The organism is Azonexus sp., from assembly GCF_049652925.1.
Classification (GTDB): domain Bacteria; phylum Pseudomonadota; class Gammaproteobacteria; order Burkholderiales; family Rhodocyclaceae; genus Azonexus.
On record NZ_JBASFI010000036.1, the window covers coordinates 1 to 56,434 of the forward strand.

57 protein-coding genes (1 of these 57 cut by a window edge) are annotated in these 56,434 nt (G+C 61.7%); 34 read left to right on the forward strand and 23 right to left on the reverse strand.

What is annotated here, in order from left to right:
* From WBK19_RS17060 to WBK19_RS17070, 3 genes are all read right to left on the reverse strand, one after another.
* Nucleotides 1-381 (reverse strand): reverse transcriptase domain-containing protein (locus tag WBK19_RS17060; RefSeq protein WP_511291863.1); only part of this gene is annotated, 381 nt, incomplete at its 3' end.
* Nucleotides 378-1,037 (reverse strand): reverse transcriptase domain-containing protein, encoded by a 660-nt coding sequence (locus WBK19_RS17065; RefSeq protein WP_511291865.1) that lies wholly within the window; start codon nt 1,035-1,037, stop codon nt 378-380. The genes WBK19_RS17060 and WBK19_RS17065, both read right to left, overlap by 4 nt.
* 459 nt (nt 1,038-1,496) lie before the next feature.
* Nucleotides 1,497-2,063: a PEP-CTERM sorting domain-containing protein gene (locus WBK19_RS17070; RefSeq protein ID WP_511291867.1), complete on the reverse strand. Its 567-nt coding sequence runs from the start codon at nt 2,061-2,063 to the stop codon at nt 1,497-1,499.
* 217 nt (nt 2,064-2,280) lie between these two features.
* On the opposite strand from WBK19_RS17070, the gene mutL reads away from it, so the two are divergent.
* A complete protein-coding gene (mutL, locus tag WBK19_RS17075) occupies nt 2,281-4,104 on the forward strand; it encodes a DNA mismatch repair endonuclease MutL (protein WP_511291869.1) in 1,824 nt (607 codons plus the stop codon).
* A 35-nt stretch (nt 4,105-4,139) separates the two neighbouring features.
* The gene (locus WBK19_RS17080) at nt 4,140-6,851 is read left to right on the forward strand and encodes a bifunctional diguanylate cyclase/phosphodiesterase (RefSeq protein ID WP_511291871.1); all 2,712 of its coding nucleotides are present in this window, start codon (nt 4,140-4,142) and stop codon (nt 6,849-6,851) included.
* Nucleotides 6,852-7,012: 161 nt separating this feature from the next.
* Here the strand turns inward: WBK19_RS17080 and WBK19_RS17085 are convergent, their stop codons facing one another.
* Nucleotides 7,013-7,882, reverse strand: a complete 870-nt coding sequence (locus WBK19_RS17085; protein ID WP_511291873.1) for a PEP-CTERM sorting domain-containing protein — start codon at nt 7,880-7,882, stop codon at nt 7,013-7,015.
* 157 nt (nt 7,883-8,039) lie between these two features.
* Nucleotides 8,040-8,288, reverse strand: coding sequence for a hypothetical protein (locus WBK19_RS17090; protein ID WP_511291875.1), 249 nt, complete (start codon nt 8,286-8,288; stop codon nt 8,040-8,042).
* A 53-nt stretch (nt 8,289-8,341) separates the two neighbouring features.
* Here WBK19_RS17090 and WBK19_RS17095 point away from each other — a divergent pair, with 53 nt between their 5' ends.
* The 6 genes from WBK19_RS17095 to WBK19_RS17120 all read left to right on the forward strand — a co-directional run bounded on the left by WBK19_RS17095 (nt 8,342) and on the right by WBK19_RS17120 (nt 12,229).
* On the forward strand, nt 8,342-8,491 hold the full coding sequence (locus WBK19_RS17095) for a hypothetical protein (protein WP_511291877.1): 150 nt from the start codon (nt 8,342-8,344) through the stop codon (nt 8,489-8,491).
* Nucleotides 8,492-8,628: 137 nt separating this feature from the next.
* On the forward strand, nt 8,629-9,513 hold the full coding sequence (locus WBK19_RS17100; protein ID WP_511291879.1) for a hypothetical protein: 885 nt from the start codon (nt 8,629-8,631) through the stop codon (nt 9,511-9,513).
* A 14-nt stretch (nt 9,514-9,527) separates the two neighbouring features.
* Nucleotides 9,528-10,175, forward strand: a complete 648-nt coding sequence (locus WBK19_RS17105; RefSeq protein WP_511291881.1) for a toll/interleukin-1 receptor domain-containing protein — start codon at nt 9,528-9,530, stop codon at nt 10,173-10,175.
* A gap of 13 nt (nt 10,176-10,188) precedes the next feature.
* Nucleotides 10,189-10,686: a hypothetical protein gene (locus tag WBK19_RS17110; protein WP_511291883.1), complete on the forward strand. Its 498-nt coding sequence runs from the start codon at nt 10,189-10,191 to the stop codon at nt 10,684-10,686.
* A gap of 67 nt (nt 10,687-10,753) precedes the next feature.
* On the forward strand, nt 10,754-11,353 hold the full coding sequence (locus tag WBK19_RS17115; RefSeq protein ID WP_511291885.1) for a hypothetical protein: 600 nt from the start codon (nt 10,754-10,756) through the stop codon (nt 11,351-11,353).
* A gap of 63 nt (nt 11,354-11,416) precedes the next feature.
* A complete protein-coding gene (locus WBK19_RS17120) occupies nt 11,417-12,229 on the forward strand; it encodes a hypothetical protein (RefSeq protein ID WP_511291887.1) in 813 nt (270 codons plus the stop codon).
* 15 nt (nt 12,230-12,244) lie between these two features.
* Here WBK19_RS17120 and WBK19_RS17125 read toward each other — a convergent pair whose 3' ends face one another.
* Nucleotides 12,245-13,579: an EAL and HDOD domain-containing protein gene (locus WBK19_RS17125; protein WP_511291889.1), complete on the reverse strand. Its 1,335-nt coding sequence runs from the start codon at nt 13,577-13,579 to the stop codon at nt 12,245-12,247.
* Between the two features lie 310 nt (nt 13,580-13,889).
* Between WBK19_RS17125 and WBK19_RS17130 the strand changes: the two genes are divergently transcribed.
* Together WBK19_RS17130 and WBK19_RS17135 are read left to right on the forward strand one after the other, a co-directional pair.
* Nucleotides 13,890-14,504 (forward strand): DUF2202 domain-containing protein, encoded by a 615-nt coding sequence (locus WBK19_RS17130; RefSeq protein ID WP_511291891.1) that lies wholly within the window; start codon nt 13,890-13,892, stop codon nt 14,502-14,504.
* 59 nt (nt 14,505-14,563) lie between these two features.
* Nucleotides 14,564-15,679, forward strand: a complete 1,116-nt coding sequence (locus WBK19_RS17135; protein WP_511291893.1) for a PEP-CTERM sorting domain-containing protein — start codon at nt 14,564-14,566, stop codon at nt 15,677-15,679.
* A 51-nt stretch (nt 15,680-15,730) separates the two neighbouring features.
* On the opposite strand, the gene WBK19_RS17140 is transcribed toward WBK19_RS17135, so the two are convergent.
* Nucleotides 15,731-17,356 (reverse strand): hypothetical protein, encoded by a 1,626-nt coding sequence (locus WBK19_RS17140; protein ID WP_511291895.1) that lies wholly within the window; start codon nt 17,354-17,356, stop codon nt 15,731-15,733.
* 64 nt (nt 17,357-17,420) lie between these two features.
* Here WBK19_RS17140 and WBK19_RS17145 point away from each other — a divergent pair, with 64 nt between their 5' ends.
* A complete protein-coding gene (locus tag WBK19_RS17145) occupies nt 17,421-18,176 on the forward strand; it encodes a hypothetical protein (protein ID WP_511291897.1) in 756 nt (251 codons plus the stop codon).
* Nucleotides 18,177-18,253: 77 nt separating this feature from the next.
* Here the strand turns inward: WBK19_RS17145 and WBK19_RS17150 are convergent, their stop codons facing one another.
* Nucleotides 18,254-18,487, reverse strand: coding sequence for a hypothetical protein (locus tag WBK19_RS17150; RefSeq protein WP_511291899.1), 234 nt, complete (start codon nt 18,485-18,487; stop codon nt 18,254-18,256).
* 62 nt (nt 18,488-18,549) lie between these two features.
* Here WBK19_RS17150 and miaA point away from each other — a divergent pair, with 62 nt between their 5' ends.
* Nucleotides 18,550-19,494, forward strand: a complete 945-nt coding sequence (gene miaA / locus WBK19_RS17155; RefSeq protein WP_511291901.1) for a tRNA (adenosine(37)-N6)-dimethylallyltransferase MiaA — start codon at nt 18,550-18,552, stop codon at nt 19,492-19,494.
* Here miaA and WBK19_RS17160 read toward each other — a convergent pair.
* From WBK19_RS17160 to bchE, 10 genes are all read right to left on the reverse strand, one after another.
* Entirely contained in the window at nt 19,484-20,599 is a 1,116-nt protein-coding gene (locus WBK19_RS17160; RefSeq protein ID WP_511291903.1) for a response regulator, read from the reverse strand. The genes miaA and WBK19_RS17160 overlap by 11 nt on opposite strands.
* Nucleotides 20,600-20,677: 78 nt before the next feature.
* Complete coding sequence (locus WBK19_RS17165) at nt 20,678-23,716, reverse strand: efflux RND transporter permease subunit (RefSeq protein WP_511291904.1); 3,039 nt, start codon at nt 23,714-23,716, stop codon at nt 20,678-20,680.
* Nucleotides 23,713-24,864: an efflux RND transporter periplasmic adaptor subunit gene (locus WBK19_RS17170; protein WP_511291906.1), complete on the reverse strand. Its 1,152-nt coding sequence runs from the start codon at nt 24,862-24,864 to the stop codon at nt 23,713-23,715. Before WBK19_RS17170 ends, WBK19_RS17165 begins: the two co-directional genes overlap by 4 nt.
* 82 nt (nt 24,865-24,946) lie before the next feature.
* The gene (locus tag WBK19_RS17175) at nt 24,947-25,579 is read right to left on the reverse strand and encodes a septal ring lytic transglycosylase RlpA family protein (RefSeq protein WP_511291908.1); all 633 of its coding nucleotides are present in this window, start codon (nt 25,577-25,579) and stop codon (nt 24,947-24,949) included.
* A 144-nt stretch (nt 25,580-25,723) separates the two neighbouring features.
* Nucleotides 25,724-26,764, reverse strand: coding sequence for a phosphoribosylformylglycinamidine cyclo-ligase (gene purM / locus WBK19_RS17180; RefSeq protein WP_511291910.1), 1,041 nt, complete (start codon nt 26,762-26,764; stop codon nt 25,724-25,726).
* 219 nt (nt 26,765-26,983) lie between these two features.
* Nucleotides 26,984-27,592, reverse strand: coding sequence for a PqiC family protein (locus WBK19_RS17185; RefSeq protein WP_511291912.1), 609 nt, complete (start codon nt 27,590-27,592; stop codon nt 26,984-26,986).
* Complete coding sequence (locus WBK19_RS17190) at nt 27,589-29,211, reverse strand: PqiB family protein (protein ID WP_511291914.1); 1,623 nt, start codon at nt 29,209-29,211, stop codon at nt 27,589-27,591. Before WBK19_RS17190 ends, WBK19_RS17185 begins: the two co-directional genes overlap by 4 nt.
* Nucleotides 29,208-29,831: a paraquat-inducible protein A gene (locus WBK19_RS17195; RefSeq protein WP_511291916.1), complete on the reverse strand. Its 624-nt coding sequence runs from the start codon at nt 29,829-29,831 to the stop codon at nt 29,208-29,210. Before WBK19_RS17195 ends, WBK19_RS17190 begins: the two co-directional genes overlap by 4 nt.
* A complete protein-coding gene (locus WBK19_RS17200; RefSeq protein ID WP_511291917.1) occupies nt 29,828-30,457 on the reverse strand; it encodes a paraquat-inducible protein A in 630 nt (209 codons plus the stop codon). The genes WBK19_RS17195 and WBK19_RS17200 overlap by 4 nt, the downstream gene beginning before the upstream one ends.
* A gap of 232 nt (nt 30,458-30,689) precedes the next feature.
* Nucleotides 30,690-32,273, reverse strand: coding sequence for a magnesium-protoporphyrin IX monomethyl ester anaerobic oxidative cyclase (gene bchE, locus WBK19_RS17205; RefSeq protein ID WP_511291918.1), 1,584 nt, complete (start codon nt 32,271-32,273; stop codon nt 30,690-30,692).
* Nucleotides 32,274-32,489: 216 nt separating this feature from the next.
* On the opposite strand from bchE, the gene creB reads away from it, so the two are divergent.
* The 6 genes from creB (at nt 32,490) to WBK19_RS17235 (ending at nt 36,896) form a co-directional block, all read left to right on the forward strand.
* Nucleotides 32,490-33,206: a two-component system response regulator CreB gene (gene creB, locus WBK19_RS17210; protein ID WP_511291921.1), complete on the forward strand. Its 717-nt coding sequence runs from the start codon at nt 32,490-32,492 to the stop codon at nt 33,204-33,206.
* A 6-nt stretch (nt 33,207-33,212) separates the two neighbouring features.
* Nucleotides 33,213-34,643 (forward strand): two-component system sensor histidine kinase CreC, encoded by a 1,431-nt coding sequence (creC, locus tag WBK19_RS17215; RefSeq protein WP_511291923.1) that lies wholly within the window; start codon nt 33,213-33,215, stop codon nt 34,641-34,643.
* Nucleotides 34,644-34,657: 14 nt separating this feature from the next.
* Complete coding sequence (locus WBK19_RS17220; protein WP_511291925.1) at nt 34,658-35,341, forward strand: acyl carrier protein; 684 nt, start codon at nt 34,658-34,660, stop codon at nt 35,339-35,341.
* A 158-nt stretch (nt 35,342-35,499) separates the two neighbouring features.
* The gene (locus WBK19_RS17225) at nt 35,500-36,024 is read left to right on the forward strand and encodes a DUF1579 domain-containing protein (protein WP_511291927.1); all 525 of its coding nucleotides are present in this window, start codon (nt 35,500-35,502) and stop codon (nt 36,022-36,024) included.
* A gap of 38 nt (nt 36,025-36,062) precedes the next feature.
* On the forward strand, nt 36,063-36,443 hold the full coding sequence (locus WBK19_RS17230; RefSeq protein ID WP_511291929.1) for a VOC family protein: 381 nt from the start codon (nt 36,063-36,065) through the stop codon (nt 36,441-36,443).
* Nucleotides 36,444-36,509: 66 nt separating this feature from the next.
* Nucleotides 36,510-36,896 carry a DUF2784 domain-containing protein gene (locus WBK19_RS17235; RefSeq protein ID WP_511291931.1) on the forward strand — a complete coding sequence of 129 codons (387 nt, stop codon included), beginning with the start codon at nt 36,510-36,512 and terminating at the stop codon, nt 36,894-36,896.
* A 123-nt stretch (nt 36,897-37,019) separates the two neighbouring features.
* On the opposite strand, the gene WBK19_RS17240 is transcribed toward WBK19_RS17235, so the two are convergent.
* The gene (locus WBK19_RS17240; protein WP_511291933.1) at nt 37,020-37,649 is read right to left on the reverse strand and encodes a hypothetical protein; all 630 of its coding nucleotides are present in this window, start codon (nt 37,647-37,649) and stop codon (nt 37,020-37,022) included.
* 485 nt (nt 37,650-38,134) lie between these two features.
* Between WBK19_RS17240 and creD the strand changes: the two genes are divergently transcribed.
* From creD to WBK19_RS17310, 14 genes are all read left to right on the forward strand, one after another.
* Nucleotides 38,135-39,448: a cell envelope integrity protein CreD gene (creD, locus tag WBK19_RS17245; RefSeq protein WP_511291935.1), complete on the forward strand. Its 1,314-nt coding sequence runs from the start codon at nt 38,135-38,137 to the stop codon at nt 39,446-39,448.
* Nucleotides 39,445-40,926, forward strand: a complete 1,482-nt coding sequence (locus WBK19_RS17250) for a glycoside hydrolase family 3 N-terminal domain-containing protein (protein ID WP_511291937.1) — start codon at nt 39,445-39,447, stop codon at nt 40,924-40,926. Before creD ends, WBK19_RS17250 begins: the two co-directional genes overlap by 4 nt.
* A gap of 69 nt (nt 40,927-40,995) precedes the next feature.
* Nucleotides 40,996-42,270 carry a tyrosine--tRNA ligase gene (tyrS, locus tag WBK19_RS17255; protein WP_511291939.1) on the forward strand — a complete coding sequence of 425 codons (1,275 nt, stop codon included), beginning with the start codon at nt 40,996-40,998 and terminating at the stop codon, nt 42,268-42,270.
* Nucleotides 42,271-42,398: 128 nt separating this feature from the next.
* Nucleotides 42,399-42,710, forward strand: coding sequence for a hypothetical protein (locus tag WBK19_RS17260; protein WP_511291940.1), 312 nt, complete (start codon nt 42,399-42,401; stop codon nt 42,708-42,710).
* Between the two features lie 139 nt (nt 42,711-42,849).
* Nucleotides 42,850-43,500 (forward strand): DnaA regulatory inactivator Hda, encoded by a 651-nt coding sequence (hda, locus tag WBK19_RS17265; RefSeq protein ID WP_511291942.1) that lies wholly within the window; start codon nt 42,850-42,852, stop codon nt 43,498-43,500.
* A gap of 49 nt (nt 43,501-43,549) precedes the next feature.
* The gene (locus WBK19_RS17270) at nt 43,550-44,254 is read left to right on the forward strand and encodes a DUF1003 domain-containing protein (protein WP_511291944.1); all 705 of its coding nucleotides are present in this window, start codon (nt 43,550-43,552) and stop codon (nt 44,252-44,254) included.
* 36 nt (nt 44,255-44,290) lie between these two features.
* Nucleotides 44,291-44,959, forward strand: a complete 669-nt coding sequence (locus tag WBK19_RS17275) for a histidinol-phosphatase (protein ID WP_511291946.1) — start codon at nt 44,291-44,293, stop codon at nt 44,957-44,959.
* 48 nt (nt 44,960-45,007) lie between these two features.
* Nucleotides 45,008-46,351, forward strand: a complete 1,344-nt coding sequence (gene pcnB, locus WBK19_RS17280; RefSeq protein WP_511291948.1) for a polynucleotide adenylyltransferase PcnB — start codon at nt 45,008-45,010, stop codon at nt 46,349-46,351.
* Complete coding sequence (gene folK / locus WBK19_RS17285; protein WP_511291950.1) at nt 46,348-46,824, forward strand: 2-amino-4-hydroxy-6-hydroxymethyldihydropteridine diphosphokinase; 477 nt, start codon at nt 46,348-46,350, stop codon at nt 46,822-46,824. Before pcnB ends, folK begins: the two co-directional genes overlap by 4 nt.
* Complete coding sequence (locus WBK19_RS17290) at nt 46,821-47,183, forward strand: DMT family protein (protein ID WP_511291952.1); 363 nt, start codon at nt 46,821-46,823, stop codon at nt 47,181-47,183. Before folK ends, WBK19_RS17290 begins: the two co-directional genes overlap by 4 nt.
* Complete coding sequence (gene panB / locus WBK19_RS17295) at nt 47,184-48,002, forward strand: 3-methyl-2-oxobutanoate hydroxymethyltransferase (RefSeq protein WP_511291954.1); 819 nt, start codon at nt 47,184-47,186, stop codon at nt 48,000-48,002.
* Between the two features lie 4 nt (nt 48,003-48,006).
* Entirely contained in the window at nt 48,007-48,831 is an 825-nt protein-coding gene (panC, locus tag WBK19_RS17300; protein WP_511291956.1) for a pantoate--beta-alanine ligase, read from the forward strand.
* Nucleotides 48,832-48,921: 90 nt separating this feature from the next.
* Nucleotides 48,922-49,305 carry an aspartate 1-decarboxylase gene (gene panD, locus WBK19_RS17305; protein WP_226401091.1) on the forward strand — a complete coding sequence of 128 codons (384 nt, stop codon included), beginning with the start codon at nt 48,922-48,924 and terminating at the stop codon, nt 49,303-49,305.
* A 118-nt stretch (nt 49,306-49,423) separates the two neighbouring features.
* The gene (locus tag WBK19_RS17310; RefSeq protein ID WP_511291958.1) at nt 49,424-49,933 is read left to right on the forward strand and encodes a hypothetical protein; all 510 of its coding nucleotides are present in this window, start codon (nt 49,424-49,426) and stop codon (nt 49,931-49,933) included.
* Between the two features lie 33 nt (nt 49,934-49,966).
* Here the strand turns inward: WBK19_RS17310 and WBK19_RS17315 are convergent, their stop codons facing one another.
* Nucleotides 49,967-51,268 (reverse strand): NYN domain-containing protein, encoded by a 1,302-nt coding sequence (locus WBK19_RS17315; protein ID WP_511291960.1) that lies wholly within the window; start codon nt 51,266-51,268, stop codon nt 49,967-49,969.
* Between the two features lie 155 nt (nt 51,269-51,423).
* On the opposite strand from WBK19_RS17315, the gene WBK19_RS17320 reads away from it, so the two are divergent.
* The gene (locus tag WBK19_RS17320; protein WP_511291961.1) at nt 51,424-51,852 is read left to right on the forward strand and encodes a c-type cytochrome; all 429 of its coding nucleotides are present in this window, start codon (nt 51,424-51,426) and stop codon (nt 51,850-51,852) included.
* Between the two features lie 19 nt (nt 51,853-51,871).
* Nucleotides 51,872-53,248 (forward strand): cbb3-type cytochrome c oxidase subunit I, encoded by a 1,377-nt coding sequence (locus WBK19_RS17325; RefSeq protein ID WP_511291963.1) that lies wholly within the window; start codon nt 51,872-51,874, stop codon nt 53,246-53,248.
* 73 nt (nt 53,249-53,321) lie between these two features.
* Here the strand turns inward: WBK19_RS17325 and katG are convergent, their stop codons facing one another.
* From katG to WBK19_RS17340, 3 genes are all read right to left on the reverse strand, one after another.
* Nucleotides 53,322-55,496, reverse strand: coding sequence for a catalase/peroxidase HPI (gene katG / locus WBK19_RS17330; protein ID WP_511291965.1), 2,175 nt, complete (start codon nt 55,494-55,496; stop codon nt 53,322-53,324).
* Between the two features lie 175 nt (nt 55,497-55,671).
* Complete coding sequence (locus WBK19_RS17335; protein WP_511291967.1) at nt 55,672-56,055, reverse strand: DUF302 domain-containing protein; 384 nt, start codon at nt 56,053-56,055, stop codon at nt 55,672-55,674.
* A gap of 125 nt (nt 56,056-56,180) precedes the next feature.
* On the reverse strand, nt 56,181-56,434 hold the 3' end of the coding sequence (locus WBK19_RS17340; protein WP_511291969.1) for a class I SAM-dependent methyltransferase. 376 nt of this gene lie beyond the right edge of the window; 254 of the gene's 630 nt are visible here — the last part of the coding sequence; its start codon lies off the right edge, out of view — the gene reads right to left on this strand; the stop codon is at nt 56,181-56,183.

The following is a 56,434-nucleotide window of genomic DNA, read 5'->3' on the forward strand; positions in this document are numbered from 1 at the left end:
GCCTTGGAGCACCGCCCGAAGTTTGCCTTCCAGCCGTTGCAGGCTGGCTGGCGCAATTCGCAATCTCGGCGCTTTATGCCAAGTCAGGCTGTAGCCCAGGAACTTCCTCTCCCACGGAGAGGCTACCGCGCTCTTGGCCGCATTCACCGTGAGCTTGAGCTTCTCCGACAGAAACCGGGTGAGGCTTGCCATGATCCGTTCTCCTGCCGTTTTGCTTTGGACGTAGATATTGCAGTCGTCCGCATAGCGGCAGAAGGCATGACCTCGGCGTTCCAGTTCCTTGTCCAGGTCCGTCAGCAGGATATTCGACAGCAACGGACTGAGCGGCCCGCCTTGCGGCGTGCCTTCCGTCCTCGGGGTAACCACCCCGTTGGCCATCATTCCCGCTCGAGATACCGGCGGATGAGCTTGAGTACCCGTTCGTCGCCAATCTTCTTCGATACCTTCTCCATCAGAATGTCGTGATTGACCCGGTCGAAGAATTTCTCCAAGTCCATGTCCACCACAACCCGGCGGCCTTCGGCAACGTACCGCCGAGCTGCCTTGACCGCCTGATGGGCGCTATTCCCCGCTCGGAAGCCGTAGCTCGATTCGGAGAAGCCTGCCTCGAAGATCGGCGAGAGCACCTGATGTAACGCTTGCTGGATCAGTCGATCCGTCAGCGTCGGGATGCCAAGCATCCGGGCCCCGCCTTGCGGCTTGGGTATTTCCACCCGGCGCACTGCCTGCGGGATGTAACTCCCCGCCAGCAGCTTGGCCTTGATCGTCGGCCAGTGTTGCTTGAGGTGGGCCTTGAATTCGTTCACGCCGAGGCCATCGACCCCGGCCGCACCCTTGTTCTTGACCACCCGTTGATACGCCAGCATCAGGTTGCCACGTTCGCACACGGCCTCCATCAGCTCGCTATGCCCCGCTTTCGTCCGCCGGTGATTCGCCAATTCCGCCTCAGCACGCCATTCAGCACCCTCCAGATTCTGTCCGGACTCCTCCGCTGGCGCCCCGCCTTGCCGACGGGCTTCTGCTTTCTCAGGCTTCATCGAGATTTCACCGCCTACTCACGTCCTTCAATGTTCGGCCCTTCGGTCCGTACCGGCACCTACTATGGCCTCGGCTGACTTCCTCACAGACATCCCGACACCTCTCGATGCCAGTAGCACAAGGCATCCGTGAGGATCTCCCCGGGTATGACACACCCACCTTCACGCTTATACCTGTCGGATATACGTCACAGCGTCCCGTGCAAGTTTCGGGCTTTGACGATAATGGCCGCCTTGCCCCGCTGTGCCGCCTCGTATCCGCTTCCTGTTCGTCAGGCCAGCGCTTTGCCTTCGGCTTCCTCCAGATTCGCAGTTACCCACGACACCCTTGCCGTTCAGCTAACTCTTCCCCTTGCCGGGCGAGTAGAGCACTTTCACCTCCAAGTGAGTGCGCCCTGCCGGGCGCACCAAAAAAAAGCCAGGCTGAAGAACCTGGCTTTCTGGAGTAGCAAACGACGATCAGGAAGTCTTTTTCTCGCGCCGCGCAAAGGCCAGACCAGCAAGCCCTAGGCCAAGCAAGGCCAAGCTTCCGGGTTCAGGCACGCGGTTGTCGCTCTGCACCTCAAAGATGATCTGGTAGTCCCAGGCACCACTAGCGCCGCTCGGGCTAATCGACAACGGAGAAAACGCATAAGTACCCGCGCCACGCGGTAGTGCATCGACAAAAAAGTCTTGATCCGCAGTATTCAAAATATTGGCTTCGCTGGAAGCCAACTCACTACCAGAATGGTTATCTGCCCGAAGAGCCCAAGATGACTTCAGCGCCGCTACATTTAGTCCAGGTGTCGAAAATATGACTCTGGTTAGAGTCTGACCTGCGCCTAAGTGAAACAGAAAACCATCGTAATCGACACCTTCAGAACCAATTGAACCGCGACCAAGTATCAAGTTAGAGCCGATCGAGAAGCCAAAATCAACGTTTGAGTATTGTGCAAAATCCCCATCTACCGATTCATCGTAAACGTCGTAAACAATCCCGGCTTGAGCGGAACCAATGAATAACGTCGCGAGAGTCGCGGCGAGCATTAACTTTACCATCTTGCCCCCTATGTCCCAAAAAACCGATATTGGATGGGTAAAGCAATAACAATACCAAAAAATATTAATCAAATTAAATCAATATCCTGCAAAGAATAAAGAATCCAATTTGGCGAATATTCATCAACACTGTCAAGTTTCCCGACAGATTCTTGCACCACTTCATCGCCACACTCCAAGCAAAGCAATCTGGGATAATCCGGGCATGCCGACCATTGCCCGCCTCCCCGACCTGCTGATCAGCCAGATTGCCGCTGGCGAAGTGGTCGAAAGACCCGCCTCCGTCCTCAAGGAACTCCTCGAAAACAGCCTCGACGCTGGCAGCAAGGCGATCCAGGTCCATCTCGAAGAAGGTGGCGTCAAGCTGATCCGCATCACCGACGACGGTTGTGGCATCGCCAAGGATGAACTGGCGCTGGCGCTGACCCGACATGCCACTTCGAAGATTTCCAGTCTCGACGACCTTGAGCGTGTCGGCACCCTTGGCTTTCGTGGTGAGGCGCTAGCTTCGGTCGCTTCCGTCGCCCGCCTGAGCATCACGAGTCGCGAACGCGGCGCGGCGCATGCCTGGAAACTGCGTGGCGAGCCAGGTGCGGAGCCTGAGCCGGCCGCCCTGATGGCCGGCACCGTCGTCGAAATGCGCGACCTTTATTTCAACACCCCGGCCCGCCGCAAGTTTTTGAAGTCGGAAAGCACCGAATTCGCCCACTGCGCCGATGCCGTCCGGCGGCTGGCGCTGACCCGGCCGGATGTCGCGTTCAGCCTGACCCACAACGGCCGCAACCTGTTCCAGCTCGCCCCCGCCGATGCGCCCCGGCGCATTGCCGACATCCTCGGCGACGACTTCCTCGGCACCGCCCGCGCCGTCGATGCCGGCGCCGGCCCCTTGTCACTCATCGGCTTCGCCATCGACCCGACACGCGCCACCGATGCCAAGGACGGCCAGTACGTCTTCGTCAACGGCCGTTTCGTGCGTGACAAGATCATCAGCCACGCCCTGCGCGAAGCCTATCGCGATGTGCTGCACGGCAGCCGCCAGCCGGCCGTCTGCCTGTTCGTGAACATCGACCCGGCGCTCGTCGACGTGAACGTCCACCCGGCCAAGACCGAAGTCCGCTTCCGCGACTCGCGCGCCATGCATCAGTTCGTCTTCCACGCCATCCAACGCACGCTGGCCGCGCCGGTGCAGGCCGCAGCCGCCCCGGCGCTGGTCGAACGCGGCGCGGCAAGCGGCGAATACCCGACTTCCACGGTCAACCGGCAAAATCAGCCAAATTTCGAATATGCCCCGCCGCTCCGTCATCAAGGCAGCCTCGGCGTCGCCGAACCGGCCGCCACGGCCTACCTTGCCTTCGCCCGCGCCGCCCAAGACATCGGCCAGTCGCCGGTCCCGCGCCCCGAAGTCGCCCCGCAATTCCAGCCAGCCGAAAGCAGCGACAGCGCCGGCCCGCCGCTCGGCTACGCCCTGGCCCAACTGCACGGCATCTACATCCTGGCCCAGAACGCCCGTGGCCTGATCCTCATCGACATGCACGCGGCGCACGAGCGCATCCTCTACGAAAAGCTCAAAACCGCCTTCGACAACCGCCAGATCGCCACCCAGTCGCTGCTCATCCCGGCCGTCTTCTCGGCTGACCCGCTCGACATCGCGGCCGTCGAAGAGCATGCCGAGGCACTGGCCAACCTCGGTTTCCAAATCGCCCCGCTCGGCCCCAACCAACTCGGCGTCCGTGCCGTCCCCGCCCTCCTGCAAAGCGGCGACCCCGCCGCGCTGGCCAAATCGCTGATCGCCGAACTGCGCGAACACGGCATCACCCAGCTCGCCACCGCCCGGCGCAACGAACTGCTCGCCACCATGGCCTGCCACGGCGCGGTCCGCGCCCGCCGCCTGCTCACCGTTCCCGAAATGAACGCCCTGCTTCGCCAGATGGAAGAAACCGAACGCGCCGGCCAGTGCAACCACGGCCGGCCGACGTGGACGGAACTATCGCTCAACGATCTCGACAAACTGTTTCTGCGCGGGCAATAATTCGGCGGCCCAAACCCGCCCCGGCCCACACCCCCATGATTCCATCCCTCAGGCAGTTGCTCCGACCATCATCGGCGCCCGCCGGCGAACGTCGCAACATCCTGATGGCCCTGGGGCTCCTCGCCCTCCTGACATACATCGGACTTGTTGCCGGCGGCCTGAAAGTGGCGCTGGACCGCGAAAACGAGTTTGCCCTGCGCAACCTCGACAACCTGGCCCGTGTACTGGAAGCACATGCCCATAACACTGTCGACAAGATCGACACCGTGCTGCTCGCCAGCCAGTTACGCCTGAACACCACGCTGGCCGGCGAATCGGGCGATTCTGCCGCGGTCAACGCCGCGCTGGCCAGCTACCTGGCACTGATCGCCAATGAATCGCAAAGCCTGCGCGTAGCCAACGCCGAGGGCAACTTCACGCATGACGCCTCGGGCACGATCGCCAGCGTCCACATTCGCGACCGCGACTACTTTCAGCGCAATCGCGACGGCGCCACAGCACTGGTCGTCTCCGAGCCTCTGTTCGCCCGGATCACCAGCAACTGGGTTATCACCCTGAGCCGCCGCCTCAACGACCGGCAAGGCCAATTCGCCGGCCTCGTCCAGGCCGCGGTACGGGCTGATCATTTCCAGGAATTCTTCACCAGCCTCAAGCTCGGCCCGGGCCAGAGCGTTGCCTTGGTCGACCGCGAACGCCGGCTGATTGCCCGTTACCCAGCTGCCCCCGAGCGCCAGGGCAAAGTCGTCGAAGATACACCGCTGACAGCGCTGATCGCCGCCAAGCAGGGGTATGGCAGCTTCACCCACCGCTCGTCGGTTGACGACATCAAGCGGCTCTATGTCGCCCGTCAGGTCGCCCACTACCCGTTGTACGTGGTGATCGGACACGCGCCGAGCGACTATCTGGCCAACTGGTACCAGCAAGTTATGTGGTCAGTCCTCAGCATCTTCTTGCTGGCCTTCGTTCTAGGCGGCTGGATCACTGTCTGGCTGCGCACCTACGACCGGGCGCGCGCGCTGGCGCAAGGCATGACACGGGCCTACGAGAACACCACGCGGCAAACCCGCGCCCTCCTCGACAGCCTGCCCGACCCGGCCTGGCTGAGCGACCGCCAGCAACGTCTGATCGCCGTCAATGATGCCTACGCACGGGCCTGCGGCCAGCCGGCCGAGACTTTGCCCGGCCAGACGGTGGCCGCCATCTGGCCGGCCGAAGCAGCCGAATCGCTGTCCCGGCAGGATGCCCTGGCGCTGACCGAACAATGCCAACAGCGGCGGACCGATACCCAGCAACTGGCCGATGGCAAGGTCCGTCATTTCGAGTTCATCTCGACCCCAGTCCTCGACGACCGTGGCGAACTGGCCGGCGTCGCCGGAGTCGCCCGCGACATTACGCAACTGCATGAGGACCAGGAGCGCATCCGCTACCTGGCCGAACACGACCAGCTGACCCGGCTCCCCAACCGCAGCATGCTGGCCGATCTGATGTCGCAGGCGCTGGCGCTGACCTTCGGCACCCAGGCCGAAGTCGCCCTGATGTTCCTCGACCTCGACCATTTCAAGAACGTCAACGACACGCTCGGCCATGAGATCGGCGACCAGTTGCTGCGCGAAGCGGCCCTGCGCCTGCGCCGCAGCCTCGATGCGCGCGACACGGTCAGCCGGCAGGGCGGTGACGAATTCGCCATCCTGATCCAGGGCTATGGCTCGCCCTCGCGTCTGGCCAGCATCGCCCAACGACTGATCGACGCACTGGGCGAACCCTTCATGGTGGCCGGCCACGAACTGCGCGTCGGCGCCAGCATCGGCATCAGCACCTACCCGGAGGACGGCAAGGACATCGGCAGCCTGCTGAAGAACGCCGACACCGCGATGTACCAGGCCAAGGCCGCCGGCGGAAATGCCTACCGCTTCTTTACGCCCGAGATGAACATCCGCATCTCCGAACGGGTCATGCTGGAAAACTGCCTGCGGCGGGCGCAGCGCGGCGAGGAGATCCACCTCAACTACCAGCCCCAGGTCGACGCCCAAAGCGGCCGACTGATCGGCCTCGAAGCGCTGGTCCGCTGGAACCACCCGGAAAAAGGCAATATCCCGCCCGCCCGCTTCATCCCCATCGCTGAAGAAAGCAACCTGATCAACCAGATCGGCGACTGGGTGCTGCGCGAAGCCTGTCGGCAGAACCGCCAGTGGCAGGAGCAAGGCCTGCCGCCCGTGGTCATGGCCGTAAACCTGTCCGCCGTTCAGTTACGCCAGGCCAACCTCGCCCAACGCATCATCGCCATCCTCGCCGATACGGGTCTGGAGCCCTGCTGGCTGGAGCTGGAAATCACCGAAAGCGCCTTCATCCACGACACCGACCGCATCGTCGCCGTGCTCGACGAACTGAGCGCCCTGGGCATCAAGCTGTCGATCGACGATTTCGGGACCGGCTACTCCAGCCTGGCCTACCTCAAGCGTCTGCCCTTCGACCGCATCAAGATCGACCAATCCTTCGTCCGCGAACTGCCGGGCGACACCGACGACGCCGCCATCGTCCGGGCCATCATCGCCATCGCCGACAGCCTGCAAAAGGAAGTCATTGCCGAAGGCGTCGAGGAACTCTCCCAAGCCGCCTTCCTGCTCGACCATGGCTGCCGCCTGATGCAGGGCTACCACTTTGGCCGCCCGACCACGGCGGTCGCCATCGAAACCGTCTTGCAGCGTGGCGGATACCTTCCCATTCGGGCAGTCGACGCGGCCATTTGATTCCCACGGTCAACCGGAAAATTTGGCCAAAAATGAAAACCGGTCCTGCAGCGAAGCTGCCGTGCCAGCCTTCATGAATGACTGATCAACTCGACAAGCCACTTCTGCGCAGGCAAGAAAAACCCCGCCGCAGCGGGGTTCGGGCGCAAATGATAGATCGCTTACAGCGACTGGCGGCGACGCGCCATAGCACCAATCAGACCGAGACCAGCCAAGAACATGGCGTAGCTCTCCGGTTCGGGAACAGCTGCGATGGCCAGAGGCATATCCACCACACTGGTTTGGCCATTAACGCTGGCCCCCAACTGGAATATTCCTGTCAGGTTGCCGGCGGACGTATTGACGAATGCACCAGCCAAAGTCACCGAGGTCGACTGGGTTGATGGTGAACCGGGATACCCCCAGTAATAAGTTCCGGCAGCTGAAGATGTGCTGTCATACGAGCTCTGGCTACCATTCCCGCTTGCACCCGCTCCGCTCACTGTCATGAAGGCCATTGCAGAAGCACTCTCTCCGTAACCAGTCAGGTAATCATACCCGGCCGTGGATGACGCCTGCGTTGATGCATTGGCCTGGAATACAACCGCGGTATTCGCGCTCAATACGAAACTGCTACCGCCGTTGTAGTTTTGTGCAGATGCGGAGAACGACTTGCCTGGCCATCCCCCGCTGGTTGCCGTAGCAGACCCCGAAGCCGTGACCGAAGTGGCCGTGATGGTGGCGCTCGCAGCCGCATTGAAGATACCTGCCGTCGAACTGTTTACCTGCCCGATCGGCATGTAATTGTTGGTGTTGCTATTTCCATATTGCCCGCTAACGTTTGCACTGGTGTAAGTAGCCATGTTCGGATCGATACCGGATACGTTGGCCCAGGTCATCGTCGGCACAATCCCGTCCAGCGGATTCAGATCGTAGAGCGTAATCGTAAAATCGCTGATCGTCGCCGAAGCGGATACGGCCGCCATGGCCGGTGTTGCAAACGCCACAGCAATGGCGCCGACCAATGCCAGTTTCTTGAATACGAATTTCATTATTTCCCCTTAATTAGATAGCTGCTTCTTAATGCTAGCAAAGCATTAACCCAATGTCATTAGTCCATTTAGATATCCAGTTAACATAAAATTGACCTGCTCAGGGATTGCTAAAATCTCTTTTCTCGATTAAACAGCGCTGACCAAAATCCCACGGTCAACCGGAAAAATTGGCTAAAAATGAAATACTGCCCAGCGATAAAAACCCTGATCCATGCTTGAATTCCTGATCGAGATCCTTGGCGAGTTTGTCCTCCAGGCAGTCGGCGAGGCTTTGCTGGAACTGGGTTTTCACTCGCTCGCCGAACCTTTCCGGAAACCGCCGAATCCGTTGCTGGCGGCGCTCGGTTACGCAATTTTCGGCGCGCTGGCCGGCGGACTCAGCCTCATGCTTTTGCCAACCCATCTCACGCCGTCCGGCCTCCCCCGTCCTGCCTCCCCCGTCTCGCCAACCTGCTGTTGACACCGATTGCCGCCGGCTTGTGCATCGTCGCCATGGGCGCCTGGCGGAGCCGGCGTGGCGATGCATTGCTGCGCATTGACCGCTTTTCGTATGGCTACCTGTTTGCCCTGAGCCTGGCGCTCGTCAGATTTCAATTTGCGCATTGACCGGCCATGCCAACAACATGCTTGGATCCCATTTGAAAAGTTCGTAGGCTCCGGATCAACCCTCCGTTTTTTCGGGGGGAAGCGCTCCATGAAGGCCGGCAGCTTCGCCGGCAGACTTTCGACGGCAGGAGGCTTCCATGCTCAAACTGTTTTCCATCCCTGCTTTTAGGCACCGCAATGCATGGCGGCTGTTCTTTGCGCTTCTGGTCATGGCCGGGCTGAATGCCTGCGGAAAATCGAGCGCGCCACTGGAGACACCGGTGGAAGCAGCGCCGCCACCAGCCGCGGCGAGACCCGCACCGGCCCCCGCACCGGCCGCCCCTCCCGCGCCGGCACCCCGGCCGCCGGCGCCGCCCAAAGCCGCGGCCCCGAATGGGGGCGATATTCCGCGCGAGACCGGCGCCATCGACCATGAATCGCCGTCAATCCCCCAGTTTGACTGGCCGCCACCCAAGGCTTCGGCCGAGGAGTCGATTCCCGACAAATGGCTGCGCACCGGCTCGACGACCCGGCTGGCCAATGTCGCCGACAAGTTCGAGAAGGCCTTGCGTCTGGCCCACTACGAGCAGCGCAGCTATTACGCTGTGCCGCGCGGTTTTGCGTTGGCGACGCAGCTTGAGCAGATCAAGGCCGATGGCACGCCGATGCCCGGGGCGGATCGCTGGAAGGTCGGCACGCCGTCGGTGAGCAATCTATCGCTGGCGAGCTTCATCAAGGCTCTGGCCTTTGCGCCGGCCGGCTATTATCGGGCGATTGTTTTCGTCGTGACCGACGCCCCCTGGGTGCAGTCAAGCGCCGCCCCGAGCGATGACAAGATCAAGGGCTGGGCCGGTGGCGGGGCGCACGCGCTGCCGGCGTCGATTGGCGCCCTGCCCTATGGCGAGGACTATCGGGCCCGTGCCTTGATCTACGAATTCCGGAAAGGCGAGTCCGGCCCGGCAAAGACCCTGCTGCCCAGCGCAGTTTCCGGCGAAACGCATCTCGACAAGGGGGGCATCTGGGAACCCCTTAGCATCCTTTAACCCGAGGCGCGTTCATGGCCAATCCCGTCTTCATCAGCTACCGGCGCAGCGACACGACGGGTGAGGCCGGGCGGCTGGCCGATTCGCTGGAAAACCTGCTCGGGGCCGCCTGCGTCTTTCGCGATGCCGACGATATTCCCGCCGGTGAGGATTTCTCGGTTTTTTTGCAGCGCGAGCTGACCGGGACCGAGGTCACCGTCGTCCTCATCGGCAAGAAGTGGCTGGCCGAACTGAACAGCCGCCTGAGCCGGGCGGAGCCCGATTTCGTGCGCATCGAGATCGCCACCGCGCTGAAACTCGGCAAGCGGGTCATTCCGGTTCTACTCCAGGGCGCCGAATTGCCCAGTGCGGCGTCCCTGCCCGACGATCTGCGCGCCCTCGTCAATCGGCAGGCCATCAACCTGCGCGACGAGGCGTGGATAGTCGATGCCGGCCGCCTCGCCGACGCCATCGGCCGTCCCTACGACTGGCGGCGGCTGATGCTGCGGGCCTTGATTTTCATTGTCGCGGCCGTGCTTGCCACCAAATACGGGGTCGGCACCCTGGCCCCGAACGCCGACAACCAGCTTGAACTGGCGCGTGGCGTCATCGTCAGCCTGCTGGCGCTCTATACCGGCGTTGAAGGTTTCCTGTGGTGGAAACGCAAGAAGCGGGCTGCCTGATTTGACCCGGCAAATGGCCACCCTGTTGCTCTGGCTGTCCGGCGCCCTGGCGCTTGGCCTGTTCATCGCCATGGCTATCCAATCGGCGCCGCTGTCTCCGGGCATTCCGGCGCTGCAATTCACCTTTGACGAAGCCGCCTTCAAGGCCATCCTTGCCCAGTGGGGCCCGGATGGCGTCGACCTTTTCCGCCGCCATTTCCGCATCGACTTTCCGGTGCTCGCCAGCTACGGCCTGTTCGGCTACCTGCTCGTCCGCCACGGCAGCCTTTTCGCGCCACTCGACCAGGCGACCCGGCGCCTTTCCAGCTGGACCATGCCTGGCGCGGCAGCACTCGACGCCATCGAAAACCTGCTCCATCTCCGATTGATTTCCGAAGCGACAAGCCACGCCCCTGCCCTCTACATGATCGCCGGCCTGGTGGCGACCGGCAAATGGCTGCTCATCGCCAATTTCATGACCGGTGCGCTATACCTGCTGGCCACCAAATGGCGCTCCGGCCGCGACAAATGACCTCGGCCGGGGAATCCCACGGTCAACCGGAAATTCTGGCCAAAATTGAAAGGTCCGGCGTCCTGTCATGAGCAACGCCGCCCAACTCGCCCCACCCGGCGCCGGCCTGCCGACGCTCGAACGCTGGTTTTCCCGCACCCTGCTGCAAGCCTTGCGGATTTTTTTGAGCAAGGACGCGCTGACCCGCTGGCTGCGCCGGGAGACCGAAACGGTCCTCGCCCTGGCCGCCAGCCTGCCCCCGGCACTGGCCTGCCTGCCGGTCATCGTGCCGCGCGTCACCGGGCTGGAAGACAGCAGCCGCGGCTGGTCGGCCAACATGGTTCTGCGGCATCTGGTCATCGTCGATACCGGCATCCGCCAGATTGCCGAAGCCTTCTCGGACAATAACCCCTTCGACCGCGAAGTACGTATCGCCGAGGTCAAGCCCGAACTCACTGCCGGCGCCGAACAGCACGCCCTGCTGCGCGCGGCGGTCGACGACTATGCCCGGCTGATCGACCGCCTCGGCGATTTGCGCAGCCCCCTGCGCCACGCCCATCCGTGGTTCGGCCAGCTTGACCTGCGCGGCTGGCATGCCCTGGCCGCCATGCACACCACGGCCCATCGTCGCCAGATGCAGCACATCGTCGCCCGCCAAATGCCCGGGAACCAGCCACCCCGGCGCTGATCAGCGCACAAAACAACACATCGTTACAGCCAATCATCGGCTGCGCCGCCTAAAATACCGTCGATGTTCGTGTCCCATCCCTCTCCGGCCCGGCGAGCACCGCTTTTCGCGTTTGCCGCCTCGTTCCTGATTCATGCCCTGATCCTGATGATCCCCCGGCATGATCCGGAAGAAGCATCAAGTCCGCCGCGCATGGAGGCCCGCCTGCGCAAGCCGGTGTCGACCGAAACAGCGAGTGCCCCCGAGGCGCGCCAGAAGCCGGCAAAAATCAAGCCGGAGAGGCCACGGCTGCTGACCACCAACAAGCGGAGCAAAACCTCGGTGGCCAGCGCACCGCAATGGACGGCGGCGGAGAAAGCGGACATGAACCGCTTTCTCGACGAGCTCGACAACAACGCCAAATCCGCCCCCAAGCCGACACTGGCCCAGCGTTCAAAAGCCATGGCGCGCGAGGAAGCGTGGAAGCAGGCGCGGGAAGAATCGGCCGGCAGCGCCTTGCTCGACCTGCGCCCCAACGCCACCCCACCCGACCCGTTCAGCCTGGAAATGTACCTCGAAGGCATGCTCAGACGCCTCAATCGCAGCGCCAGCTTCGTCAAGAATGACCCGCGCGCCAAGGGCATGCATCCGGCTTCCATCGAGTTCAAGGTCAATCCGGACGGCACGATGAAGTCCTTCAAGGTCATCAATGCCGGCGATCAGGCCGACGAGATCGCCTTCGTCAAGGCCGTCGTCGAACGCTCCATCCCCTTCTCGCCCTTCCCGGTCGACCTCGACAAGGCTGCCCGCTCGCTGACCATGCGCATCTGCATCAATCCGGCCGGCTCGGGCGAAGGCGGCTTCGGCTTCACCCGAGCCAGCGGTCGGGCCTGCTGAGCCTCGCCGCCCGGCTCACTTGGTCAGATTGACCGCTTCCTCCGCCCAGCCAATCGCTTCGACCGAGGCCGACTCGATGGCTTCGAGCGAATAACCCAGCTCGTCGGCCAGACGCGCGACGTTCTGGACACGGCCCTTTTCGACGGCGATGCTCAGCATCAGGTAGCGCGCCAGCGGGCCACTGCTGTTGAGCAAGGCGTCACTTAGCGCCGGCAGCAGATTGAGCTTGCCGACCACCGCGCTCATCGGCAGGCCGAGCAGGCTGTCGAGCAGTGAAAGCAGGCCAAGCAGGAAAAATTCATCGCACTCCAGCTTGCTGTGCTTCTCCTGACCGAGCAGTTCGAGGAAACGCCCGCGCGCCAGGGCGAGTTCGAGCAACACCTCGTCGCGCGGCGAGGCAGCGCCAGCCCGGAACATCCCGATCGACAGCCAGCGGTAGAGCTGTTCCCGGCCGAGCACCATGATCGCCTGATCAATGCTGGTCACCGGCTGTGACAAGCCGACCATCGGCGAGTTGGCCATGGCCATCACCTTGACGATAACGCCGGGGTCGCGCTTGGCGATCTGGGCGATGTCTGCCAGGTCGGCGTCCTTGCGCAGCTGGTTGAGCATTTCGATGAGGACCAGCTGGCTCTGGCCGATTTCCTTGGCCTGCTGCTCCTCGTCCGGCTCGGTGGTGAATGTGCCGAGGCAATAAGCAATGCCGTGCGAAACGCAGTAGCGATGCTCCGGCCAGCGCCTGACCTTGTCGGCGATGAGTTCAAGGCCCGGTTTCTCCTGACGCAGGGTGCGCAGCAAAACCTCGAGGCTGGACAAGGAAAGCGCCGAAAAATCGAGCAGCAGGTAATCGGCGTGCGCGAGGATCGTTTGCCGGTGCGTCACGATGTCACCGGCGGCCAGCGCGATCCTCGCCCCGGCACCATGAATGGCGGCGGCAACGGCGTTCCAGTCGCTGGAAACCTTGGCGCCATCGGGCAAGGCGAGCAGAAAGGTCGTCATCGGGCCGATCAGCGGCGTGTAGTCCTGCCGCGTCCAGTCATCGTGGGTCAGGGGAATCAGTGCCAGGCGTCGTGCGGCAAAGACCGCCACATTATTGGCTGAGAGGATTTCCAGCGTCGAAACAGCATCGGCGACCAGTTCGGAATCCGGCCGGCGGGCTGAAAAACGGTAGCCGGCTATGCGTGTCCGGGCATCGATGATCTCGTCTCGCAGCAGAACGACCGGCGGAGCCTTGCGGACGGCGACAACTGGGGCCGAAATAACCGGGACATCGGGCGACGAACTGCCGCCTTTGATGGGCGCAGATTCCCCACCACCCATGCCGAAAACGCGTTTGATGAAACCGAACATGATGCCAAGCCCCGAGATGAAGGTATCGGCAGCCAGACGGGTATTGCCCGGAAAACAGCCGATTTAACAGAGACATTATATTCATCAAATCGGCCGACGAACGGCGACGCGCCAATTAGCTATGTCCCCCTCACTTTCCGCCACCACGGCGCCAGACAGGCGTCTATGACATGCGGCAATTTGACACATTCCGAAGGTATTAGATTTTCCTTATGATCGCCCGGCCTGCCACCCCGTCCAGTTCGTCAGACAGGCTGGTCCGGGGTATTGAGGCGCCATTTAAATAATAAATTTATCAGGGGGTAACACTTTGAACGCGTTCAAGATTCTCATTTCCGCGCTAGCCATCTACGTGACCGGCAGCACGCTCGCACAAGCCCAGAGCTATTCGCCCGGGGCAATCGACAGCCTGCGCTACATGATCGAGGAAGAAAAGCTGGCTGGCGACGTGTACCGGTCGTTCGGCGTCCTCTACCCGACAATCATGCCGTTCAAGAACATTCCCAGATCGGAAGACACCCACGTCGCTGCGCTGGTTAACCAGGCCAACCTCATTGGCCTCAACGTCAGCGACCTGACCTCGCTGGCCGCCGGCCAGTTCCAGAACCCGGCGCTGCAATCGCTCTACCAGAGCCTGGTGGCGCAAGGCAGCACCTCGAGCTTTGCCGCGCTGACGGTCGGCAAGAATATCGAACTGCTCGACATCGACGACCTGACTGCAGCCATGGCTCTAGTGCCAACAAACTCTTCGCTCTATACGACCTATGGCAGCCTCAGGAACGCCTCCTACAACCACCTCAATGCGTTCAATACCTGGCTGGCCAAGACGCCTGTACCGGCAGTTCCGGAACCGGAAAGCTACGCCATGCTGTTGGCCGGCCTGGCCGTTGTCAGCGGCGTGGCCCGTAGACGCAAAGCCGCCTGAATTCGCCCACGGGTCTCTCCAGCTTTTCAGCAACGACTTCATTCGGAATCAAACACAGCATGACTAATTTGACCAAAATCGCCCTGGCAACCGCCTTGCTGGGCTGCGCCGGGGTGGCTCAGGCGCAATTGAATACGTCAACCGCAACCAGCGCCTTCAGTGGCTCGGCCAGCGCCAGCGCCACAGCGTCATCCGTCCTCAGCGCGACCGGAACCAACAACAATGCCGCCATCGCGACAGTTGGCATCGGCCAATTCGACAGCACGACCGGCGTTCTGGTCGGCGCAAATATTCAACTCAACTCCGAGCGTCTGCAATCGATCAGCGGCACCGGTTCGAAAAACAACGGCCCCGGCCGCGATGCCAATGGCAGTGGCAGCAGCACCGCCGCTTTCTCGGCCTCCGGCGCCAGCGGCGCGTTCGGCACGCCAGCAACGGTGGCCGGAAGCGGTTGCTCTCTGGCCATGGGACCAACTGGCGCCATTTCCTGCAACTGGAGTCCGACAACATCTGCGGTCACCACCAATGCCACGGCAGCCGTCAGCGCCAGCAATCTGAACGACTACGTCGGTAACGGATCGACCGGTGTCACCCTGACCCTGCCCAGCCTGCAGGCAACCAGCACCTTGTCACGAATCCAGGGTCAGGCTTCGAGCTCGACGAGCACCTACACAGTCAGTTGGTCCGGCAATCTGCAAGCGAGCTACGACTACCTGCTCCACGCCGCGCCCTCTTTTGCCAGCGGTTCAGCATTGAGCAGCCTGACGCTGGATTTCGGCACCGTCACCCAAGGGGCCAGCGTCTCGCCCCTGAGCTTCAGCCTCTTCAACCTGGCCGACGCCAACCGCGCAGGGCTTGATCTGGACAGCGTTTCCGGCTCTGGCGACACCTCAAAAATGACCACCAGCCTGGCCGCTTTCACCGATCTGGCCCAGGGAGGTAGCAGCACCTACAGCGTCTGGCTGGACACGACCACGACCGGCAGTTTCAGCGCCCGCTATGTGCTCAACCTGTCGGACGCCGACATCGGCGCCAGCGCCACCCGCAGCACCCATCAACTGGAGATTAATCTGGTTGGCAACGTGGCGGCCGTGCCGGAACCGGAAACCTACGCCATGCTGTTGGCCGGTCTGGCTATCGTCGCGAGCATGGCACGCCGTAGCAAGCGCGCCTAGGGCTGGAGCCATGTCCGCCGCAAGACAGCGGACAGCTGACCATGGCGCAGCTCAGTCTGCGCCATCATTTTTTGCGGCAGGCGACGAACGGGGAGATGCCACAGCCCCGCCAGCCGCATCGACAAGCGCTTCAAAAACCCTGTCAGCATCGCGGCGCCGGTGCATGTCAATCACACTGACCTGATCGAGAGTAGGGCCGAAAAGTGCTTTCAGACGCTCGTTGTCCGTCGTTTCATCAACAACCAGCACCAACCGCTGCGGCGGTATGCGCTTCGCCAGTTGCTGCAGTTCGAATTCGCAGCCCTGCCGCGCTGCGCTGATACCGCGCACGTCCATGATCACGGCGTCGGCACGCAACATCAGTTCGACGACGGTAGCCTGCCAGGTCGAGTCGCGGCAGCAGAATTCGCTGACACGAAAACGCCCGTCAGGATCGGGGGCCAGATCGAGGGTGGCCAGCTTGTGGTCGAGGCTGGCGCGGGTGGTGACGAAGAGCTCGTCGATGCGCCCGGTCAGCCAGCGCAGGTAGTCGCCGGAATCGATGGTACGGGCGGTAACATCGGGCGCGGCGACCATGGTGACCGGGCCCAACAGACGCCAGCGTGACGCAACGCGATCAAACAGGCGCTCGGTGCGTGCGGTGTAGCCGAAGACGCGGAGCAGAAGCAGCGTCGGGGCCGGCCTGGCCGCGGCCTGTTTGGCCACGCCCAGCCAGCGCATGACCCAATGATTGACCAGCGGGAAGAGCACAATCTCGCCAACCACCAGCAGCAGCGCGAAGGTCGGGCGCTCACGGCCGGCCAGAATGTCGAAACCGATGGTGACGACGAGCATCAGCCACCAGGTGCGGGCCAGCAACTGGGCGTCAGAAAAGCGCTTGGCTTCGTAATCGGCGGCCAGCTGGCGCAGACGCAACCAGGCCAGCCAGCCGACCGGCAGGGCGATAAGCATGAATACGCCATTCAGCCCCAGCGTATAAACCCACGGCGTGCCAACCTCGGTGGCGGCGAGCACGGCGGTCAGGCGGGAGCCGGCAAAGGGCGCCGCGGCAAAGACCAGGACGGCGGCGAAAGTGATCGGCACAACGCCGCGCAGCCGGCTCGGCCAGGACATCAGCCAGAACAGGCCGGCCATCCACAGCTGGTTCCAGGCGATGTCAAAGAATAGCGGGATCAGGCCGAGAATTTTCCAGCTCAGTGGCCGGCCGAGCAGGCTGCGTTCGATGATGCCGGCGAGCAGGCAGAGCGCGGCGAAGCTCAGCATCATGACGACAAAGGTGACAACCATGCGCCATGGCGGCCAGGCCAGCGAGACCGCAATCATCGGCAAGGCGGCGATCATGTAGCTGCAGGTCAGCGCCAAGGCATAGGTCGGCGAGGCGCTCATTTCCCCGGCAATCATGTAGAGCACAGCCATCGGCAGGCCGCAAACGGCGGTAGTCAGCAACCAGGCAGCAGCAATTCGCAGGCGCATCGAGCGCTCATGGGTGGTCAGGTTGCCGGAACCAAGCGCTGCCTGAACTGGCGCACGCTCGGCTGGCAAGGGCAGCGCCGCGCTGTCGCCATGCATCATCCCGCCCAGAATGGCCAGCCGGTAACGCCAGAGCACGATCAGCGCGACAACGACCGTGACCAGCACGCTGTTGATGAAATGCACACTTGGTTCGCCGCCATGCATCGCTCGCTCCCGACAGGCCACAATAGTGCTAGCCTACTGCCAATGTCATTTTCAGGAAACTGTCATGACCACTTCGCTTCCCGAGACAGCCGACCGCCGCACGCGCTGGCGCGAGCCGCGCCGCTTCCTGCTGGCGACCCTGGCGATCACCCTGCTCTACCTCGGCATTCAGGCATTCTGGATGTGGGGCGCGGCCGAACTGGCGCATATCGGCTGGACGGTCAATGACCCGGCCCGAACCTATGCCGACGAAGCGGCCGACCTCGCCGAAAAATCCCGGGAACGCGAACAGGGGCTCGACCCGCACTTTCCCCGCCGCGTTTTCCTGCTCGGCTTCGAATACGGCTACCTGAGCCAATGGCTGGGCGGCTACGGGCAACAGCCCGACGAGGTCATGCGACAGTTGTCGCGGCCGGTCGAGGCAAACGTTCGCCACCTCGACGAACTGGCCCGGCAACTCGGCGTGGCGCCGGTCGCCCGCCTGCCGGTGCGCACCGCGGCCGATTTCAGCGGTTTGACCCAGCGCATTGAAATCGATCCGGAAGGGGTTGCCGGGCGCATCGAACAGGTCGGCTCGCCGCGCCTGCGCCATCTTTTCCTGCTCGCTGCCCATGTCGGCACGATGAGCGCGGCGCTCGAATCGCCTCCGGGCGACGTCATGCCGATTCCCGCCAGCCAGTTGATTGGCATGCACGCCACGCTGGCCGGCATTCCCGAAGCGCTGTGGCGGCCGCTCAGCCGGACTTCGCGCGGAACGCCAGCGGAAGTCCGCGGCGATTACAACGCGGCGGCCGCCAAGCTGGAAAGCGCGTGGCCCTGAGCCCGGCCTGACATTTCATTTTTCGCCAATTTTCCCGGTTGACCGTAGCATTGGCCAGGAATGCGCAAGGGATCGCCTTACTGCGCCGGCTTGGCCAGTTGTGCCTTGATCATCGGCCCGACCGTATTCCAGGCATAGGTCGAAACACCAATCAACAACGCGAACCCGACAACCAACTGAATCAGCAGCACGATGAGGTCCGACTGCTGCTTGCTCATCTTGCGGCCAGGATTGGTCGCCCCGCAGCCGGGGCAGGCGATGGCCGACGTATCGACCTGATGACCGCAGGCGCGGCATGGAACGAGTGGCATGGAATCTCCTTGAAGGCTCAGGAGATTATAGGCGGCGACGCTGCGTGGTAGCATTCGCCGCCATGAGCTCACCCCGCCTGCCGCCTGCCATCCTGATCATGGGCCCGACCGCGTCGGGCAAGACGGCGGTTGCCATGGCGCTGGCCGACCGTTTTCCGGTCGAACTGATCAGCGTCGATTCGGCCCAGGTTTTTCGTGACATGGATGTCGGCACCGCCAAGCCGGACCGTGCCACGCTGGCCCGCTACCCGCACCGCCTGATCGACATCATCTCGCCGGAAGAAAGCTATTCCGCCGCCCGTTTTCGCGCCGATGCGCTGGTCGCGATGGCCGACATCACGGCCGCCGGCAAGGTACCCGTACTGGTCGGCGGCACGATGCTTTACTTCCGCGCCCTGCTCCACGGTCTGGCCGATCTGCCGCAGGCCGACGCTGCCCTGCGTGCCGAAATCGATGCCGAAGCCGCGGCCGAAGGCTGGCCGGCGATGCACGCCAAACTGGCCGCGCTCGACCCGGCAACCGCCGCCCGGCTGCACACCACCGATAGCCAGCGCCTGCAACGCGCCCTCGAAATCTGCCGACTGACCGGCCGGCCGATGTCCGAATTGCTGGCCGAGAGCGAAAAGCAGAAACCGGCTTACGACTTTCTGTCGATAGCACTCCTGCCCTCCGACCGCGCCGTTCTGCACGAACGCATCGCCCGCCGTTTCGACGAAATGCTGCTGGCCGGGCTGGATGACGAAGTGCGCCTGCTGCGCCAGAAATACACGCTGAGCCTCAACCTGCCGTCGATGCGCTGCGTCGGCTACCGGCAGACCTGGGAAGCGCAGGACGGCATCATCCCCAAAAAAGAGCTGCGTGATCGCGGCATCTTCGCCACCCGCCAGCTCGCCAAGCGCCAGATCACCTGGCTGACCAACTCTTTCGAAGCGGAAAGTATCGACTGCCTCGACCCGGCACTGGCTGGCACCGTTTCGACCCGCGTCGCCGCCTTCCTCAGTTCCTGAGCAAATCCTTCAGGTCATCGGCCAGCCCTTCCAGCCGGCCGACAATCTCAAGCGACGCATCCTGTGTCCCGACCACGCGCAGCATAAAGGCATTGGCCATCTTGCCGAGCTCCTCTTCCTGCCGGCTCATCAGGTCGAGATGATTGAAGGTCTCATTGAGCTTTTCCTCGAAATCGATCATCACCTGGGTCAGCTCGAAACAGTTGCGCCGGTAATTGTTCTGGACCCCATCCAGCGTCGCATACAGGCGAGGTAGCGCCGCTTCGATCCCGACCCGGCGGCGATGCGCCAGCAGATCGGACTCGATCGCCTTGAGCCGCGCGTCGGCACCCTCGGCCAGAATCGCGCAGTTGTCGCGGATCCGTCCGCAACGCTCGGCATCGGCCAGCGGCATGTTATTGACCAGCAAAGTCACTCGCCCAAAATTGAATACGCAGCGCGAACGGAACTGGAAAACCCGGCCGCTATCCCTGATCAGATTGAGCACGGAAACTTCCAGCGGCACATTCTGACCATCCTGACTCAAAGTCAGCACATCGTCGCCAAGACGGACCTGAACGGCCGCCAGCAGATCGTATTGGCCCATCGAATCGATCACCAGCGCCGCCAATTCCTGGAGGCTGTTGCAGATGAAGGATTTACTGAGGAATTGCAGGACAACGCCCAGTTCTCCCATGCTGACCATGGCGGCCATGGCCGTATCCCGCGCATAACCGGCCTGCTCGCGCAGGGCCTTTTTCTCGGCCAGCATCCGGCTGGCAACCGCCAGTTTGCTGACCAGCACGGTCGGATCGACCGGCTTCCGGATAAAGTCGTCACCACCGGCTTCGTAGCAAAGCAGAAGGGTCTCGCTTTCATCGCTCGACGAAACAAAGAGGACCGGAATATCCAGCGTGTCGAAGTCATCCTTGAGGCGGCAGCAAAACGCATAGCCATCGGTGACCGGCATCTGGATGTCGAGCAGGAAAATATCCGGCTTGGCATCGGCCAGCCGGATCAGGCAGGTGTCGACTGAATTGAAGGTCTCGAGTTGGCACACCCCCTCGAGAATGCCACTCAGCGCGTCAAGAAACACCTGGTCGTCATCGACGACATAAACACGCATGCTTGAGTCCACGGCCCACCCCGAAAATTGCCAATAGAATATTCTGAGGGCATTTAACGGCAACGGCAAGCATTGCCATCAGGCGATCTCGGGTTCTTTTCTCGCGGCGAGCAGGGAATAGACGGTCGGTACCACAAACAGCGTAAAGAAAGTGCCAAGCAGCAGGCCGCCGACAATGACCCAGCCGATCTGCTGCCGCGACTCGGCACCCGCCCCTGTGCTGAAGGCCAGCGGCACGGCGCCGAGGACCATGGCGCCGGTCGTCATGAGAATCGGGCGCAGACGCAGGAAGGACGATTCGATGACCGCCTCCTTGATCGTCATGCCCTTTTCCTGCAACTGGTTGGCGAACTCGACGATCAGAATGCCGTGTTTGGTGATCAGGCCGACCAGCGTGACCAGCCCGATCTGGCTGTAAACGTTGAGCGTGCCGCCGCTCAGCCAGAGGGCAAGCAGCGCGCCGGCCATCGATAGCGGCACGGTCAGCATGATGATGAAGGGATCGCGGAAGCTCTCGAACTGGGCGGCCAGCACGAGGTAAATGAAGGCCAGCGCCAGACCGAAGGTGAAGGCCAGCGACGACGAAGACTGCCGGAATTCACGCGACTGGCCGTTGTAGTCGGCGGCATAGCCCGGTTTGAGGATCTGGTTGGCGACGCCGTCCATGAAGGTCAGCGCCTCTCCCAGGGTGTAGCCCGGCGCCAGGTTGGCGGTGATCGTCACGGCGCGGCGCTGGCCGAAGTGGTTCAACTCGCGCGGGCTGATCGTTTCCCGGACATCAACCAGATTTTCCAGCGAAATCATGCTGCCATCGCGGCCACGCACGTAGATGTCGCGGATATCCTCGGGATTGCGCCGCTCGACTTCGGCGACCTGGACGATCACGTCGTACTGCTCGCCGTCGCGCTTGAAGCGCGTCACCTGCCGGCCACCGAGGAAGGTTTCCAGCGTCCGGCCGATAGTTTCGACCGGCACGCCCATGTCGGCGGCCTTGTCACGCTTGACGTCGACTGACAGCTCCGGCTTGTTGAGCTTGAGGTCGGTATCAACGTTGGTCAACGACGGATTCTTCGCTACTTCGGCCAGGAACTGCCCGGTCACCTTCTGCAATTCCTCATATGGCGCGGCGGTAACGATGACGAAATTGACCGGCCGCTCGCGCGGGCTCTGGCCGAGCGACGGCGGCGTGATCGGAAAGGCCATGACGCCGGGAATAGCGGCGAATTTGGGGAACAACTCCTTGGCAATTTCCGGCGAACGACGGCTGCGATCGTTCCAGTCGGTCAGGCCGAGAATCGAAATCCCCTGGCTGACCGTCGGGTTGCCGGCCACCACGAAATAACGTTCGGCATCCTTGGTCTGGCTGTATATGGCTTCGATCTGGCGGGCGTATTTCTCGGTGTAATCGAGCGTCGCCCCCTCGGGGCCGAGGAACATGCCGAAAATGATGCCGCGATCCTCGACCGGCGCCAGTTCCGACTTGAGCGCCTTGAGCAGAACGCCGCAGGAAGCGGCGACGACGACGAAACCGACGAGCACGATCCAGCGATGATTGAGTGACGTGGTCAGCACCTTTTTATAGCCGGCATTGAGCCAGTTCAGGAAGCCCTCGACCATCAGGAAGGCCTTGCCGTGCTTCTCTTCATGTTTGAGCAGCACCGAGCACATCATCGGCGACAGGGTCAGCGCGACGAAACCGGAAACGAGCACGGCGCCGGCCAGGGTCAGGGCGAATTCGATGAACAACTTGCCGGTACGACCGGTCATGAAGGCGACCGGCGCATACACCGCGGCCAGCGTCAGGGTCATGGCGACCACGGCGAAACCGATTTCCTTCGAGCCCTGCAAAGCCGCCTGCATGCGCGGCATGCCCTCCTCGATGTGGCGATAAATATTCTCGAGGACGACGATGGCGTCGTCGACGACGAGGCCGATGGCCAGCACCAGCGCGAGCAGGGTCAGCGTATTGATCGTGAAACCAAGCGCGAACATGATGCCGAAGGCACCGATCAGCGACACGGGAATCGTCACCAGCGGAATCAGCGTCGCCCGCAGATTGCGCAGGAAGAAGAAGATGATCGCCAGCACAAGCAGGATGGCTTCGCCGATGGTCTTGAACACCGATTCGATTGAACGGTCGATGAACACCGACGAGTCGTAGGACAGATTGGCGCTCATGCCTTCCGGCAGCTCGCTGGTGATTTTCGGCAACTCGGCACGCAGCGCTTTCGACAGTTCGAGCGGATTGGCCGTCGCCTGCTTGATGACGCCGAGCGCCACGGCCGAACGCCCCTTGAAGCGCACGGCACTGCGTTCCGATGCGGCGCCGATCTCGACCCGGCCGAGATCGTTGATACGGATCGGATAGCCATTCACCGTCTTGACGATGACCGCGCCGAATTCCTCGGTGGACTTGAGGTCGGTATTGGCCACCACGGAAAATTCGCGCTCGCGGCTTTCGATTCGACCGGCCGGCACCTCGACGTTCTGCTTGCGCAAGGCATCCTCGACGTCACCCGGAGTCAGCTGGTAAGCCGCCAGCCGCTGCTTGTCGAGCCAGATACGCATGGCGAACTTGCGATCGCCGAAGACGCGGACATCAGCAGCGCCGGGCAAGGTCTGCAGGCGCGGCTTGACGATGCGCGTGGCAACGTCGGTGACTTCGAGCGCCGAATGCTTGTCGGATGAAAAGGCGATCCAGATCACCGGATTGGCATCGGCCTCGACCTTGGCGATAACCGGCTCGTCGACCTCATCCGGCAGTTTGTTGCGGACGCGGGAAACCCGGTCGCGGACATCTGAAGCGGCCGAATCAGGTGCACGCTCGAGCTTGAAGCGCACCGAAATCTGGCTGCTTTCCGCTCGTGAAATGGAAGTGATCACTTCCACACCTTCGATTCCGGCCAGCGAATCCTCGAGTGGTTTGGTTACCTGTGACTCGATAATTTCGGCCGAGGCGCCGCGATAGGTCGTGTTGACCGTGACCACCGGCTCGTCGATCTTTGGGTATTCGCGCACCGGCAGCCGGTCGTAGGAAACGATGCCGAGCAGCATGATGACCAGCGACAGCACAGTCGCGAAGACCGGCCGCTTGATGCAGACTTCGGAAATTTTCATTTGCCGGCCGCCGTCCCGGCTGCGGCCGCCTGCGGCGCCGCAGATGGCGAACCTTCACCAACCGGACGCACCGCGGCGCCATCGCGCAGTTTCAACTGTCCGGCCGTGACGACCAGGTCGCCGGCCGCCAACCCGTCCACAACTTCAACCTGCGCTGACCGACGAACCCCGAGCTTGACCTTGACCAGGCTGACCTTGCCATCGACGACCTTGAATACCGTCGGCTGACCACCGGGCACGATGGCCTGTTCGGGGACCATGAGCACGGCCTTGCGTTCGCCGAAGAGCAGGCGAACACGAACGAACATGCCTGGCCGCAGCTTGCCCTTGGCGTTGTCGAGCCGGGCACGGGCCGAAATCGAGCGACCGTTCTGGTCCACCAACGGGTCGATGGCATCGAGCACCGCCTTGAAGCGCTCGCTGGGCAGAGCATCGCTCACCACCTCAACACTCTGCCCCTTGCTGATGCGGCCGAGATAGTTTTCCGGCAACTTGAAATCGACGCGCAGCGTGGCGACATCCTCGATATTGATCAGGTCCTGCCCGTCCTTTAGGTAATCGCCGACGCTGACATTGCGCAAGCCGACCATGCCGGTGAATGGCGCCTTGATACGCATCCTGGCGGACTTCGCCTCGGCCAGCTGGACAGCGGCCTCCTGGACCTTGAGCGTTGCCGCCGAACTGTCTAGTGCCTGCTGGCTCAGGAACTTCTTGCCGACCAGTTCGACGTTTCGCTCGTAGCTGCTTTTGGCCAGCGCCAGATTGGCCCGGGCCTGTAGTAACTCAGCATCCTGGATCGCAGCATCGAAGACAACCAGCACCGTTCCCTTGGCGACGATGGCGCCATCCTTGAAACCAATGGAGGCCACGCGCCCGGCTATTTCGGGGCGCAGCATGACGGATTCATTCGACTTGAGCGTGCCGACTGCGGCCACATCATCGGCAAAATCACTGGCCGCCACCCGCGCCACCTCCACCGCTGTCGAAAAGCTGGCCGGCGCACCGCCTCCTGCCGGCTTGGCCGCCCCCCCAGCCGGGGTTACCGGCTCAGCGGCAGGCGCCCGGTTGGCGGTGTAGGCGTAGTAGCCCAGGCCAGCCAGACCGGCAAGCGCGATGGCGATAATTCCGAAACGGGTATTTTTATTCATGGCATTCGGCAAAAGGTCGAACTGACCGGGCAGTCAGCAATAGCCGGAATTGTAACGAACCGGCTGAATTCGCAGAAAAAAATCAGCCGTCGATGCCGGGCAGGAATTCGGGCAATTTTGGCAGTTGACCGCAAGAGGCGCATTCCGGTTCGGCTTCAGGCTCGAAAGCGGCGTGACAAGAGGCGGCATCGCCATGCTGCCAGCCTTTTTTCAAAGGCGCGACACTGACGAAGACGACGCCAGCCCGAACCATATTGAGGTATTCCGCCACACTACGCGACACGTCGATGATGCGTTTGCGGTGCTTGGCATGCATGCGGTCATTGACCTTGACGATGGCGCAACGGTCGTTGTCTACCCGTCGAACGGCCAGCATGGTGCCGAGCGGAAAGCGATTGCTGGCGGCGGTAAATTGCTGGACGTCAAAGCGTTCGCCGGTGGCCGTCTTGCGACCCTGAAAGCCCTTGCCGTAAAAGCTGGCGTGGCCACGCAGGCCGGGGACGCCATCCTCGACCAGGTCGGCCGGCCCGAATTCGGGTGCCAACTCGGCTTGGCGCGGCGAATGCCGCACCGGTTTCTTGGCATGTCTGGTTGCCGCCTTGTGCGACGGCTTCTGGCTCGCCGCCCAGACCGGCGACGAGGCATTGAGCAAGAACAGGCCACAGACGAACATCGCCGCGACCCGCCACTGCCAACCAGTGGTCGGCTTCGCCATTAGGCGATCCCTGAAAGCTGGTCTTTGTGCCCCCGGCGTTGTTGCTCATCCTCGCAATAGCAAAAGCTATTGCTGCGGTTCGCGCCTAGCCGGGAACACAAATCCGGCGCTTTCATTGTGGCTCGCTAATGACGAATCAGACCACTAGACCACAATAGTCTGCGCTTCGTCACCCGAGCGCACCCGGATTTGGCCAATGCGATAAACCGCCTCGCCCTGCGCCTTGAGCTCGGCCATCGCGGCATCGGCATCGGCCGCGGCAACGACAATGACCAGACCGATACCGCAGTTGAAGACGCGGTGCATTTCGTTCTCGGCGACATTGCCTTCGGCCTGCATCCAGTCGAACAGCTTCGGGCGCGGCCAGGCGGCCTTTTCGAGTTCGGCGACGGTGTTTTCCGGCAGGACGCGCGGCACGTTTTCGAGCAGGCCGCCGCCGGTGATGTGGGCCATGCCCTTGATCGTGACCTTTTCGAGCAGCGCCAGCACCTGCTTGACGTAGATGCGGGTCGGCGCCATGACGACGTCGGCCAAAGTGCGCTCGCCATCAAACTTGGCGTTCATGTCCGGATTGGAACGTTCGATGATCTTGCGGACCAGCGAGTAACCGTTCGAGTGGGCGCCCGAGGAAGCCAGGCCGAGCACGACGTCGCCAGCAGCAATCGACTTGCCATCGATGGCCTTCGATTTTTCAACGACACCAACGGCAAAGCCGGCCAGATCGTATTCGCCAGCCGGGTACATGCCCGGCATTTCGGCGGTTTCGCCGCCGATCAGCGCGCAGCCGGCCAGTTCGCAGCCCTTGGCGATGCCGCCGACGACGGATGCAGCGGTATCGACATCGAGCTTGCCGCAGGCAAAGTAATCGAGGAAGAACAGCGATTCGGCACCGAGGACCAGGATGTCATTGACGCTCATGGCGACCAGATCCTGCCCGACCGTGTCGTGACGATTCAGGTCGAAAGCCAGACGCAGCTTGGTGCCAACGCCGTCGGTCCCGGAAACCAGCACCGGCTCCTTGTAGCGCTTCGGTACTTCGAATAGCGCGCCGAAGCCGCCAATGCCACCCAGCACGCCGTCACGCAGGGTCTTGCGGGCCAGCGGCTTGATACGTTCGACAAGGGCATCGCCTGCATCGATATCGACGCCGGCATCACGGTAGGAAAGGGAGGTGTTCTGGGTCATGGTCTGGCCTGGGCAGATTGCGGCAAATCGCCGCTGGAAAAAACGGCGATTTTACCCGAAACCACCCTCGCCCCCTAACCGACGGTCAGCACCGGCGTTCAAACCGCAAACAGCATCCGGCGGCCGGCTTTTTCCGGTTGGCGGTGGTGGCGCCAACAAATCCTGCGGTCAACCGGAAAAAACAGCAAAAATCTCAAGTCCTGCGCGGCGCCCAGCCCATCATCCGGGGCATTCCGCTTGATGCGAAAGCACCCAGCCTCGCGCATCAGCGGCAATTCTGGTGGCCAGCGCCGACATCGCGCGTTGCCCAGCCTGCGCCAGCTCCGCGTAGCTGCCCGTGGCTGGCTCGTCAAAGCGACCGTGGCAGAACAGTCGGCTCTTGTCCGGCGCATCGCTCATCGACAGACTCCAGTCAGCGTCGAGCTCAAGCTTCTGCCCTGGCCAGGCGTCCAAACGGCGAACCAGCAGCTTTATGTGCAGGACTGGTTGATTGGCTGGCTTGACCAAGCCGGCAATATCCCGGGTTCCCAGCCGCGACATCAACCCGGCCGACAGGGCCTGGCGCAACTCGTCGCCCAGCGGCCCGGCCCAGCGTTCGCCTTCAAGTATGGCGACGCCACTCGCGCCTTGTCGCACGACAAATTGCGGCTGGTCGAGTTGCACAGGAAGATCAATCGGCAACACGTCGATCAGAAAGGGAACAGGTTTGTCGCTCGCCGCGCCTGAGTAGGACGGCGCCAGCAAGGTGTAGCGGTGGATAGGCGGAGAACTGCAGGCGCCAAGGATCAGCGCAAGCGCCGCCAAGACGAGGCGAACACATTGTTTCATCGCTTGGGCTCCTGCGGCATGGGCGTCGGGTCGTTGGGCAGCCCACGCAACAACGATTCGGGATTGCGACCGAGCAGATCCGTCAGGATGCGCAGCGAGCGTGCGGTACGCTGCACTTCCTGCAAGGTCATGCCAAGGTTCTGTTGCAGCGGGGCGCCTTCGGCCAGCATGCCTTGCGCAGCGCCAAAGGTTTGCTGTGCCTGTTGCAGGGTTTTCGTGGCTTCGGGCAAGACCTGACCATTCACTTGTTTGAGGGTTGTATTCAATTCGGCGAGCGAAACATCCAGATTGCGTCCAATCGCGTCGAGCGGGATCTTGTCGATCTTGCCAACAATACTGGCCACCTGCTCCTGCAACTGGTCAAAACTGCCATTGACCGTTGGTATGACAATGGGTCTTGCCGCCACATCAAAAGCCACCTTTGGCGCATTGGGCATGAAGTCCAGCGCGACATAGAGTTGCCCCGTCAGCAGATTGCCGGTGCGCGCCTGAGCGCGCAGGCCATGCTCAACCATACTGCGCAGGAACAGGGCCTGCTGGCTCTGAATGTCGCCAGAAAACTTGGGCAGCTTTTCCAACACCCGGCCCAAGCGCTGCGGATAAAGCACGATATCGACAACAGTCGGAAAACGACGTTTGGCCTGATCGTAATCGAGACTCAGCGACTCGACCTTGCCCAGATCAACCCCAGAAAACTGGACCGGCGCGCCCACCGCCAGGCCGCGCAGTGACTGCGCGAAGCGAAGCTGGATACGGACTGGCGGGCCATCGGGCGGCGCCATGGCGCTTGCCTGATCCGGGTTCAAGGCGAACTCGGCAAACTCAGGGGCCGCCTTGCCCTCGCTGCGCGATGGTGCTTCGAAGGCAATACCGCCGGCGATCAAAGTACTGACCGACTGGGTCTTGAGTTTGAATCCATCAGCGCCCAAGGAGACATCCACGCCGCTGGCATTCCAGAAATTGGTATCCGTCGTGACGAACTTGTCATAGGGCGCATCAATGAAGACTTGCAGGCTGATGCCCTGGCCATCCTTGTCGAGCTGATAGAGGGCGACGCGACCCACCTGAATCTGTCGAAAATAGACCGGCGAGCCAATGTCGAGCGACCCCAGTTCCTTGCCATGCAGCATGAAGGATTTTCCCGGCGCACCACCAATCACCGGCGGCGGCGTTTCCAGGCCAGTGAAGGTCTGGCTCAACTCATCCTGCGTACCGGCATCGACGGCGACATAGGCGCCCGAAAACAGCGTGTCGATACCCGAAATGCCGCTGGCACCAATGCGCGGCCGCACCACCCAAAAGCGTGTATCTTTTCGCATCAGGCTAGCCGCGCTCTTGACCAGCGATACCGTCGCGACGACCTGCGAACCATCGTCGCTCAACGCGATTGCAGTCACCGAACCAACCGTCACATCCTTGTATTTGACCGGCGTTTTGCCGGCTTGAAGGCCGGTCGCCGACTTGAAAGTAATCTGGATTTCGGGCCCGACCGAATGCCAGGTTTGCACGAGCATGCCTATCCCGATGAGTGCGGCGACTATCGGCACTAGCCAGACCAGCGAAACGCGCCAGCGGTTACGGGTTATCGGGGGCTGACCCGGTTCGGGTAATTCACTCATTCTTGGTCACCGTCCCAGATCAATCGGGGGTCAAAGTTCATGGCTGAAAGCATGGTCATAATCACCATGGCGCCGAAAAATAAAATACCGATGCGTGGTTCGACCTCGCTCAGCGCCTTGAATTTAACCAGGGCAGCAACCACCGCAACGACGAGTACGTCGAGCATGGACCAGTAGCCAATCAACTCAACCAGACGATAGAGCCTGGCCCGCTCACGCCTGGCCCAGTTACTACGCCGTTGCGCAGTCAGCAGCAACAGGCCGAGAACCAGGAATTTGGTACACGGCACGGCAACGCTGGCGATGAAAATGATCAGCGCAATTCCGTAAGATCCGGTTTTCCAGAACTCGATGATCCCGCTCATCACGGTGTTTTCCTGGTCGTCCCCAAACTGGCCGGTAAACATGACAGGCAACAGGTTGGCCGGAATATAGAGAATGAGCCCGGCGAGCAAAAAGGCCCAGGCCCGGGCAATACTGTCTGGCCGTCGCCGGTGTAATGGCGAGAGGCAGCGCGGACAACGGGCCGACCCGGTTGAATTCAGGGTGTCCTCGCAAACCAGGCCACAGGCATCGCAGGCGACTACCCCCAATTGCCGAGCGCTGGGCGGATGGCTCATGCCGGCTCCAGGGATGTAAACCTTCGCGGCTCAGTCAGCGCCCACAGCCGATCAACGTCGCGGTTGGCGATCACCGTGATCAGAACCATCAGCACGGCCAAGGCCCAAACGCCGGCGCCCGGCGCCACTTGCAAGGAACTGGATAGCTTGATGACGGCCACGAGAATGCCTAACAACCCGACCTCGACCATGCTCCACGGGCGCAAACCAACAATCAGATGCATGGCCGGGCCGAAACCAGGTGCCCGACGGCCAGCGCGGGCATACAGCAGAAGCCAGCCAAGCAGGCTGATCTGCAGGAAAGGGACAAAAATAATGGCCAGCGCCGCCGGCACCGCGATGGGTGCGGCAGCCCCCTGTGCCAGCGCCGCAGTCGATTGCCAAAGCGTCGCTGCATTGTGCTGGCCTTGCAGATTGACGAGCACGACCGGGCAGACATTGGCAATGACGAAAACAATAGCCGCGGCAATGGTCAGCGCCAACCAGCTGTCAATTGTCAGGCGGCGGTCACGAAACAGGACGGCAGCACAGCGCTCGCAGCGGGCAATTTCGCCCGGCGCCAAAACGGGCCGCCGGTACACGCTGTCGCAATGCTCGCAGGCCACGAGATCGGGAAAGGTTTTCATATAAAACGGATAGTGCCCGAACTTATCTGTCGCGCGGAGGATAAGGGGCCGTTGATTAGCGCTGGATGATGTCGTCCAAAGTATTCTGTAATTCGCAAGTCATGTCCATATCCGAAGAACGACCAGCCACCCTTGGCCGATGAAGATCATGACCGGCTGGTGGTGCTCCACCAGCCCCTGCTACGGTCAACCGGAAAATTTGGCCAAAATTGAAATTTGCACCGGCCTCCACTTACCCTGGCTTGGCGCTTGCCATACCCGCAGCCAGCGTGATTGGGGTGATTTTTCGAACGGGCGGTGCGGATGCCGGCGGCAAATCGGCCAAAGTCGCACCGCCCCCATACCCTGCCCCGCGAAAATCGGCCAGACGCACTCCGGTAGAACGCGGACGCGGCCCGAAAATAAACTCGCCAACTTCGCGGAACCAGACGCGGTGCCCCATCTGCACGTACCACTGCATGGCATGGCGAAATTCCGGATCGCGGTTGAGGAAGGTGCGCAGCAAGGCCTGCGGCCGCAACTGCATGGCGACCTCGATGCCTTTTACCCAGAGCAACATGCGCCACGGCGGCATGCCGGGCGAGGCCAGCACCTGGTGTTTGTAATCCCACAGCCGGGTATCGGGCTGCACCACCTCGCGATGCGCCACGCTCGAAAAATATCTCGTCCAGCGCAGCGGCGTCGCATACAGCAACTGGATCTGGTCGGGGTCGTAGCGCAGCAACTGTTTCAGCGAATGCCAGTAATGGCGGTCGCTTTCTTCCTCGAAGCCGACGACGTAGGTCGCCATCGAGACGATGCCGTGCTGGCGCAGGAGCCGAATCGCTTCCTGATCCTCGCGCGGCGAAGCATCCTTGCGGATGGCCTGCAAGGTGGCTTCGTCGTAGCTTTCGATGCCGAGCAGGAAGCGCACGACACCGGCCTTCTTGTAGAGATGAAGGATGTCGGCATCGCGCACGATATCGCCGGCCCGCGTCGAGCCGACCAGAGTGAGCGGCACGTTTTCGGCGATCAGGGCTTCGAGGAAGGCTTGCCAGGCTTCGCGGGAGGCGGTCGGCAGTTCGTCGGCGAAGTTGATGACCTCGACCCCGTGTTCTCGATGCAGCCAGGCCAGTTCGCGGGCGAAAAGGAGCGGATCGCGATGCCGCCAGGTCCGCCAGAAGCCGCGCTGGCCGCAGTAATTGCACAGGTAGGGACAGCCGCGCGAAAACTGCACGACCACGGCTTTACGCCCGCCCCAGTAGGAATAACGGTTGAAATCGATGAGTTTCCAGCCGACTCGGTAAGCATCCAGGTTTTCAATCGGCTTGGCCTGCCGGGTCGCCCGCGCCTGAGCGCCGTCCCGGTAGGCGCAGCCGGGCACGGTGGCGAGCAGGCCGTGCGTGACGATGGCGCGGGCCACGAGGACAGCCGTCCGCTCGCCTTCGCCGCGGACGATGGCGTCGAAGGCCGGGCATTCGTCGAGGATTTCCCGCCAGTGATAGGTCGGGAAAACGCCGCCGTAGACGATGGCGGTTTCGGGCAAGGCGGCCTTGATCCGCACGGCCAGATTGACGATGGTCGGGTGGGCGGTCGACGATCCGGCATGGCCGACCATGACGATGCGCGGCGCGGCGACAACGATGCGGCGGACGATTTCATCGGGCGGCAACGGGTCGTAGTCGGCATCAAGCAACTCGACGGCAAACCCGGCGTCAATCAGCGGCCCGCCGATGGCGAGCAAGCCGAGCGGCGGTAGGTGGTCATCGGGAATCCGGCTGCCGATGGCGGTATGCGGCGGATTGAGCAGGAGAATCTTGGGGGCAGTGGCGGACATGGCGGGCTCCTTGAACGAAGAGCTTCCAGAATCGCCCCGCCCGGTGAAGCCATGACGAAGCGACGGTGAAGTCAGGCTGATCGGGCGCTCTCCCCAGCGGAGTCGATGCCCCTCCGACCAGGATTACTACGGTCAACCGAAAATTTCGGCAAAATTTGAAATATCCGGGCCGGCGGCGGTCCGCTTCAACGCCGCCCAGACAATGACCGAGTGCAGATGAATTATCATGCGCGCATGAAAATCCTCATCGTCGACGACGAACCGGCCATTGCCGACACCCTGAGCTACGCCCTGCGTGCCGAGGGTTTCACCGTCGATTGCTGCACGCTCGGCAGCGAGGCGCTGAGCCGACTGGCGAGCGACACCATCGATTTCGTCGTCCTCGACGTCGGCCTGCCGGACATGACCGGTTTCGACGTCTGCCGTGCCCTGCGCCGGCATTCCGATGTGCCCGTGCTGTTCCTGACCGCCCGCGCCGACGAGGTGGATCGCATCGTCGGGCTGGAACTGGGCGGCGACGACTACGTCACCAAGCCGTTCAGCCCGCGCGAGGTCGCCTCGCGCATTCGCGCCATCAGCCGCCGGCTGCATCCGGAAAACCGGGGCACCAACGGCGAACAGGTACATTCCTACGGTCAACCGGAAAAAACGGCCAAATTTGAAATCGACCCGGACGGCCTGCGCATCGCCTACCACGGCCAGTGGCTCGCGCTCACCCGCTACGAATACCTGCTGCTCGCCCTGCTCCTCCAGAAACCCGGCCGCATCCTCAATCGCGCCCAGATCATGGACAGCGTCTGGCAGGACGGCGGCGACAGCCTCGAACGCACCGTCGACACCCACATCAAGACCCTGCGCGGCAAGCTGCGCAGCATTCGCGACGAAGACATCATCGTCACGCATCGCGGCCTCGGCTACAGCCTGATCGGGTAAGCCGGCGTGAATATCTCCGTCCGCCTCTTTTTCGGCTACTTCCTCATCGTCGGGCTGGCCGCCTGGTTCGTGCTCAACGTCGTCACCCACGAAACCGAACCCGGCGTCCGTCAAGCCACCGAAGAAACACTCGTCGACACCGCCCACGTCCTCGCCGAAATGGCCGCCCTCGACCTCTCCGCCGGCCGCATCGGCCAAGGAGCCTTCGCCGACTCGGTGCGCGCCGCCATCCGGCGCAGCCCGCAAGCCGACATTTCCGGCGTGCTCAAGGAACACATCGACTTCCGCATCTACGTCACCGACGCCCACGGGGTCGTCGTCTACGACTCGCGGCAAGCCGCCGTCGGCGAAGATTTCTCGCAATGGCGCGACATCGCCCGCGTCCTGCGCGGCGAATACGGCGCCCGCCAATCGCGTGAAGACCCCTACGACCCGGCCAGCTCGGTCATGCACGTCGCCGCCCCGATCTTCTGGCAGGGCGAACTGATCGGCGTCCTCTCGCTGGCCAAGCCAATGTCCTCGGTCGCCCCCTACGCCGAGCGCGCCGCCCAACGCGTCAAGGCATCCGGCCTCATCCTGCTCGCCGCCTCCGCCGCCATCGGCCTCAGCTTCACCCTCTGGCTCGGCTGGTCGATCCACCGCCTGCGCGACTACGCCCGCGCCGTCGCCGAAGGCCGCAAAGCCGAAGCGCCAACCGGCGGCGGCCGGCAGCTCTCCGAACTCGCCCAAGCGCTCGCCACCATGCGTGAAAAGCTCGAAGGCAAGCAATACGTCGAGCGCTACGTACAAAACCTCGCGCACGAACTCAAAAGCCCGCTCACCGCCATCCTTGGCGCCGCCGAAATCCTTGAAAGCGACCCGCCGGCCGACGACCGCCACCGCTTCACCCTCAGCGTCGCCGAACAAGGCCGCCGCCTGCAAGCCATCATCGACCGCATGCTCCTCCTCGCCCGCGTCGAACAACTGCAAGCCCCGGAAGGCGACCAAACCCTCGACCCCAAAGCCCTGCTCGACACCTGCCTGTCCCTGCGCCAGCAAGCCCTCTCCGGCCGCCAACTGCAAACCCGGATCACGGCAATCAGCACCGCCCCCATCCGCGGCGACGCCCTCCTGCTCCAACAAGCCCTGCTCAACCTCATCGACAACGCCATCGACTTCTCGCCCCCCGGCAGCACCATCGAACTCGACATCGACGCCACCGACGACAGCATCAGCTTCCACATCCGCGACCACGGCCCCGGCGCCCCCGACTACGCCCTGCCGCAAATCTTCGACCGCTTCTACTCCCTGCCCCGCCCGGCCACCGGCAAGAAAAGCACCGGCCTGGGGCTGGCGCTGGTGCGGGAAGTGGCGAGGTTGCATGGTGGGGATGCGGGGTTTGAGAATCACCCGGAAGGCGGCGCCATCGCCACCCTGCGCTTAGCCCGAGCCGACTGAGCGGCTGAACAGACATGGGCCTGGACACGGTCGAACTCCTACTCAACGTAGAAGAGTGCTTCGGCGTCGCCATCACCGACGAATCTGCTGCCAAACTCGCCACACCGCGGCAACTCGCCAACCATGTCGCCAAGCTGCTGGCGGCGCAATCGCCGGAAGGCAGTAGCGCCGGGGCAAGCACCTGCCTCAACCAGCGCGCTTTCTATCGACTACGTCGCACCTTCATCGCCGAAACATGGCTGTCACGCAATGCGCTTCGCCCGACCACGCCGCTCGCCACGCTCTTTCCCGATCAGCGGACGGCGTCCTGGCGGCGTCTGCGGCGCACCCTGGCCGCGCTCGATCTGCCCCGGCTGACTGTTACCACCCCGATCAGCGCCCTGGCCCAGATCGTCATCACCAGCCTGTCAGCCCTGCTCGCCGCCTACCTTGCGCTTTCGCCGTGGGCTATCCTGGCTGCCGCATTCGCCGGCTGGTTCCTCAGCCTGGCACTCTGCGACCGGCTGGGAACACAGTTCCCAAGCGGACTGAACACACTCGGCGACCTCGTTCCCTACATCCCTGTCGAGCCACCCATCGTCTGGCGAGAAGGGGAAATCCTGCAGCAAGTCTGCCTGCTCACCGCCCGGCAGAGCGGCCTGTCGCTCGAGCAAGTCAATCCGGACGCACATTTCGTTCATGACCTCGGCCTCGATTGAGCAGAGCCCCGAACACTTCTACGGTCAACCGGAAAAAATGGCCAAGATTGAAATGCGGTCAGGCGCGGAGGCAGGGGGAACAGCCGACCACACCTCATGTCAAATTGCATTCATCCCGTAAATCCGGATGTCGCCAATTTGCAGAAGGAGGCAAAGCAATGGAAACGCAAACCAAACAAACCGAGCAAGCGCCGATGCAGGCCGTGCCGCAAGAGGAACACCAATGGCTGCAGCAACTGGTCGGCGAATGGACAACCGAGGCTCAGATGACCGCAGGACCCGAGCCTGGCGAGGCATGCAAGGGCACCGAGAAAGTGCGATGCCTGGGCGGTCTCTGGGTCATGGCCGAGGGACAAGGCCAGATGCCGGACGGCGGCAGCGCAACGATGATCATGACCATCGGATACGACCCGACAACGAAACGCTATGTGGGCACCTGGGTCGGCTCGATGATGACGCACATGTGGATATACGACGGCGAACTGGATTCCGCCGGAAAGGTTTTGACACTCAACTCCGAAGGCCCCGACATGTCGCCCGGAGCAACACCCGGAAAGCGGGCCAGGTACCAGGACGTCATCGAGATCAAATCCGCCGACCATCGGACTCTGACTTCCCATTGCCAGAGCGACGACGGCAACTGGCAGCAGTTCATGACCGCCAACTACCGACGCACGAAATAGATCCGAGCCTCGGTCCATTCGATGTCGAGGAGGGCAATATGGCAGTCGAACTCAACCACCTCATCGTCATGGTGCGCAACCAGGCGAATTCAGCGAAATTCTTCACCGAGATTCTCGGGCTCGCTGCAGCCACCCGTTTCGGCCCCTTCCTCGTAGTACAAACGGCAAACGGCGTGAGCCTTGATCTCGACGAAGCCGACGGTGAGATCACCCCAATGCACTACGCTTTCCTGATCAGCGAAGCCGAGTTCGACGAGATTTTCGGCCGTATCCAGGAGCGGAACATCGACTACTGGGCCGACCCGGGCCGACGCCATCCTGGCAAGATCAATCATCAAGACGGCGGTCGAGACGTCTATTTCCGGGATCCGAATGGACATCTGCTGGAAATCATCACCCGGCCCTATGGCAGCGGCTAACTACCGGAACAGGCCCGGTCGTCAGAACGGGCCTGCACCACGGCGCCCCCTGTAACAGGCCATGTCATGGACCCCGCAGTCCTTCGCCTGGCCGCCGACGCCGTCCTGATCCTTCATCTGGCCTTTGTTCTGTTCGTTGCTTTCGGCGGCCTGCTGTTATGGTGCGCCCCCCGCGTTGCCTGGCTGCATGTACCGGCCTTCCTTTGGGGGGCGACAGTCGAGTTGACCGCCTTGAACTGCCCGCTGACCCGCCTGGAAAACCAGCTCCTTCAGGCCGGCGGCGGCACCGGCTACGAGGAAGGCTTTATCGCGCACTACCTGCTACCGATCCTCTACCCAGTCGGACTGACGCAGGAATTCCAGATCGGCCTGGGAGTGGCGGTATTGGCGGTGAATGGGCTGTTGTATGGGATACGGCTCCGTGACCTGGCGGGGTCGTTTCGTTCCCGTTGAACGCCTGCCATTTTGCTGATTGCTACGATCAACGATCATTTTCGTGGCGTCACGAAAATGGTCAAACTTGGTAGCGGTGCCGAGCGCATCATCGACGCCTTCGTGCTCACCCGCGAGCACGCCCTATTCACTCCGATTCTCCTTTGACTGCTCTTCCTTTAGCTGTTTGCTGCCTTCGTGAATATTATCTAGGCCACGGACAACGAGGTAAACACCAGCGGTGATGAACGCAAAAACCATGGTCAAATCGAATTCGCCATTTTTCAAAAGTTCATGTCCATTATTCATTGCGATAGCAACACCGACTAAGAGTTCTGTTGCTCCATAAATAGGCCGATATTTTTGCCTGAAAAGGAATAAAACATGACCGGCAATCAAAACGGCGACAGCAGAAATCACTTTCACTACATAGTCATCGAGGTTTGGGGATTGCATCCAAGCAACTGTATCGACTGCTGAAGAATAAACGGACAGAATAACCACGCCGATTGGAATTAGGAAAACAGACCCTATTATTGCCCCTTCAAACGCTTCACGAGCGCTCGGGTAGTATCGCGTAACCTCGCCATCCGAGCCTATTTTCTCATCGACGGAGTAATTTGAAAAAAACAGGAAAATAGTAACTGGTACAACATATTTCAGGATAGACAAAAAGTCAGATGGAGTTCTGGTGATAATGGTGTGGATAACGCACACGGAACAAATGACCAGCAAAAGTACCGCGTAAACTCTGGATATGATTTTAATGACCATTGTTGAATATCAGTTTGGTGAAAAAAGTGCGACTCGTGATTGTATTTCGCATAATGATAGACATCATATAAGGATTCTCCCGCGCAAAACGGGGGCCGAGTCATTTCCGATCCCATGACCACCTACCATTTTGCTGGTTGCTACGGTCAACCGGAAAAATTGGCCAATTTTCAAATTCAATCCGTCGGCACAGCGCTTGTCTCCATGTCATTTTGTCTGAAGGCGGACTGCCGGAGGCAACTGTCAAACAGTATTTGACAGTTCAAAACAAAGGCGGCAGAAGCGTCAAGCGGAAAGCACTGCTGTACGGCCGGCCGATGATTTTAGGCTCCGAACTACGGGTGTGCTCGCCGCACGGCACACCGTTCCGACAGGCCGGAAAAACAAACAAACCGCCCCACTTCACCCCCACTTCACCGTCGCTTCGACAAGTCCACACTCACGCCTTCCAGACTCGCTCCTGTCATTCAACCAGGGAGTTCGAGATGGACAAGAAATTGCTATTCAAGATGCTGGCTATTGGCCTGATGGCCTTGTTGTTGTTGATTCCGCTGGCCATGGTGGAGAGCCAGATCAGCGACCGGGCGCAGCGTCAGCGGGAGGTTCAGGACAATATCGCCAATAGCGCGGCGGGCGAGCAGACGCTGGCCGGGCCGGTGCTGGCGATTCATTACCGGGAGACGGTCGAGGTTCCGGCGGAGTCGGAGAAGACCGGGCCGCGTCGGCAGGTGGTCGAGCGCACGCTGCTGTTGCCGCCGACCGAATTGAATCTGGATGGCGAGGCGGGGGTGGAGACGCGCCAGCGTGGCATTTATCAGGCGCGGTTATTCCGCCTGACGGCGAACGGCAGCGGCTATTTTGCCGTTCGCCCGCTGGCCGAACTGCTTGGCGGCAAGACGGTGAGCAATGTCCGCCTCGCCCTGCAACTGGGCGTCAGCGATCCGCGCGGCATCAGCAACGACCCGCGCATCACGGTCAATGGCAAGGCCTACCGCTTTGCCTCGGCGGAATCCCCAGGCGAAAGCGGCTTGCGCCGGCTGACCGCCGATCTCGGGCCGGTCGACCTGCAGCAGGCCAGCCGCTTCGACTTCAGTTTTCCGCTGCAACTGACCGGCACGACGCGCCTGGCCTTTGCCCCGGTCGGCGAGGCCAACCACATCCATCTAAAGTCGGACTGGCCGCACCCGAATTTCGGCGGCCGTTTTCTGCCGCAAACCCGCAGCGTCAGCGGCAAAGGCTTCGAGGCGCAATGGGAAGTCTCGCACCTTGCCCGCAATTTCGACGCGGCGCTCAAGGCGAACAGCGGCGAAGCGTTGAGTATCGATTTCATTGATCCGGTCAATGTCTATCTGCAGGCCGAGCGGGCGGTGAAATATGGTGTTTTGTTCATCGTCCTGACCTTTGCCGGCTTTTTCCTGACTGAAATCCTGCGCCGCACGCCGATCCATCCGATGCAGTACCTGCTGGTCGGGCTGGCGCTGGCCATTTTCTTCCTGCTGCTGATCGCCTTTTCGGAACACCTCGCCTTCGCCGCCGCCTACGGCATTGCCGCCTCGGCGTGTATCGGGCTGATCGCCTGGTACCTCGCCGGCGCACTCGGCGGCTGGCGTCAGGGCTTCGCCTTCGGCAGCGGACTGACCGGCCTCTACGGCGTGCTCTACGGCGTCCTGCTTTCGGAAGACAATGCCCTGCTCATGGGCAGCCTGCTCCTCTTCCTTGCGCTGGGCGCCGTCATGCTCGCCACCCGCCGCCTGAACTGGTACGGCCTCGGCAACCGCCTGATGGAGTCGGCCGAATGATCAGCCTGCCCGCCGCATTCACCCGCCGCCCTGGCAGGCTAGGCGGGCGGCTGGGCCGCTGGCTCGGCATCGCCCTGCCCGTCCTGCTGCTGTGGCCGGCCTGGCACCTCAAGCACCCGCTGCTGTTCGCCTTCCGCCATGTCGAAACGCCGCTGCTGCTTGGCTTGCCGGTGCTTGCCCTGATCTTTCACCGGCGCCTCCCCAAGCTAGCTCGCCCGCTCTTTCTCGCGGTGTTCGCGCTGACCGCGTACCGCGAGTTGGAATACCGGCAAATGCGCGATGCCGTGCTCGAAGCCGGGCCGGCCATGCAGGCGGTGGGCGCTCACCTCGTCGTCGGCTACACCGACCTCGACGAGTTGCGCCCGCTGGCGGCGAAAGGGCTGATCGGCGGCATTTATCTGGCTAAGCGCAATGTGCGCGGTCGCGATCTGGCGGCGGTCGCCGCTGACATCGCCGAGTTGCAGGCGATTCGTCGCCGGGCCGAATTGCCGCCGCTGATCGTCACGGCCGACCAGGAGGGCGGCGCCGTGTCGCACCTGTCACCCCTACTCGAAGCGTTGCCGCCGCTGGCCAACTTCGCGGGCAGCCGCGACCCGGCGGCCGATGCCCGCGCCTATGGCGAACGCCAGGGCCGGGGGCTGGCCGATCTCGGAGTTACGCTCAATTTCGGCCCGGTCGTCGACCTGCGCCCGGCCGACAAACCCTGGCCCGACCCGTTGAGCAACATCGCCGCCCGCGCCATCGCCAGCGACCCGCAGCAGGTCGCCGACATTGCCGGCGGCTATCTCGACGGGCTCAACGCCGTCGGCGTGCGCGGCACGCTCAAGCACTTCCCCGGCCTTGGCCGGGTGCGCACCGACACCCATCTGCGGCCGGCCGTCCTCACCGCCTCGGCAGACGATCTGGCTGCCGACTGGCAACCTTTCCGGCAGCTGGCCGGCCACCCGGCGGCGGCGATCATGCTCGGCCACGTGACGCTGACCGCGCTTGACGCCGAGCACGCCGCCTCGCATTCGCCGGCCATCGTCGATGGCCTGCTGCGCCAGACCTGGGGCTACGACGGCCTGCTCATCACCGACGATCTCAACATGGGCGCTGTTTACCGCAAAGGCATCGGCCGCGTTGCCGGCGAGGCCTTTGCGGCCGGCGTCGATCTCGTGCTGGTCAGCTACGATCCGCGCCAGGTCTATCGCGCCCTAGCCGGCGCCGCCGAGGCCCTGGCCGAGCACCGCATTGCACCCGCCCGGCTTGCAGAAAGCGACCGCCGCCTGGCGGACTTTGCCAACCAGCCAGCGCCGGGTGCGCCGGCCGGTCTAATGCAGGTACGTTTGAGGTCAGATGCCACTGTCTCCCGTCATCAACCGGACTTCCACGGTCAACCGGGTTTACTGCGTGAAACGCAAAAAACGGCCAAAATTGAAATGTGTCCTGCACCGTCAACGCGACCGCAGTTTGGCGGGAAGCCGACCCGCCTCTGATAAAATGCCCGGCTTTACCGTTTCCTGACGCCCGGCGCCGGGCATCCCCGTCTTGTGGAGAGCAACACCATGTACCAGTCCCCCCTCATCCAGGATCTGCACGATCGCGGCCTGATCGCCCAGATCACCGACGCTGCCGCGCTCGACAAACTGCTGACTGAGGAATCGGTAACGCTCTATTGCGGCTTCGACCCGACGGCGGACAGCCTGCACCTTGGCCACCTGGTCCCGGTCCTCATCCTCAAGCGCTTCCAGGAAGCCGGCCACAAGCCCATCGCGCTGGTCGGCGGCGCCACCGGCATGATCGGCGACCCGAGCTTCAAGGCCACCGAGCGCAAGCTCAACACGCCGGACGTCATCGCCACCTGGGTCGACAAGATCCGTGGCCAGGTCGAGCCTTTCCTCAAGTTCGACGGCGCCAACCCGGCCATCATGGCCAACAATTACGACTGGTTCGGCGGCATGAACTGCCTCGAATTCATGCGCGACATCGGCAAGCATTTCTCGGTCAACGCCATGATCAAGAAAGAATCCGTGCAGCAGCGCCTGCAGCGCGAAGACCAGGGCATTTCCTACACCGAGTTTTCCTACAGCCTGCTCCAGGGCTACGACTTCGCCGAACTCAACAAGCGCTACGGCTGCGTGCTGCAGATCGGCGGCTCCGACCAGTGGGGCAACATCGTCGCCGGCACCGACCTGACGCGCCGCCTGCACCAGCAGCACGTCTTCGGGCTGACCCTGCCGCTGATCACCAAGGCCGACGGCACCAAGTTCGGCAAGACCGAATCCGGCGCCATCTGGCTCGACCCGAAAAAGACCTCGCCCTACGCTTTCTATCAGTTCTGGCTCAACACCAGCGACGCCGACGTCTACAAGTTCATGAATTTCTTCACCTTCCTGCCGGTCGCCCGCATCGCCGAAATCCAAGCGGCCGACCAGGCCAGCGGCGGCAAGCCGGAAGCCCAGCGCATCCTGGCCGAAGAAGCCACCCGTCTGGTACACGGCGAAGTGGCGCTAATGGCCGCCCGACGCATCACCGACAGCCTCTTCCACGGTCAACTGGAAAATCTGACCGAAAACGACCTCGAACAACTGGCCCAGGACGGCATGCCCGGCGTGCAGATCGACAAAGCCAACGCCAACCTGATCGACGCCCTCGTCGCCGCCGGACTGGCCAAATCAAAATCCGAAGCGCGCACTTTCATCCAGAGCGGCAGCGTCGCCATCAACGGCCAAATGGCCGAGGGCCTCGACCATCAAATCGCCGACGACGAGCGCCTCTACGGCCGTTTCACCATCCTGCGCCGGGGCAAGAAAAACTACGGGCTGGTCAGCTGGCAGTAAGCGGTTTTTGTCGGCGCGCTGAACCAAAGTGTTACAGCGCGTAAATGCACTAAACGTGAAGCATTTCCGGACGTTAATGAATTTACCGGGTAAATTTTCCGGTAGAGAGTTACCGAAGGAGATGCGCCATGACCTATTTAAGCCCCAGCCAAATCAGGTCGCTTGCCGAAACATCGACGACAGCGGCCACCTACCTTGACGCCTGCGATAACGGCGCAAAATTCGTTCGACTGGATCCGACTTATTACCAGGCATGCGCTCGCCTGCTGACGAGCATCTTTACCGTAGTCGACGCCGCTAGAACCTTCCCGGATCTGCTCAGCCGCTCACCGTCGGCCCGCAATGCGGCCGAATCACTCGAAATGGAACATCACATCAGGGTCAGCCGAACCGGCTACTACCCGCGGCTTGCTGCCATCCTGGCCCGCGCTTCGGTATAAAAATCCGGGCTTCCTTTCGGACGAAGAAGCCCCGGCCGGCCAAGAAGTGCGAGCACCGAGAACGCCGGCACCGGTCTAAATCGGCGCCGCAGTCGGGAGCAATGCTAGAATTTCGCCCCCGCTCCCTTTCCCTATCCCGATGCGCCAGCTGATTCTCGATTTGCTGCCCGAAAGCTCGCCCACGCTGGATAATTTCGTCGCCGGCGGCAATACTGAAACCGTGGCCTTGTTTACCCAATGGCTGGCCGGAACGCGCACCGACACCTCTTTCTGCCTGTGGGGCGAAGCTGGCTCGGGATGCTCGCATTTGCTACAGGCGAGCGGCTTTGCCTATGTCGACGCGGCCCTCGACCCGACGCTGAAAAGCGCACCAACCGCAGAGCAACTGGCTGTCGATCACGTTGAAAACCTCGACGAAACCGGCCAGATCGCCCTTTTCAACCATTTCAACCGCCTGAAAATGGCCTCCGGAATGCTGTTGACCGCAGCAGCGCAGCCCCCGGCCCACCTCACGCTGCGCGAAGACCTTCGTACCCGCCTCGGTTCCGGCCTGATCTGCCGCCTGCAACCGCTGTCCGATGCCGAAAAGGCCGAAGCCCTGGCCACCCAGGCCAAAGAGCGCGCCCTCAAGCTGACGCCGGAAATCATCGATTACCTGATGCGCCACGCCCCGCGTGACATGCGCACGCTGTCAGCCATCATCGTTGCGCTCGACCAATACACACTGGAGCAGAAGCGCGCCGTCACCCTGCCGCTGCTGCGCGAACTGCTGCAATCTCCGCCAGGTTGATACAGCGCCGACTGTTACCCTGTGCGCAACGCCACACTCGGGAGCACGCATGAGTCATAGCAAGTCCCCCACCGGCATCTGCCAGGTCTGCGGCAAAACCTTTCCGGCTCGCGAGTTGATCGCCGCGCCGCTGATCCGCGCCAATATCGCCAACAACATTCAGGCCGATCATCCGGAGTGGTCGCCTGACAGCCACATTTGTCAACCGGACCTGGCGCGCTATCGCGGGCAATACATTCACTCCCTGCTGGTTTCTGAAAAAGGTGAGCTGTCGGAACTTGAGCATGAGGTCCTGCAAAGTCTGCAGACCCACCAGACGCTGGCCGCCGACGTCGAGAGCGACTACGCCGAAAAATGGAATCTCGGCGAACGACTGGCCGACCGCATCGCCACCTTTGGCGGCAGCTGGACCTTCCTGATCGTCTTCGGCCTGTTCATCGTCGCCTGGATCACGATCAACTCGCTGGTGCTCTATTTTCGCCCGGTCGATCCTTTTCCGTTCATTCTGCTCAACCTGCTGCTTTCCTGCCTGGCCGCCATTCAGGCGCCGGTGATCATGATGAGCCAGAACAGGCAGGAGACGAAAGACCGCCTGCGCGCCCGCAACGACTACCAGGTCAATCTCAAGGCCGAACTGGAAATCCGCCAGCTTCACGAAAAAATCGACCATCTGCTGTCGCATCAATGGGAGCGCATGATCGAAATTCAGGAAGTTCAGCTCGATCTGCTCAACGAATTGCGCCGTCCCCGGTAAACTTCGCCTCAAACTAACATTCGCTTACGAACCACCATGAACCTTGCCCTCTTCGACCTCGACAACACCCTGCTCACCGGCGACTCCGATTTCGAGTGGGCGCAATTCCTGATCAGCAAAGGCGTCGTCGACCGCGAATTGCAGGAAGCGAAGAACATCCAGTTTTACGAGCAATACAAGGCCGGCACGCTCGACATCTACGAGTTTCTCAATTTCCAGCTCGCCCCGCTGACCCGCCATTCGCGTCAGGAACTCGATGCCTGGCATGGCGAATACATGGCCCGCCACATCCTGCCGATCATCGGCCAGCCGGCCCGGGCGTTGGTCAAGCAGCACCTTGACGCCGGCGACCTGTGCGCTATCGTCACCGCCACCAACAGCTTCGTCACCGGCGCCATTTGCCGCGAATTCGACATCCCGCACCTGATCGGCACCATTCCCACGGTCAACCCCGAAAATGGCCGATTTTCTGGATCGCCAACCGGCACGCCGTCCTTCCGCGAAGGCAAGATCGAACGCGTCGAAGCCTGGCTCGAAGCCCTCGGCCTGTGGTGGGGCAGCTTCGCCGACAGCTTCTTCTACAGCGACTCACATAATGACCTGCCGCTGATGACCAAGGTCAGCACACCGGTGGCCGTCGATCCGGACGAAAAGCTGCACGCGCATGCCAGTCAAATGGGCTGGAAAATCATTACTTTGCGGTAGAATCCGCCTTTTCCCGTAGCGCCCAAAACGCTCATTGAACGGTAATACGTGATCCGCAAATTCATTTCCCGCGTTTTCAGCGGCAAGAAGCCCAAGGCCGGCAAGCACGAACCGGCCGTCATTCCCGTCTCCAGCCACGGCATCACCCGCGACCGCATCAGCAGCGGCAGCCGGCGCGTTTGCGAAACCCTGCAAGGCCATGGCTTCAAGGCCTACGTCGTCGGCGGCGCCGTACGTGACCTGCTGATCAACGCCGTGCCCAAGGATTTCGACATCGCCACCGACGCGACGCCGGAAGAAATCCGCCGCGCCTTCCGCCGCTCGCGCATCATCGGCCGCCGCTTCCAGATCGTGCATGTCATGATGGGCCAGGAAACGCTGGAAGTAACCACCTTCCGCGGCATGCTCGACGAGAAAACGAAAACCGACGAACACGGCCGCGTCCTGCACGACAATGTTTTCGGCAGCCATGCAGACGATGCCGCCCGCCGCGATTTCACGGCCAACGCCCTGTATTACGACCCGGCGACCGAAGCGGTCATCGACTACCACCACGGCGTCGGCGATCTCAAGCAAAAAACCCTGCGCATGATCGGCGAGCCGCGTGCCCGCTACCGCGAAGACCCTGTGCGCATGCTGCGCGCTGTCCGCCTCGCCGCCAAGCTCGGCCTGTTCATCGACCCGGAAGCCAAGAAGCCGATCCGCGAAATGGCCAGCCTGCTCGAAAACGTGCCGGCCGCCCGCCTCTTCGACGAAATGCTCAAGCTGCTGACCTCCGGGTATTCGGTCAAATGCATCACCCAACTGCGCGATGAGGGCTTGCACCACGGGCTGCTGCCGCTGCTCGACGTCATTCTTGAGCAGCCGATGGGCGAGAAATTCGTCATGCTCTCGCTGAAGAACACCGACGACCGCATCGGACAGGGCAAGGGCGTTTCGCCTGGCTTCCTGTTCGCTACCCTGCTCTGGCACGAAGTGCTGGCCCACTGGGAAAAGCTCAAGGCCAAGGGCGAAGCGAAGATTCCGGCGCTCTATCAGGCGATGGATACGGTCATCGACGTGCAAGGCGAAAAACTCGCCATCACGCGCCGCATCGCCGGCGACATCAAGGACATCTGGTCCCTGCAGCCGCGCTTCGAAGCGCGCGCTGGCAAACGCCCCTACGCCCTGCTCGAACAGCCACGCTTCCGCGCTGGCTACGACTTTCTCGTCCTGCGCGCCGAATCCGGTGAAATCGACATCGAACTGGCCGAGTGGTGGACGCGCTTCCAGAAGGTCGATGGCGAAGAACGCGCCGAAATGCTGCAACCCGAGCAGGCCGGCGACAAGAAGCGCCGTCGCCGCAAGAAAAAACCGGCCGCCGAAGGTAGCTCGCCCAACCCCGCAGAATGAACACTGCCTACGTTGCGCTGGGCGCCAACCTCGGCGACCCGGCAGCTACCGTGCTCGCTGCCTTCGCCGCCCTGGCCAACCTGCCGGAAAGCCGCGTCACTCACGGCTCCTCGCTCTACCGGACAGCGCCGGTCGGTCTTACCGATCAGCCAGAATTCGTCAATGCGGTAGCCCAACTGGAAACCACGTTGGCCCCCGAAGCCCTGCTTGACGCGCTGTTTGAGATCGAGCAACGCTTCGGCCGCATCCGCTCAGAAAAGAACGGCCCGCGCACACTGGACCTCGACCTGCTTCTCTACAACGACCAGTTCATCGACCTACCGCGCCTGACCCTGCCCCACCCGCGCCTGCACCTGCGCGCCTTCGTCCTCCAGCCGCTGGCTGAAATTGCCCCGCAGCTGGTCATCCCCGGCCGCGGCACCGTCGCTGCCTGGTTGCCCGCCGTCGCCAATCAGGGCATCGTCCGGCTATGAACGTTTTCGGTTTCCACATCCCCGTCATCTGGCAGACGGTGACGCTGCTGGCGCTGTCGAATGTCTTCATGACTTTCGCCTGGTACTCGCACCTCAAGCACCTCAACGACAAGCCGTGGTGGATCGCCGCGCTGCTTTCGTGGGGCATCGCGCTGTTCGAATACCTGCTCCAGGTGCCGGCCAACCGCATCGGCAATACCGAGCTCAGCCTCGGCCAGCTCAAGATTTTGCAGGAAGTCATCACCCTGGCCGTCTTCGTGCCTTTTGTCATTTTCTACATGCATCAGCCGCTCAAGCTTGACTACTTGTGGGCAGCTCTGTGTATCCTAGGCGCCGTCTATTTCGTTTTCAGGACCTGAATGTCTGCCCAAGTCACCACCCGCCGCCTGACCCAGGCCGATCTTGCCAAGCTCTACGCTGCAGGCGAGAAAGTCGTCATGTTCACCTGCTACGACGCCAGCTTCGCCCGTCTGCTCGACGGCGCCGGCGTTGACTCGATCCTGATCGGTGATTCGCTGGGCAATGTCATTCAAGGCCACGACACGACGCTGCCGGTCACCGTCGCCGACATCGCCTACCACACCGCCTGCGTCAAACGCGGCTCGGACCACGCTTTCATCATCGCCGACATGCCTTTTGGCAGCTATCAGGAATCGCCGGAACAAGCCTTCTGCAACGCCGTCACGCTGATGGCGGCTGGCGCCCAAATGGTCAAGCTGGAAGGCGGTCAGGAAATGGCAAAAACCGTCAAATTTCTGGTTGACCGTGGCATTCCGGTCTGCGCCCACGTCGGCCTGACGCCGCAATCGGTCCACGCACTGGGCGGCTACAAGGTCCAGGGCAAGGGCGAAGCTGCCGCGCAGAAACTCAAGGATGACGCGTTGGCCGTGCAGAACGCCGGCGCCACGATGATCGTCCTCGAAGCCATTCCGGCCGTGCTGGCCACTGAAGTGACGGCGCTGCTCAATATCATCACCATCGGCATCGGCGCCGGCAAGGACTGCTCCGGCCAGGTCATGGTGCTGCACGACGCCTTCGACATCCCGCCGGGCAAGAAGGCCAAGTTCGTCAAGAATTTCATGGAAGGCGCCAGCAGCATTCATGACGCTGCCTGCCGCGCCGTTGCCGCCGTCAAGGACGGCAGTTATCCCGGCCCCGAACACACCTATTCCGCTTAAACCCATGCAAATCATTTCCGCCATCGCCGACCTGCGTGCGGCGCTCAAGGGGCGCGGCCGCGTCGTTTTCGTGCCGACCATGGGCAACCTGCACGCCGGCCACATCAGCCTGATGGAACAAGCCCGGGCCCATGGCGATACCGTCGTCGCCTCGATCTTCGTCAATCGCCTGCAATTCGGCCCGAACGAGGATTTCGACAAATATCCGCGCACTTTCCAGGCCGACTGCGACAAGCTGGCGGCAGCTGGCGTCGACATCCTGTTCGCCCCGACTGAAGCCGATCTTTATCCGGAACCGCAGGAATACACGGTCGAGCCGCCAGCCATCCAGAACATCCTCGACGGCGAGTTCAGACCCGGCCATTTCCGTGGCGTCGCCACCGTCGTCCTCAAGCTGTTCAACATCGTCCAGCCGCAGGCCGCCGTCTTCGGCAAGAAGGACTACCAGCAGCTCATGGTCATCCGCAACATGACCCGCCAACTGGCCTTGCCGATAGACATCGTCGGCGGTGAAACGGTGCGCGCCGAGGACGGCCTGGCCCTTTCTTCACGCAACGGCTACCTGAGCGAGACCGAGCGCGCCGAAGCGCCGCGCCTGCACCGCTTGCTCAACGAATTTCGCGCCGCCATCCGCGGCGGCAGAACCGACTATGCTGTTTTGGAAAATGAGGCAATTTCCGGGTTGACCGTGGCAGGCTGGAAAACCGACTATGTTGCGGTGCGACAACAGGCCGACCTGTCTCTGCCGAAAGGCGTAGATGCCCCACTGGTGGTCCTTGCCGCCAGTCGTCTGGGAAACACGCGGCTGATCGACAACATCGAGATTTGACGCGGAAAAAATATCCATAATTACGGCCATTGACAGCAAATCCATTGTCGTTACAATGCGCTTCCCCCAACTATCTGGATGAGTGAAACCATGCAGAGAACTATGCTGAAATCCAAGTTGCACCGCGTGACTGCAACCCACGCCGACCTGCACTACGAGGGTTCCTGCGCCATCGATGAAGACCTGCTTGAAGCGGCGAACATCAAGGAATACGAACAGATCGATATCTGGAACGTAAACAATGGCGAGCGTTTCACCACCTATGCCATCCGCGCCGAACGCGGATCGGGCGTCATTTCCGTCAATGGTTCGGCAGCCCGCCGCGCCGCCCCGGGCGACATCTTGATCATCGCCACCTTCGCCGTCTATAACGAAGTCGAACTGGCCCGTCACGAACCCGATCTGATCTACGTCGATTCGCAAAACCGCATCACGCGGCGCGGTCACAAGATTCCGGTGCAAGCAGCCGCCTGATCGTGAAGTAATTCGTGCCCATTGAAAACCCGCCGCTCGGCGGGTTTTTCTTTTGTGTAAAATACATCAAAAAAATTTACATAAATTCAAAAATCTACATCGATTTTGGAGACAAACCATGGGCATTGCTTTCGCCAAGACCCCGAAGGGGCATGACGAAATCACCACGAAGGCCGGCGGGCTGTCACCGCGGGTCAGACGGGTATTGATATTCATTGACGGAAAAAGGACCGTCGACGACTTGCGCGGCATGTTGCAGTCGGACGACTTGCAGCACACGCTGGGCATGCTGGAGGAAGAGGGTTATATCGAACTAGCCAGCGTCACCAACGCTGTCGGAAAACCCGTGGCGCCGCAAGCGCCGCTGGCTTCGATCACCGCCTTCGGCGAACTGCCCGACAGTCACGATCCGGTCCGCCTGCAGAAGGCGCGCAATTTCATGACCAACACGTTGAATGCTTTCGTCGGCGCCCTCGGCAACAGTTCGCTGCTCGACCGCATCGAACAGGCGGCCGGCCATGCCGAACTGCGCGCCATGTACGACGAGTGGTATCACGCCATCGTGATGTCACGCGAAGGCAAGCGCGAGGCGGAAGGCCTGCGCACCAAGCTGCTCGCGGTCATCTGACGCCGACGGGGCAGTAAGCAGCCCCGTCAAATTTCAGCTTTCCGGAGTTTCAGCCACCACCTTGGCCTTGCGCGGACGCGACGGACGCTTGGCCTTGGCCGGCTTGGCCTCGCCCTCGGCACTAGTGGTCGTGGTCACGGCGGATACCACCGGCGACTCGACAACCGGCTGGGCGGCATCTTTGACCGCATCGGCCTTGCGCGGGCGACGAGCGCCACGGCGCGGCTTGCTTTCGGCCTTTTCTGCCGAAGCAGATTCGCTGGCCTCCGGCTGAGACTGGCTTTCGACTGACAGAGCGTCGGATGCCGACTCGACCGGCTCGCTCACCGACCGCTCCCGAGCATTGCGCGAACGACGGCCGCCACGTCGGCGGGCGTTGCCTGAAGTTTCCGGCTCACCTGCCGGTGATTCCATTTTTGACTGATTTTCCGGGTTGACCGTGGAAACAGCCGTTGCTTCCATGGCCGACACATCCTGCTCTACCGACTGCTCGCCGCCGGCTTCGCTTTCGCCCGAGGCGGAACGGCCCTGCCCGCGGAATACATAGGCGCCCTTGTCATCGCGACCAAAGCCGAGCAAGCCACGGCTGGCGGCTTCTTCGAGCAGATTGCCGAAGGTCCGGAAGCCGTAATAGCTTTCGTTGAAGCCCGGATTGCGCCGCTTGACAACCTCCTTGAGGACCGAGGCCCAGATGCGCTCGCTTTCGCCACGGTCGGCCATGAGGTCGACGAAGGTGGCGGCGACGATATCGACCGCCTTGGTCTTGCGTTCTTCCTGCTTCTGCTTGCGATTGGCTTCTTCTTCCGGCGAGCGCTTCGGCGCTTCGCGGTCACGCCGAGCGCTGCCACGGCCTTCGCGGTCACGGACGAGATCGTCGTAGTAGATGAATTCGTCGCAATTGGTGACGAGCAGGTCGGAACACGACTGCTTGACACCGACGCCGATGACTTTCTTGGCGTTTTCGCGCAGCTTGGAGACGAGCGGCGAGAAATCGGAATCGCCGGAGATGATCACGAAGGTATCGACGTGGGCCTTGGTATAGCAGAGATCGAGGGCATCGACGACCATCCGGATGTCGGCCGAGTTCTTGCCGGACTGGCGGACGTGCGGAATTTCGATGAGTTCGAAATTGGCTTCGTGCATGGCCGACTTGAAGGCCTTGTAGCGATCCCAGTCGCAATAGGCTTTCTTGACCACAATGTTGCCCTTGGCGAGCAGGCGCTCGAGAATCGGCTTGATATCGAACTTCTCGTAATTGGCATCGCGGACGCCAAGGGCAACGTTTTCGAAGTCACAAAAGAGCGCCATGCTGGCGTTGTCGTTGGCTGCGGCCATGAAATGCTTTCAACTTGAGGAGGCGTGAGTATACCGCCGACCCCGCTCCCCCGGATGCCCCAAGTAATTCCCCATTTTTAGCGGGCATCAAAGATTGCCCATGCCCCGGCGACCTACCATCCGTCGGCCAAACAATTTCCGAAAGGGGGAAAACAATGAGTGGTGCTTTCACCAAATCGATGGCGCGGAACATTTTTTACGGGGGGACCGTCTTCTTCTTCCTGCTGTTCCTGGCGCTGTCATTCGACACCCACACGCAACTTCCGAAACGCGACATGCGGGCCAATATCACGCCGCAAATCGCCGAAGGCAAGAAGCTATGGGAAGTCAATAACTGTATCGGTTGCCACACCTTGATGGGTGAAGGTGCTTACTTTGCCCCTGAACTGGGCAACGTCATCGTTCGCTACGGCGACGAAGGCGTCAAGGCATTCATCCAGAGCCGTCCGAAAGAGGGCATTCCAGGTCGCCGCAGCATGCCGCAGTTCAACTTCACAGACGAGCAACTGAACGCCATTGTGGCCTTTCTGAAGCACGTCAATTCGATCAACGATGCCAACTGGCCGCCCAACGACCAAGGCTGATCGAGAGGAGAAACTGAACATGCAATTTAAATCTCAAGCGGTTGCAAAACCCTACTTCATCGCGGCTATTGGCCTGTTTGTCGGTCAGATCCTGTTCGGCCTCATTCTTGGCCTGCAGTATGTGCTCGGCGACTTCCTGTTCCCCGCCATTCCGTTCAACGTGGCCCGCATGGTCCACACCAACCTGCTCATCGTCTGGTTGCTCATGGGCTTCATGGGCGGTGCGTACTACATGATCCCGGAAGAATCCGAGACCGAACTGTTCAGCCCGAAACTGGCGCTGATCCTGTTCTGGACCTTCCTGATCGCCGGTGCGCTGACCATCATCGGCTATCTGGCCGTACCGTACGCCACGCTGGCAGAACTGACCGGCAACAACATCCTCGAAACCATGGGCCGCGAGTTCCTCGAACAGCCGCTGCCGACCAAACTCGGTATCGTCGTCGTTGCGCTGGGCTTCCTGTTCAACCTCACCATGACCATGCTGAAGGGCAAGAAGACTGCCATTTCCATGGTGCTGATGATCGGTCTGTGGGGCTTGGCCGTCTTCTTCCTGTTCTCTTTCTACAACCCGGTGAACGTCGTACTCGACAAGTTCTTCTGGTGGTGGACGGTGCACCTCTGGGTTGAAGGCGTATGGGAACTCATCCTCGGCTCCTTCCTCGCCTTCGTGCTGATCAAGACGACCGGCGTCGACCGTGAAGTGATCGAAAAGTGGCTCTACGTCATCGTCACACTGACGCTGATCTCCGGCATCATCGGTACGGGTCACCACTACTTCTGGATCGGCACGCCGGAATACTGGCAGTGGTGGGGTTCCATCTTCTCCGCACTGGAACCGATTCCCTTCTTCGGCATGACCGTGTTCGCTTTCAACATGGTGAACCGTCGCCGTCGCGAGCATCCGAACAAGGCTGCCGTACTGTGGGCGCTGGGCACCGGTGTCATGGCTTTCCTGGGCGCTGGCGTGTGGGGCTTCCTGCACACCCTGGCTCCGGTCAACTACTACACGCACGGTTCGCAGATCACCGCAGCGCATGGTCATATGGCTTTCTATGGCGCCTACGCCATGGTCAACCTGATGATGATCTCCTACGCCATGCCCATCCTGCGCGGCCGTGCTGCCAACAGCAACAAGTCGCAAGTGCTGGAAATGTGGTCGTTCTGGCTAATGACCGTGGCCATGGTCTTCATCACGCTGTTCCTGACCGCTGCGGGCATTCTGCAAGTCTGGCTGCAACGCGTTTCCGACACTCCGCTGCCGTTCATGGTGGTGCAGGACAAGATCTCGCTGTTCTACTGGATGCGTGAGTGGGCCGGCGTGGTCTTCCTGATCGGTCTGATTCTCTACATCCTCAGCTTCTTTGTCGGTGGCAAGGAAGAGAAGGCAGCCTGATCGGTAGTTCGCTGAAATAGCACTAAAAAGGCGCGGTTCGCAGGAACCGCGCCTTTTTTATTGCTGGCCGGATTTACGCCAGATCGAAGCGGTCAGCGTTCATGACCTTGGTCCATGCGGCAACGAAGTCCTGGACGAACTTCTCCTTGCTGTCATCCTGCGCATACACCTCGGCGTAGGCGCGAAGGATGGCGTTTGACCCGAAAACCAGATCGACCCGGGTCGCCGTCCACTTGACCGCACCAGTCTTGCGGTCGCGGATTTCGTACAGGTTCCGACCCACCGGCTTCCAGGTGTAAGCCATATCGGTCAGGTTGACGAAGAAGTCGTTGGTCAGCGCCTCGACGCGATCAGTCAGCACCCCGTGCCGGGTGCCGCCGTGGTTGGTCCCCAATACGCGCATGCCGCCAACCAGCACCGTCATCTCATGGGCGGTCAGACCGAGCAACTGCGTGCGGTCGAGCATCAACTCCTCGGCACTGACCACGTAATCCTTCTTGAGCCAGTTGCGGTAGCCGTCAGCCACCGGCTCGAGGAACTCGAAGGACTCGACGTCGGTCATCGCCTGACTGGCATCGCCACGGCCAGGGGCGAAGGGAACGCTAATGTCGACACCCGCCGCCTTTGCCGCCTGCTCGACGCCAAAGTTGCCGGCCAGGACGATCACATCGGCGACGCTGACACCCGTCTGCGCCGCAATGCCTTCGAGGACGGCAAGTACCCTGGCCAGCCGGGCCGGCTCATTGCCTTCCCAGTCCTTTTGCGGCGCCAGTCGGATGCGCGCGCCATTGGCCCCGCCACGCATGTCCGAACCGCGGAAAGTGCGAGCGCTATCCCAGGCCGTCGCCACCATGTCGCCGATGCTCAGGCCGCTGGCGGCGATTTCAGCCTTCACCGTGGCGACGTCATAGCCGGCACGGCCGACCGGTACCGGGTCCTGCCAGATCAGGTCTTCCTGCGGCACTTCGGGTCCGATGTAGCGCGCTTTCGGCCCCATGTCGCGGTGTGTCAGCTTGAACCAGGCGCGGGCGAAGACTTCCGAGAAGTACGCCGGATCCTTGTGGAAGCGTTCGGCGATCTTGCGGTACTCGGGGTCGAACTTCATCGCCATGTCGGCGTCGGTCATCATCGGCTTGCAGCGGATCGAGGGGTCCTCGACATCGACCGGCATGTCTTCTTCCCTGATGTTGACCGGCGCCCACTGCCAGGCGCCAGCCGGGGATTTTTCCAGCCACCAGTCGTAGCCGAGGAGCAGGTCGAAGTAGCCGTTGTCCCATTTGGTCGGGTGGGTGGTCCAGGCGCCTTCGATACCGCTGGTCACGGTGTCGCGGCCAATGCCCCGGCTGGTGTGGTTGTTCCAGCCCATGCCCTGTTCTTCGACGTCGGCCGCCTCTGGGGCCGCCCCCAGATTGGCAGCGCTGCCGTTGCCGTGCGCCTTGCCGACGGTGTGACCACCGGCGGTCAGGGCGACGGTTTCTTCGTCGTTCATGGCCATCCGGGCAAAGGTGACGCGCACGTCGTGTGCGGTCTTGAGCGGGTCGGGCTTGCCATCGACGCCTTCGGGATTGACGTAGATCAGTCCCATCATGACGGCGGCCAGCGGGTTTTCCAGATCGCGCTCGCCGGAGTAACGGCTGTTCGGGTTATCGGTCGGCGCCAGCCATTCCTTTTCAGAACCCCAGTAGGTGTCCTTTTCGGGATGCCAGATGTCCTCGCGACCGAAGGCGAAGCCGAAAGTCTTGAAGCCCATGGATTCATAGGCAACGTTGCCGGCGAGAATGATCAGATCGGCCCAGCTCAGCTTGTTGCCGTATTTCTTCTTGATCGGCCACAACAGGCGACGGGCCTTGTCCAGGTTGACGTTGTCGGGCCAGGAATTGAGCGGGGCAAAACGCTGGTTGCCGGTGCCGCCACCACCACGGCCATCGGCCACCCGGTACGAACCGGCCGAGTGCCAGGCCATGCGGATCATCAGGCCGCCATAGTGGCCCCAGTCGGCCGGCCACCAGTCCTGGCTGTCGGTCATCAGGGCGACCAGGTCTTTCTTGAGGGCGGCGACATCGAGCTTTTTGACTTCCTCGCGGTAGTTGAAGCCCTTGCCCAGCGGATTGGTCTTGCTGTCGTGCTGATGCAGGATGTCGAGGTTCAGCGCATTGGGCCACCACGCCATGTTGGAGTTGCCGCTGGCCGTATTGCCGCCATGCATGACCGGGCATTTGCCGGCGCTCTTCGTTTGATTGGTATCCATCTCTACTCTCCTCGGTGAATGACGTTCAGGAAAACGTTCAAATTGATATTAGGAAAACGTAGTATTTAGTGCCAATTGATTGACCGGATACGGTTGATAGGCGACCGCTATCAAGACGACGGCAGGCTTATTCTCTCTTGCTGATTTCGACAGTGATTACGGCGATGCTATCCGCTTAACGCGTCTCGTCGACGATCTGGATGAGTTTTTCTTCCAGCTCCTGCGCCAGCCGGGCCAGCGCGACATCCGGCGAAAGCGCGGCGAGCCGCGGCAGCGGCCGGGTCAGGGCGATCTTCGTGTTGCCGCTCTCGGTATAGACCGAAATCCGCCAGGGCAGTGCCGCGCTGAGGCGCATGTCGATGGCCAGCATTTTCTCGACCAGCCGGGGATTGCCGACTTCGAAGACCTGGCATTCGTCGTCGAATTCGATCGCCTTGCTGTCGAGCATGGCGCCAAGATCGTGTACGAGGAGCACATTGAGACCCAGGCGCTGGATCACCGGGACGAGATCGGTGGTGGCTTCGTAAAACGATTTATCGCTATCGACGATGTAGTACATGGTGCTCCCTGATCCTGAAAACGAATGACCCCGGCCGCCAGCGCCGCTGATCGGGATTTCAATTTTCGCCGAATTTTCCGGTTGACCGTAGCAATCACGCCACATTCGGACTTCCCGGCGCGACGTCAATCCGCTTTTCGCCAGACGCTGGCCAGCCAGGGCTGTTTTTCGCGCGGCATGCCGGCTGGCCGGTAGTAGTGCTCAAGTTCGACGAACCCGGATTCAGTCAGGCGACAACGCCAGGTTTCAAGATCGAGATACGCCCCGTAACGCCCGCCGTTCCAGCCTTCGACATTGGGGCCGTGCGGGTTGGAGCAAAACAGCACGCCGCCTGCCCTGAGCGTGGCGTGCAGCTGGCGCAGGACGCGGGGCAGTTCGC

Coding starts and splice junctions, on each gene's coding strand:
- panD (WP_226401091.1), top strand. CDS start 48,922: ATGCAGAGAACTATGCTGAAATCCAAGTTGCACCGCGTGACTGCAACC.
- panC (WP_511291956.1), top strand. CDS start 48,007: ATGCAAATCATTTCCGCCATCGCCGACCTGCGTGCGGCGCTCAAGGGG.
- mutL (WP_511291869.1), top strand. CDS start 2,281: ATGCCGACCATTGCCCGCCTCCCCGACCTGCTGATCAGCCAGATTGCC.
- bchE (WP_511291918.1), bottom strand. CDS start 32,273: ATGTCCGCCACTGCCCCCAAGATTCTCCTGCTCAATCCGCCGCATACC.
- WBK19_RS17145 (WP_511291897.1), top strand. CDS start 17,421: ATGACCACTTCGCTTCCCGAGACAGCCGACCGCCGCACGCGCTGGCGC.
- WBK19_RS17165 (WP_511291904.1), bottom strand. CDS start 23,716: ATGAAAATTTCCGAAGTCTGCATCAAGCGGCCGGTCTTCGCGACTGTG.
- WBK19_RS17125 (WP_511291889.1), bottom strand. CDS start 13,579: ATGTTCGGTTTCATCAAACGCGTTTTCGGCATGGGTGGTGGGGAATCT.
- WBK19_RS17310 (WP_511291958.1), top strand. CDS start 49,424: ATGGGCATTGCTTTCGCCAAGACCCCGAAGGGGCATGACGAAATCACC.
- WBK19_RS17115 (WP_511291885.1), top strand. CDS start 10,754: ATGAGCAACGCCGCCCAACTCGCCCCACCCGGCGCCGGCCTGCCGACG.
- hda (WP_511291942.1), top strand. CDS start 42,850: ATGCGCCAGCTGATTCTCGATTTGCTGCCCGAAAGCTCGCCCACGCTG.
- WBK19_RS17080 (WP_511291871.1), top strand. CDS start 4,140: ATGATTCCATCCCTCAGGCAGTTGCTCCGACCATCATCGGCGCCCGCC.
- katG (WP_511291965.1), bottom strand. CDS start 55,496: ATGGATACCAATCAAACGAAGAGCGCCGGCAAATGCCCGGTCATGCAT.
- WBK19_RS17140 (WP_511291895.1), bottom strand. CDS start 17,356: ATGCATGGCGGCGAACCAAGTGTGCATTTCATCAACAGCGTGCTGGTC.
- WBK19_RS17335 (WP_511291967.1), bottom strand. CDS start 56,055: ATGTACTACATCGTCGATAGCGATAAATCGTTTTACGAAGCCACCACC.
- WBK19_RS17065 (WP_511291865.1), bottom strand. CDS start 1,037: ATGAAGCCTGAGAAAGCAGAAGCCCGTCGGCAAGGCGGGGCGCCAGCG.
- creB (WP_511291921.1), top strand. CDS start 32,490: ATGAATTATCATGCGCGCATGAAAATCCTCATCGTCGACGACGAACCG.
- WBK19_RS17240 (WP_511291933.1), bottom strand. CDS start 37,649: ATGGTCATTAAAATCATATCCAGAGTTTACGCGGTACTTTTGCTGGTC.
- WBK19_RS17185 (WP_511291912.1), bottom strand. CDS start 27,592: ATGAAACAATGTGTTCGCCTCGTCTTGGCGGCGCTTGCGCTGATCCTT.
- WBK19_RS17100 (WP_511291879.1), top strand. CDS start 8,629: ATGCTCAAACTGTTTTCCATCCCTGCTTTTAGGCACCGCAATGCATGG.
- WBK19_RS17150 (WP_511291899.1), bottom strand. CDS start 18,487: ATGCCACTCGTTCCATGCCGCGCCTGCGGTCATCAGGTCGATACGTCG.
- WBK19_RS17260 (WP_511291940.1), top strand. CDS start 42,399: ATGACCTATTTAAGCCCCAGCCAAATCAGGTCGCTTGCCGAAACATCG.
- WBK19_RS17070 (WP_511291867.1), bottom strand. CDS start 2,063: ATGCTCGCCGCGACTCTCGCGACGTTATTCATTGGTTCCGCTCAAGCC.
- creD (WP_511291935.1), top strand. CDS start 38,135: ATGGACAAGAAATTGCTATTCAAGATGCTGGCTATTGGCCTGATGGCC.
- miaA (WP_511291901.1), top strand. CDS start 18,550: ATGAGCTCACCCCGCCTGCCGCCTGCCATCCTGATCATGGGCCCGACC.
- panB (WP_511291954.1), top strand. CDS start 47,184: ATGTCTGCCCAAGTCACCACCCGCCGCCTGACCCAGGCCGATCTTGCC.
- WBK19_RS17120 (WP_511291887.1), top strand. CDS start 11,417: ATGTTCGTGTCCCATCCCTCTCCGGCCCGGCGAGCACCGCTTTTCGCG.
- WBK19_RS17190 (WP_511291914.1), bottom strand. CDS start 29,211: ATGAGTGAATTACCCGAACCGGGTCAGCCCCCGATAACCCGTAACCGC.
- WBK19_RS17225 (WP_511291927.1), top strand. CDS start 35,500: ATGGAAACGCAAACCAAACAAACCGAGCAAGCGCCGATGCAGGCCGTG.
- WBK19_RS17090 (WP_511291875.1), bottom strand. CDS start 8,288: ATGGGTTGGCAAAAGCATGAGGCTGAGTCCGCCGGCCAGCGCGCCGAA.
- WBK19_RS17085 (WP_511291873.1), bottom strand. CDS start 7,882: ATGAAATTCGTATTCAAGAAACTGGCATTGGTCGGCGCCATTGCTGTG.
- WBK19_RS17235 (WP_511291931.1), top strand. CDS start 36,510: ATGGACCCCGCAGTCCTTCGCCTGGCCGCCGACGCCGTCCTGATCCTT.
- WBK19_RS17135 (WP_511291893.1), top strand. CDS start 14,564: ATGACTAATTTGACCAAAATCGCCCTGGCAACCGCCTTGCTGGGCTGC.
- WBK19_RS17325 (WP_511291963.1), top strand. CDS start 51,872: ATGCAATTTAAATCTCAAGCGGTTGCAAAACCCTACTTCATCGCGGCT.
- WBK19_RS17195 (WP_511291916.1), bottom strand. CDS start 29,831: ATGAGCCATCCGCCCAGCGCTCGGCAATTGGGGGTAGTCGCCTGCGAT.
- WBK19_RS17170 (WP_511291906.1), bottom strand. CDS start 24,864: ATGAATAAAAATACCCGTTTCGGAATTATCGCCATCGCGCTTGCCGGT.
- purM (WP_511291910.1), bottom strand. CDS start 26,764: ATGACCCAGAACACCTCCCTTTCCTACCGTGATGCCGGCGTCGATATC.
- WBK19_RS17270 (WP_511291944.1), top strand. CDS start 43,550: ATGAGTCATAGCAAGTCCCCCACCGGCATCTGCCAGGTCTGCGGCAAA.
- WBK19_RS17315 (WP_511291960.1), bottom strand. CDS start 51,268: ATGGCCGCAGCCAACGACAACGCCAGCATGGCGCTCTTTTGTGACTTC.
- WBK19_RS17105 (WP_511291881.1), top strand. CDS start 9,528: ATGGCCAATCCCGTCTTCATCAGCTACCGGCGCAGCGACACGACGGGT.
- WBK19_RS17320 (WP_511291961.1), top strand. CDS start 51,424: ATGAGTGGTGCTTTCACCAAATCGATGGCGCGGAACATTTTTTACGGG.
- WBK19_RS17110 (WP_511291883.1), top strand. CDS start 10,189: ATGGCCACCCTGTTGCTCTGGCTGTCCGGCGCCCTGGCGCTTGGCCTG.
- WBK19_RS17160 (WP_511291903.1), bottom strand. CDS start 20,599: ATGCGTGTTTATGTCGTCGATGACGACCAGGTGTTTCTTGACGCGCTG.
- WBK19_RS17175 (WP_511291908.1), bottom strand. CDS start 25,579: ATGGCGAAGCCGACCACTGGTTGGCAGTGGCGGGTCGCGGCGATGTTC.
- folK (WP_511291950.1), top strand. CDS start 46,348: ATGAACACTGCCTACGTTGCGCTGGGCGCCAACCTCGGCGACCCGGCA.
- WBK19_RS17230 (WP_511291929.1), top strand. CDS start 36,063: ATGGCAGTCGAACTCAACCACCTCATCGTCATGGTGCGCAACCAGGCG.
- WBK19_RS17290 (WP_511291952.1), top strand. CDS start 46,821: ATGAACGTTTTCGGTTTCCACATCCCCGTCATCTGGCAGACGGTGACG.
- WBK19_RS17220 (WP_511291925.1), top strand. CDS start 34,658: ATGGGCCTGGACACGGTCGAACTCCTACTCAACGTAGAAGAGTGCTTC.
- WBK19_RS17275 (WP_511291946.1), top strand. CDS start 44,291: ATGAACCTTGCCCTCTTCGACCTCGACAACACCCTGCTCACCGGCGAC.
- WBK19_RS17250 (WP_511291937.1), top strand. CDS start 39,445: ATGATCAGCCTGCCCGCCGCATTCACCCGCCGCCCTGGCAGGCTAGGC.
- tyrS (WP_511291939.1), top strand. CDS start 40,996: ATGTACCAGTCCCCCCTCATCCAGGATCTGCACGATCGCGGCCTGATC.
- WBK19_RS17200 (WP_511291917.1), bottom strand. CDS start 30,457: ATGAAAACCTTTCCCGATCTCGTGGCCTGCGAGCATTGCGACAGCGTG.